This window comes from Hallella bergensis DSM 17361 (assembly GCF_000160535.1).
In the GTDB taxonomy this organism is placed as follows: Bacteria; Bacteroidota; Bacteroidia; order Bacteroidales; family Bacteroidaceae; genus Prevotella; species Prevotella bergensis.
In genome coordinates this window covers 990761-1033565 of record NZ_GG704781.1, presented here as the reverse complement: position 1 = coordinate 1033565, position 42805 = coordinate 990761, and the positions used below count along the sequence as shown (strand labels likewise).

29 protein-coding genes and 1 pseudogene are annotated in these 42805 nt (G+C 48.8%); 14 read left to right on the top strand and 16 right to left on the bottom strand.

Annotation, left to right across the window (positions count from 1 at the left end; translation table 11 throughout):
* A partial coding sequence (locus HMPREF0645_RS13855) for a RagB/SusD family nutrient uptake outer membrane protein (RefSeq protein WP_007174466.1) occupies positions 1 to 1279 on the bottom strand: 1279 nt, incomplete at its 3' end.
* Between the two features lie 22 nt (positions 1280 to 1301).
* Positions 1302 to 4658, bottom strand: coding sequence for a SusC/RagA family TonB-linked outer membrane protein (locus HMPREF0645_RS08070; protein WP_007174465.1), 3357 nt, complete (start codon positions 4656 to 4658; stop codon positions 1302 to 1304).
* A gap of 514 nt (positions 4659 to 5172) precedes the next feature.
* Here HMPREF0645_RS08070 and HMPREF0645_RS08065 point away from each other — a divergent pair.
* Positions 5173 to 6129 (top strand): annotated as a pseudogene (locus HMPREF0645_RS08065) (IS256 family transposase, variant Zn-binding type).
* Positions 6130 to 6515: 386 nt separating this feature from the next.
* On the opposite strand, the gene priA reads toward HMPREF0645_RS08065, so the two are convergent.
* Both priA and HMPREF0645_RS08055 read right to left on the bottom strand, forming a co-directional pair.
* Positions 6516 to 8798 carry a replication restart helicase PriA gene (gene priA, locus HMPREF0645_RS08060; RefSeq protein WP_007174461.1) on the bottom strand — a complete coding sequence of 761 codons (2283 nt, stop codon included), beginning with the start codon at positions 8796 to 8798 and terminating at the stop codon, positions 6516 to 6518.
* A gap of 62 nt (positions 8799 to 8860) precedes the next feature.
* Positions 8861 to 10873: a BCCT family transporter gene (locus HMPREF0645_RS08055; RefSeq protein WP_007174460.1), complete on the bottom strand. Its 2013-nt coding sequence runs from the start codon at positions 10871 to 10873 to the stop codon at positions 8861 to 8863.
* 203 nt (positions 10874 to 11076) lie between these two features.
* Between HMPREF0645_RS08055 and HMPREF0645_RS08050 the strand changes: the two genes are divergently transcribed.
* Entirely contained in the window at positions 11077 to 12423 is a 1347-nt protein-coding gene (locus tag HMPREF0645_RS08050; protein ID WP_007174459.1) for a DUF389 domain-containing protein, read from the top strand.
* A 43-nt stretch (positions 12424 to 12466) separates the two neighbouring features.
* Here the strand turns inward: HMPREF0645_RS08050 and HMPREF0645_RS08045 are convergent, their stop codons facing one another.
* Positions 12467 to 14545: an HD family phosphohydrolase gene (locus HMPREF0645_RS08045; protein WP_007174458.1), complete on the bottom strand. Its 2079-nt coding sequence runs from the start codon at positions 14543 to 14545 to the stop codon at positions 12467 to 12469.
* A gap of 98 nt (positions 14546 to 14643) precedes the next feature.
* Between HMPREF0645_RS08045 and gltX the strand changes: the two genes are divergently transcribed.
* Positions 14644 to 16170: a glutamate--tRNA ligase gene (gene gltX, locus HMPREF0645_RS08040; RefSeq protein WP_007174457.1), complete on the top strand. Its 1527-nt coding sequence runs from the start codon at positions 14644 to 14646 to the stop codon at positions 16168 to 16170.
* Between the two features lie 45 nt (positions 16171 to 16215).
* Positions 16216 to 17451, top strand: coding sequence for a 3-deoxy-D-manno-octulosonic acid transferase (locus tag HMPREF0645_RS08035; RefSeq protein WP_007174456.1), 1236 nt, complete (start codon positions 16216 to 16218; stop codon positions 17449 to 17451).
* A 107-nt stretch (positions 17452 to 17558) separates the two neighbouring features.
* On the opposite strand, the gene HMPREF0645_RS08030 is transcribed toward HMPREF0645_RS08035, so the two are convergent.
* The 4 genes from HMPREF0645_RS08030 to HMPREF0645_RS08015 form a co-directional block, all read right to left on the bottom strand.
* Positions 17559 to 18722, bottom strand: a complete 1164-nt coding sequence (locus HMPREF0645_RS08030) for a MalY/PatB family protein (protein ID WP_007174455.1) — start codon at positions 18720 to 18722, stop codon at positions 17559 to 17561.
* Between the two features lie 74 nt (positions 18723 to 18796).
* On the bottom strand, positions 18797 to 19642 hold the full coding sequence (locus HMPREF0645_RS08025; protein WP_007174454.1) for a DUF3737 family protein: 846 nt from the start codon (positions 19640 to 19642) through the stop codon (positions 18797 to 18799).
* Positions 19643 to 20243: 601 nt separating this feature from the next.
* Positions 20244 to 21173, bottom strand: a complete 930-nt coding sequence (locus HMPREF0645_RS08020; protein ID WP_007174453.1) for a DMT family transporter — start codon at positions 21171 to 21173, stop codon at positions 20244 to 20246.
* Positions 21174 to 21326: 153 nt separating this feature from the next.
* A complete protein-coding gene (locus HMPREF0645_RS08015; RefSeq protein WP_007174452.1) occupies positions 21327 to 23069 on the bottom strand; it encodes an alpha/beta hydrolase in 1743 nt (580 codons plus the stop codon).
* A gap of 188 nt (positions 23070 to 23257) precedes the next feature.
* On the opposite strand from HMPREF0645_RS08015, the gene HMPREF0645_RS08010 reads away from it, so the two are divergent.
* Positions 23258 to 23881 carry a DUF4840 domain-containing protein gene (locus tag HMPREF0645_RS08010; RefSeq protein WP_007174451.1) on the top strand — a complete coding sequence of 208 codons (624 nt, stop codon included), beginning with the start codon at positions 23258 to 23260 and terminating at the stop codon, positions 23879 to 23881.
* Between the two features lie 100 nt (positions 23882 to 23981).
* Positions 23982 to 24278 carry a hypothetical protein gene (locus HMPREF0645_RS08005; RefSeq protein ID WP_007174450.1) on the top strand — a complete coding sequence of 99 codons (297 nt, stop codon included), beginning with the start codon at positions 23982 to 23984 and terminating at the stop codon, positions 24276 to 24278.
* Between the two features lie 125 nt (positions 24279 to 24403).
* On the opposite strand, the gene HMPREF0645_RS08000 is transcribed toward HMPREF0645_RS08005, so the two are convergent.
* The 6 genes from HMPREF0645_RS08000 to HMPREF0645_RS07975 all read right to left on the bottom strand — a co-directional run bounded on the left by HMPREF0645_RS08000 (position 24404) and on the right by HMPREF0645_RS07975 (position 31214).
* On the bottom strand, positions 24404 to 25834 hold the full coding sequence (locus HMPREF0645_RS08000) for a sodium:solute symporter (RefSeq protein WP_007174449.1): 1431 nt from the start codon (positions 25832 to 25834) through the stop codon (positions 24404 to 24406).
* A 21-nt stretch (positions 25835 to 25855) separates the two neighbouring features.
* Positions 25856 to 26977: a porin gene (locus tag HMPREF0645_RS07995; protein WP_007174448.1), complete on the bottom strand. Its 1122-nt coding sequence runs from the start codon at positions 26975 to 26977 to the stop codon at positions 25856 to 25858.
* Between the two features lie 25 nt (positions 26978 to 27002).
* A complete protein-coding gene (locus tag HMPREF0645_RS07990) occupies positions 27003 to 28586 on the bottom strand; it encodes a RapZ C-terminal domain-containing protein (protein ID WP_007174447.1) in 1584 nt (527 codons plus the stop codon).
* A 72-nt stretch (positions 28587 to 28658) separates the two neighbouring features.
* A complete protein-coding gene (locus HMPREF0645_RS07985; protein ID WP_007174446.1) occupies positions 28659 to 28892 on the bottom strand; it encodes a hypothetical protein in 234 nt (77 codons plus the stop codon).
* A gap of 373 nt (positions 28893 to 29265) precedes the next feature.
* Positions 29266 to 30888 carry a chaperonin GroEL gene (groL, locus tag HMPREF0645_RS07980; protein ID WP_007174445.1) on the bottom strand — a complete coding sequence of 541 codons (1623 nt, stop codon included), beginning with the start codon at positions 30886 to 30888 and terminating at the stop codon, positions 29266 to 29268.
* A 53-nt stretch (positions 30889 to 30941) separates the two neighbouring features.
* Complete coding sequence (locus HMPREF0645_RS07975; RefSeq protein ID WP_007174444.1) at positions 30942 to 31214, bottom strand: co-chaperone GroES; 273 nt, start codon at positions 31212 to 31214, stop codon at positions 30942 to 30944.
* Between the two features lie 872 nt (positions 31215 to 32086).
* On the opposite strand from HMPREF0645_RS07975, the gene gmd reads away from it, so the two are divergent.
* From gmd to HMPREF0645_RS07955, 3 genes are read left to right on the top strand one after another with little or no spacing between them, the layout of a single operon-like run.
* The gene (gene gmd / locus HMPREF0645_RS07965) at positions 32087 to 33187 is read left to right on the top strand and encodes a GDP-mannose 4,6-dehydratase (protein WP_007174441.1); all 1101 of its coding nucleotides are present in this window, start codon (positions 32087 to 32089) and stop codon (positions 33185 to 33187) included.
* A complete protein-coding gene (locus tag HMPREF0645_RS07960) occupies positions 33187 to 34392 on the top strand; it encodes a GDP-L-fucose synthase family protein (protein ID WP_007174440.1) in 1206 nt (401 codons plus the stop codon). The genes gmd and HMPREF0645_RS07960 overlap by 1 nt, the downstream gene beginning before the upstream one ends.
* A gap of 25 nt (positions 34393 to 34417) precedes the next feature.
* Positions 34418 to 35665: a nucleotide sugar dehydrogenase gene (locus tag HMPREF0645_RS07955; protein WP_007174439.1), complete on the top strand. Its 1248-nt coding sequence runs from the start codon at positions 34418 to 34420 to the stop codon at positions 35663 to 35665.
* Between the two features lie 72 nt (positions 35666 to 35737).
* Here the strand turns inward: HMPREF0645_RS07955 and ispE are convergent, their stop codons facing one another.
* Positions 35738 to 36577, bottom strand: coding sequence for a 4-(cytidine 5'-diphospho)-2-C-methyl-D-erythritol kinase (gene ispE / locus HMPREF0645_RS07950; protein WP_007174438.1), 840 nt, complete (start codon positions 36575 to 36577; stop codon positions 35738 to 35740).
* Between the two features lie 131 nt (positions 36578 to 36708).
* Between ispE and dnaB the strand changes: the two genes are divergently transcribed.
* The 5 genes from dnaB to HMPREF0645_RS07925 form a co-directional block, all read left to right on the top strand.
* Entirely contained in the window at positions 36709 to 38232 is a 1524-nt protein-coding gene (gene dnaB, locus HMPREF0645_RS07945; protein WP_044123384.1) for a replicative DNA helicase, read from the top strand.
* Positions 38233 to 38515: 283 nt separating this feature from the next.
* Positions 38516 to 40018, top strand: coding sequence for a 2-isopropylmalate synthase (locus HMPREF0645_RS07940; RefSeq protein WP_007174435.1), 1503 nt, complete (start codon positions 38516 to 38518; stop codon positions 40016 to 40018).
* 17 nt (positions 40019 to 40035) lie between these two features.
* A complete protein-coding gene (gene leuC, locus HMPREF0645_RS07935) occupies positions 40036 to 41439 on the top strand; it encodes a 3-isopropylmalate dehydratase large subunit (protein ID WP_007174434.1) in 1404 nt (467 codons plus the stop codon).
* A gap of 24 nt (positions 41440 to 41463) precedes the next feature.
* Positions 41464 to 42063: a 3-isopropylmalate dehydratase small subunit gene (gene leuD / locus HMPREF0645_RS07930; protein ID WP_007174433.1), complete on the top strand. Its 600-nt coding sequence runs from the start codon at positions 41464 to 41466 to the stop codon at positions 42061 to 42063.
* Positions 42035 to 42805 (top strand): beta/alpha barrel domain-containing protein (locus HMPREF0645_RS07925; RefSeq protein WP_473234609.1); only part of this gene is annotated, 771 nt, incomplete at its 3' end. The genes leuD and HMPREF0645_RS07925, both read left to right, overlap by 29 nt.

Sequence of the window (42805 nt, the reverse complement as noted above, 5' to 3'; positions counted from 1 at the left end):
TAATCTTTTTTGTTCTTCCGTCTGTCACCCAAAATTCTGGCATTCCATTGCGCTTGAGTTCATACCAGCGATCGTTTTCTAGCATCAGTTCCTTTCTGCGCTCATTCAGTATGGCTTGCATCAGTGGCGTCAGAGGCTTTCCCTCGGCATCAATCTTTATAAGGGCGGAATGGTCAACGGGTGGAAGAGTGGATACTATATAAGGTGAATAGTCGGTGATACGATGTGAGCGAAAGTCGTTAAGCATTTTTAGAGCCTCATCTATGCGTCCTAAATGAGATAGACATTCCATGCCCATTAGTGCGAACTCGGCACCTCGTACCCCTGTGAATGCAGCTTTTGTGGTTCTAAGTTTCTTGTCTATGTATTTGAATCTAATATCCTTTTCTTTTTCGGAAAACAACTTGTAAAAGCCGATGGAAAGTGGACGCTCCTTCAGTTTGTTCACGTCTCTGTCATACGTGTAAACAGAATAGCCTGTATTTGACATGATTAATATATTTCCCGAGCGTTGTAGTTTATTTTCAAGCATATTGGTGTATTCCTTGCCTTGTAGCAAAGGATATTTGTTGAGCAATTCTAAGCATATTGGCAAAGCTTTCTCCCATTTCTCACTCCAAAAGTAGGTCCGTGCCAAATAAGCTTTTGCTACATCGGTGGTAAAGTACATCTCTTCATTCTCTTGCTTGTCATTGATGGCGGTCTGTAATTCCTTGATGATAAATTCTGCCGTTTCTTGCAAGCTGCTTCGTCCGGGTCTTGATTCCATATTGAACTCGGTAACAAGAGGCAGTCCCATCTGTTTCTCCGGTGAATTTGCGTTCCATGGATCGCAATAATCGCGCATGAGGTTATAGTATGCGACTGCACGCATGATACGAGCTGTAACGCTGAGTGTACGTGAGATGGAGTCCGATGCATTCAGTGCGTCAAGAACAATGTTGTAATCCTTGATTTCCTTGTATCCTCTCATTAAAACATACATGTTTCCTATGGCTCCGTCGCCTACATAAAAGACTTTCAAACTTCTACCTTTATTCATGGAAGCGTTCAGATTGTCGGCATATAATTCCTTTTCGATGGCACGTTTGTAGGATTCCAGCGTAACGGACGAGGGGGTAGTCTCCAATGATGACAGTTGCGCATATATTAATGCGCCGTAATCCTCTGGTGTTTTAGGCAAAACGTTGTTGTAGTTGTTCTCTTTGAGATATTCGCTACATGAGGATACGATTAGCATGATCGCAATTAAGATCCCCGTGTGATAATAGTTCTTCATATATATATCTTTTTGAATGATGTTAGAAACCTATTTGCAAGCCGAAAGTTACTGATCTGGTAATTGGATAGGTAAGCCCCGGTTGTTCTGGGTCGATGCCTCGAAAATTAGTGAAAGTGAAGAAGTTCTGTGCCGAGCAGGTGATGCCAAGATTTGAAAGTCCCAATGTTTCTGTCACGTTTTTATTAAAATGGTAGCTTAACGAAATGTTTCTTATGCGCAGGAATGATATTTCCTGTAGATAAATTCCGTCCGTGATGTTTGAACCAGTAACCGTTTTGCCTTCAAGGTTTAGGGGTGCTCCGAACGCATCTACAATGCGAGGATATTTCGTTCCTTCGCGATTCTCTGTTGTCCATCTGTCCATCCTGTCTCGCGCCACGTTGAGGTGGTTGGTATAAATGTCGCTGAAAGATGTTTGGGGAGTGTTATTTCTGGAATATCCTACCATGGAATAGTTGACAGGAGAATTAATTTCGTTGAGTACCTTTCCCCCTATTGAATAGGCGGCTTGTGCACTGAACGTGAATCCTTCATAGGATACATTTATACTTCCGCCTCCTGAATAGGGAGCGTTACGGGTACCGAGATAGAACTTGTAGTTTGCCACGTTCTTCTTGTCGGCAATTGTTTCGAACTTTGCATTAGGAACAGTCTTCATGTTGTAATATCCTGTTTCCTTGTCTATTCCCGTTGTTATACCATTGAAAATGGCATCAAGCGGGTAACCTTGATATTTCCCATTGCTGATTCCAAAAAGAGGTGCTACAAATTCCACGAGTTCGTTTCTGTTCCATGATAGATTGACCGATGTCGATAAAGTTAGTTTCTTCGTCTTTACGGGAGTTCCATAGATGGATATTTCCAAGCCTCTGTTCCGTATTTTTGAAGTATTGAAACTCAATGTCGTGAATCCTGTGGTGGACACTGTTCCCACTTTGGTGATGATGTCGGAGCCGAGTTTTTCATAAATCTCGGTATTAATGTTCAATCTGTTGTTGAACATTCCCATGTCGATGCCCAGTTTCATGTCGCGTGTCCGTTCCCACCGCAAATGTGGATTTGGAGCGTTTTTCACCGTTCCTGTTATATGACCGTTCCATTTTTTTCGTCCTGTGTTTATGACTAAGCTTTTCAACATGCCTTGCACTACATTTCCTGTAAAGCCATAGGATACGCGCATGGTTAGTCGGTTGATTACAGGCTTTATGCTTCTCCAAAATCTTTCGTTGTCAATGTTCCATGCCGCGCCTACAGAATATGTTGGATTAAATTGTTCCTTGGTACCGAAGTTATTTGACCCATCGGTTCTCAAAGCTGCATTGAGGGTGTAAGTATTATTGAAGTCATAGTCCACGGTAGTGAAAAAAGAGGCATATTTTTGCTCGTCCCACTGCGAGGAGGAAAGATCATCGATCAACTTTTTCCACTCCGAGTAAGACATATTTCCCTTCTCAGGAGGTTCGGGCATACCTGTTATTTTTGTCTCCGGATCATATCCATATTGCATCATAAAAGACCTTTGGTTTTTAGCGGATCGGATTTCGCAGCCTCCGATCATGACTATGTGGTGCAATTTCCGAAAGTCTTGTGCGTAACGAAGCATGAGCCTTCCCATGAAATTATTCCCTTCGTTGAAGTTCTGCCTCAGAATTCCATAACCCTTCCATTCTCTATTTTGCATGTCCCATGGCAGCCGATTCATGAATGCAGCATAAGTATTCTTGCCCAATTCGTCAGTACCATTGGTGTTGTTTCGTCCGTATGCTGCTATTCCCGTAAATTTAAGATTATTGGTGAGAAAATAATCGAAGGTTCCTTGGATGTTGATGCCCAATTTGGTGTTGCAACTTGATGTTTCATTCATCTCCCTCAGTATGTTGAAACCATTTGTAGGGATGTAGGGGAGTGATGCGTCGCCTGCATTTATTTGGGTGAGATTGAAATAGGTCATATCTGCCCGATAGCTTCCGTCAGCGTTGTATGGCGTTTCGTAAGGATTGGCAAAATAGGCGTATCTAAACGGGTCGACGCTTGATACGAAATCGTCGCTTTTTTGAAAGGAAACCGTTGACTTGAACCCGAGCTTTAACTTTGAAGTGGGATTCACGTTGATTTTCATGTTAAAGGTATAACGTTGATAGTCATTTCTTTTGACCAATCCCATATTCTTTGTGTAGGATAGCGAGGTATAATAATCCATCTTGCCTGCTCCTCCTGACAACGATAGGTTGTGATTTTGCGATAGGGAATTCCTGAAGATCTCGTCATACCAGTTGACATTATTTCTTTTAAGTCCTTCTATATAAGCACTCTTTTCTTCCTCTGTCATTTTTTCGAAACCGTTTTCAGTCCATAATTTCCCATTTCTACCAATTTTGTCTGCATGGATCATCCCCACAATACCGATCACGGGGTACCAGCCATTGCCCGATTTGAAAGGTTTCGCTGAAAATTCGTTCCATAATTCCTGCTCCCATCGTATCTTTTCCTCCGCATTCATAATATTTTCCTGCCGTTGGGGGTATAATCCGATGGTAAACAGAGTGGAGTAGTTCACATGTGGCTTACCGACTTTTCCACGCTTGGTAGTGATAGAGATTACGCCACCTGCTGACCTTGAGCCATAGATAGCCGAGGCTACGGCGTCTTTCAAGATGGTTATACTTTCTATGTCGTTAGGATTGATATCTCCAATTCCGTTTCGAAAGATATCATTGAAATCACTTGCATTCATCATGTTAGTGCCCAATACTTTCGGCAAGTTGTCCTGCATGATGACTCCGTCAACCACCCACAGTGGTTCAGCCGAGCCATTGACGGTGTTAACTCCGCGTATCCTTACTTGAGCGCTTTCTCCGGGTTTCCCGTTTGGAACGCTTACGTGCACGCCAGCAATTTGTCCTTGCAGAATCTTGTCAATCGACGTAGGCACTTGATTTTCTATTTGCTCGTGTGTGACTACGGCAAAAGAACCGGCCGAACGTCTTTTTAAAAGTCTGTTGTATCCTGTGGAAACCACTTCGCCCAACACATTGATTTTGTCGTTTAGCCTAATCAAAAGATCGTGATATGGAGGTTGCAGCGTTATTTTTTTAGCTTCCATGCCCAAGTAAGTGACTTGTATGTAAGACGGGGCAGGTAATGAGATGGCATGAAAAAGGAATTTGCCATCAGCGTCGCTCGTTGCAACAGCTTTTTTGCCGTTGAGCGTGATACTGGCACCGATCACAGGTCTACCTTCATGATCAACGATTTTTCCAGAAATTAATATTTCCTTATTGTCTTCCTCTATCATGTTGTGCGTCTGGTCATTCGCCATCGCGTACGAAGTGATTGTTGCTGAGAGAAGAATAGCAGTAATAATTTTAAAAAACATATTTGAATATTTTTATTTTTTTACGAGTGCAAAGTTACCTAAAGGAAATTTTGCTTACAATACCTTAAAATAGGTAATTTATCACGACTTTGTCCTCGGTGCATCTCGAATGTGCTGTTGTTACTGCATGGTAAAAGCTGTATCCAGACACCGTGTGTAAGCAATATTCAGAAAAAACATGTTGTTCGATTGATTTATCAAGAAAATATGTAGTGCGTACAATTAAGTAGTGTTTACTGGATAAATTATATTCGTTTGATATACAATAAATTATATCGTTTTATCTTTGGTTGTTTAACATAAAACTTGTACCTTTAGACCTATAGCTCAATTTGCAGGATGGACCATGTCTCAAACACCGATTAACACAGGGGTTCTGAGCAATTCAAACGTTTCAGGGCTAAAATCGACGATCAAAAGCCGTCAATAGCTCATTTTGCAGGATACAGTATCGCTCTAATGCCGATGGCCACTAACTTTGCGGGCGATTCAAAAGCCATAAAAGCAGAGTTAGATGAACAAGAAAGAGTGCCCGGCGTGCCACAGTAAGCACACGGTAAAGAATGGCATCCGCAAGGGTGTTCAGTTGTATTTGTGCAAGGACTGCGGATACCAGTTCCGTGCTGGAACGGACTTGAGTGAGGATGGTCTATGGGATGCTTATCAACAGGAGAAACAGATGATCCAAGAGCTTTCCGTGCGCTTTGGTAAGAGCGTTTCGACTATCAAGCGAAGGCTGCGTAACGTTAAGCGTGAGTGGACGCAGCCAAGTCTTTGTGGAGGAGGCTTCGTTCACATGGATGTCACCTATTGGGGTCGTAGCTTCGGAGTTATCCTGGCAATGGATTCGTCTACTGGAGAGCCTTTGTACATGGAGTTTGTCAAGAGCGAGACTGCGAAGGATTACTCGGATGCTATTGATAGCATAAAGAAACGCGGCTATGAGGTGCGCGGCATTATCATTGATGGGAAGAAGAGTCTGTTCAAGCTGTTCTCTGACTATCCTATACAGATGTGCCAATTCCACATGAAGCAGATCGTCAGACGTTACCTTACTCTTAATCCCAAACTACTGGCAGCGATAGAGTTGAATGCCTTGATGAATAAGCTTACCAAAGCAAAGGAGGATGATTTCAAACGGGAATATGAAGCATGGAAGAGTGATTACCACGAGACTATCAACAGACGTTCGGTCTACAAGAATGGTAGCAGTCACTACACTCACCAGTGACTCAGGACGGCTATGCGTAGTCTTGACTTCTATCTGCCGTATCTCTTCACATACCAGCGGGAGGATTGCAAGGGGATGCCAAACACTAACAACAAGATTGAAGGTACGTTCACTGATCTGAAGAAGAACCTGAACAACCACAGTGGCCTGACGATGGAAAACCGCAAGCGGTTCATTTCTGGGTTTTTCTTGGAATTGACAGAATCTCTAAGTATGAAAAAGCAGGAGCTGCATAAGTAGCAACTCCTGCCCATACTTGTCGATTCGTGCAGTCCTATTCCTCATGGAGTTGCTCCCCGGCAGAGCTCCATTATGCTTCAGACTGCGACGCAAAGGTACAACATTGTTTGCGAAATCGGCGGGAAAGCCATCCTGCAATTTGAGCTATTGAGAGATACTACCCCAAGTTCATCCTGCAAAATGAGCTATACGCCGATTTCGGCAAGTCTTTATATTTTCTAATGGTTCATTCTTTTTCAGCTTGCTGTTTCTGTTGACATGCGCCCGAGGAATTGCTCGTGCTGTCTGGCGTTCGACAGACAAGTGGATATCGGCCGACAGACAAATGGATGGCGGACGCCAGACGATCGGACAACGGCCGATAGACGACGTCCCGAACTTCCCCTTTACAACGGGTCGACGTCGTAGTATATCAGCAGCGACTTGTAATAGGGTTGCTGCATCATTTGTTGTTGCACCTGCCGCAGACTGTTGCGCACTTGTCGATGATTGATGCCGTTTTCGAACTTCAGTACAATTTTTCGAATGCTCATGGTCTTTACTCTTGCCACCGCGGGTTTGTCGGGGCCGAGTACGCGCTCGCCGAACATTTGGCGCAACTTGGCGCCCATTTCCTGTGCTGCTGCCTCCACCACCGGTTCTTGTCTGTGCTTCAGGAAGACATAGACAAGATGGTGGAATGGAGGATAATTGAACATTCGTCGTTCTTCGAGCAAGTCGTTATAAAAACCCGTGAAATCGTTGTGTACCACTTGTCGCACTACGGGGAGCTCGGGACTTTTGGTCTGGAGTATCACCAATCCCCGTTTGCCCTTCCGCCCCGAACGGCCACTGACCTGACTCATCATCATGAAGGCATGCTCGTAAGCCCGGAAGTCGGGATAGTTGAGCATGGAGTCGGCATCGAGGATTCCCACCACCTCCACATTGCCGAAGTCGAGTCCCTTGCTGACCATCTGTGTACCGATCAGCACGTTGGTCTTGCCCTGACTGAAGTCGCCTATGATTCGCTCGTAGGCGCGACGCGTGCGTGTGGTGTCAAGATCCATGCGCGCCACTTTGGCCTCGGGGAAGATGCTGGCCAGCAAGTCTTCTATCTTTTCGGTGCCATAACCCCTGCCACTGATGTTGGGGTTGCCACAGTTGGGGCACGCCGGGGGCACGGGAGAGACAAACCCGCAGTAGTGGCATGTGAGCATGTTGAGGCGTTTATGGTAGGTGAGCGACACGTCGCAGTTCTGGCATTTGGGCACCCATCCACACACCCGGCACTCCATCATGGGCGCAAAGCCCCGCCGATTCTGAAAGAGAATGACTTGCTTGCCGGTTGCCAGCGCCTCGCGCACTGCTGCCAACAGCATTGGCGAGAAAGGTCCCGACATCATTTTCCGCCGGCGCATATCCTTGATGTTGACCACTTGAATCTCGGGCAACTCGATGCCTTGGTAGCGTGTTTTCAATTCCACGAGTCCGTATTTGCCCACCTGTGCATTGTAATAACTTTCCATCGACGGTGTGGCCGTGCCGAGCACGGTCTTGGCTCCGTACATTTGTGCCATGACGATGGCTGCACTGCGCGCATGATACCGTGGTGAGGGCTCCTGCTGCTTGAAGCTGCTCTCATGTTCCTCGTCGATGATCACCAAGCCGAGGTTGCGGTAGGGTAGGAAGATGGATGATCGGGCACCCAGAATCACGTCGTAGGGATGGTTGGAGAGTTGTTTCTGCCAAATCTCCACGCGTTCTGCATCGCTGTATTTGCTGTGGTAGATGCCCAAGCGGTCGCCGAAAACATGTTGCAACCGGGTGGTTATCTGCACGGTCAGGGCAATTTCGGGCAGGAGGTAAAGCACCTGTTTGTGCTCGTCCAGCGTCTTTTGGATCAGGTGGATATACAACTCTGTCTTGCCACTGGAGGTGACGCCATGGAGCAGCACCACGTTTTTCGTCATCATCTGTAACAGCAATTGGTTGTAGGCATCTTGCTGTGGCACGCTCAAGGGTTTGATGCGTTCAGGGTGATAACCGCCGCCCCGGTTGAGGCGACCGACCTCACGCTCATAAGTATAGAGTATTCCGCGGTCGCACAGGGCTTTGACCACCGCCAATGTGCAGTGGCTCTCGTTGATGAGTTCCTCGCGTGTTATCTCTGTGATTCCGTCTGCGGGAGTTTTTTTGCAGTGGATGTCCCAATGGGTCATCGACAGAAAGCACGACAATACTTTCTGCTGTTTGGTCGCCCGGGCAAGCATATTGAAGGCGGCGTGGAGTGCGGTGGGGTTGCGAAAAGGCTCTGCCAGTCCGATGCAGGTTTCAGTCTTGGGTCGGAAGTCTTCCTCCCTTTTGAGTCCGGAGGGCAGGGCAGCCTTGAAAATGTCGCCCAGGGGAGCCATGTAATATTCGCTCATCCATTGCCACAGCCGCATTTGCTGTGTGAGCAAGATGGGTGCGGCGTCGAGCACGGCCAGCACATACTTCACCTTTTCGGGTGCCAACCCGTTGGCCGAGTCGTGTGCCGGCCCCACGCATAGTGCCGTGTAGGTCTTGCTCTTGCCCAACGGGACAAGCACGCGCACACCCATGGCAATGCCAGTGGCCATCTCGTCGGAGATCGCATAGGTGAAGGTTCCCTCTAAGGGAAGGGGTAAGATAACGTCTACATACTTCATGTCCGTGGGATACAAAGTAAGCGAAAAGTAATCAAGGCGCCAAGCGAATGGGGGAAAAACTCCTAAATCATATGGAATCTTTTCTTGTCTTCAAACATCATGGCTTTCTGCTCATCGGCCACCAAAGTGATGTATCGCTCGTATTCGCGCAACACATCGGCGATGAGTTCTTCCTTGCTTAGATACTGGATGTCGTTGCCCGACCGCCCATCGCTGTAATAGGTTACGGGCACATAATGTGTGGAGTTTTCCACATCGGGTGTGTTGTCATCGTCGATGAGATAATCTGAGATGGTTTGTTTTTCGATGCTCACCCCGTATCTGAAATTACGTATACGGTCGTGCGGGATGTGCAGTTCCATCGACTGCTTGCCCCGTGTTCCCTTCAGGATGTCGGCCTGGATACCATTCTTATCAAATTCCTGTTGCAACTCCTCGAAAGCCGGCTGTACTTTCTCGGCGAAGAACCGCATAACATCCGTCTTCTGCGAGAAGGTGATGATCTGCTCCAGTCGCTGTTGCCAATGTCTGCCATCCCAATGGCTACTGCCGTATGGAATTTTGATGCTGTAGTAGAGCACGTCGGTGTGTACGGCTCGCATGAGTCCAAAGCACAGCAGGAGCATGATCAATCCAAACGGCAGTGCCGATATGAGCGTCATGGTTTGCAGGGAACTCAGTCCGCCAGCATAGAGCAGGGCTATGGCAGTAAGCGCCAGCAGAACACCCCAGAAAGCATTTTGCCAAGCAGGTGTATTGGGCTTGTTGCCCGATGAGATGCTGTTCATCACGAGGATGCCCGAGTCGGCAGAAGTCACGAAGAAAATAGCAATCATCATCACTGACAGCACGCACAACGGTTTAGCCAGGGGGAACTGTTCCAAAAACGCAAACAACAGCACGTCGGGATTGCTGGCAAGAGCCGACAGTGCGCCGTTGGCCACGTGCATATCAAAATAGATGGCTCCGTTTCCAAAGACCGTCATCCATAGGAAGATGAACAGCGAGGGCACGAGGAGCACCGCCAGGATATACTCGCGGATGGTGCGCCCCTTGGATATGCGGGCGATGAAAAGTCCTACGAAGGGAGACCAGCTAATCCACCACGCCCAGTACATGACCGTCCAGTTGGTGAACCATCCGAGTCCATCGACCTCAAAGGCAAAGGTGTTGAAAGTGAGGTCGGCAAAGCGGTTGATGTAATGGCCAATTCCCTCGCTGAAAGCGCTCAGCAAGAATGTGGTGGGACCCAGCAGGAGCACAAAGATGAGCAGTAGGATGGCCATCGTGAGGTTGATCTCACTCAATCGCTTCACACCCTTGCTCACCCCGGCCACTGCCGAACCAATGGCCACCGAACTGACCAGGACGATGATGATACATTGGAACAAGAAGTTAGACTCGCTGAGAACGCCTAAATGCACTAATCCGGCATTCAGTTGCACCACACCGAAACCCAAGGAAGTGGCTACGCCAAAGAATGTACTCACTAAGGCAAACACATCTACCGTATGGCCGATGGGGCCGTTGATGCGATCCTTGATCAGAGGATACAGTCCGCTGCGAATGGACAGTGGCAGCTTATACCTGAAAGAGAAATAGGCCAGGATGAGTCCCAAGATAGCATAGACGCCCCATGCGTGCAGTCCCCAATGGAAGAAGGTGGCCATCTGAGCCTCCTTGGCGGGGTTGGCCACCGTGGGCAATGCCGGATCGACGTAGTGAGACATTGGCTCGGCTATTCCGAAATACATCAGGCCAATTCCCATGCCGGCTGCAAAGAGCATTGAAATCCAAGAGAAAAATCCATATTGGGGCGACGAGTTGTCGGCTCCAAGTCTGATATTTCCTATCTTACTGAAAGCCATGATCATGAGCAAGATGAAGAAAAAGGAAACCAAGAGAATGTAAAGCCAACTGAGATTGGTGTATACCCAGTTTTGGACAGCATTCAGCGCCGCTCCTAACTGAGCAGGGAAGATGGCACATAACAAAGTGAGTGAGAACAAAACGACAAGTCCCGGCAGGGCCACTTCTCGTGTAAGTGTTGTTTTAATCTTTGGAAAGAATATCATGAAATGAATTTTTGTTAGAAAGAATAACAACGCAAGAAATTAGCAAGTGATAATCTCTCATGCTGTAATTGGTGCAAAGGTATGTAAAAATTTTAACATATCCAAACAAATATCAAGACTTGATGAGAAAAAATTCTGTTTTTAATACATTCTCTTGTTGCCTATTAAAAAATGTGCTATCTTTGGACACAAAAAGTGAAATAATGGAACAACAGCAAGAGTCTCTTTGGAAAGCGGTGAAGGGATATTTCAACTCCTTGCCTGACAAAGAAGATGAAGAAAAGACCATTCGTGAGATAAGTGACGATATTGTGTTTCATGGCTCAAACCTGTGGGTGCTCATCTTTGCCATACTCATGGCTTCGCTGGGACTCAATGTTAACTCCACTGCGGTCGTCATCGGAGCCATGCTTATCTCGCCACTCATGGGGCCTATCACCGGTATTGGTTTGGGTGTGGGCATCAACGACCTTGACCTGCTGAAGCGTTCGTTCAAGAATTTTGCGATTTCCACGGCTATCAGTGTGCTCACGGCTACCTTTTACTTTGCCATCACGCCCATCACGGAAGCTCAATCTGAACTCTTGTCTCGCACCGCGCCCACGCTTTACGATGTGCTGATAGCCCTTTGCGGTGGGGCGGCTGGTATCATCGCGTTGTCGACCAAGGGTAAGGGCAATGTGATTCCGGGTGTAGCCATTGCCACGGCACTGATGCCTCCGTTGTGTACGGCAGGTTATGGGCTGGCCATGGGAGAGATGGGCTATTTCCTCGGAGCCATCTATTTGTATTTCATCAATACGGTGTTCATCTGTGTTTCCACTTTCGTCGGCGTGCGCATGTTGAAGTTCAGGCGTAAACATTTTGTTGACCCCCTGCGGCTCAAGCGCGTCAAGATTTATATTGTGGGCATTGTTGTGCTCACCATGATTCCGGCAACCTATATGACCGTAGGTATTATCAGGGGGAGTATTGTAGATACTAATGTGGCGAGATTTGTCAGGACGGAATTGGATTTCAAGGGCTCACAGATTATCTCATACGATATTGACCCCAAGGAAAAGGAGCTTCATGTGGTTGCTGTGGGAATGTCGATTCTTCCGATGCAGATTCAAGCAGCCACTGAGCAGATGAAAGACTATCACTTGGACGGTTACAAGCTCAATGTTATCCAAGGGACGCTGTCTGACAGTACACTGATCAGCAAGTTGAATTACACCTCATCGTCAATGGATGAATCCTCCGGAAAGAAACTTATAGAGCAGGTGGCACAAATGCAAAGCCTGGAAAGTAAGGTGAAAAAATATGAGATTTACGAAATCATGTCAGGCGATCTCCGGGAGGAAGTGAAGAGCCTTTGGCCCCAAGTGAGCAAGCTGAGTCTTTCGACGGTAGTGGAAAGCAGCATGGATTCTGTAGCAAGCCAGCGGTATGTTGTAGCTATAGCCGGATGCAGGCGAGCGTTAAGCGACAGAGATCAGGCGCAGCTGCAACAGTGGCTCAAGGCTCGGGTGCGTGCAGACAGCGTGCGGCTGATTACCACCCGATAGCATCGGCCCCTGCCCGAAAGGTCTGGCAGGGTTTTTCCTGTTTTTATCCTCTCTTGTTTGCGGTAGGATATTGAATGCGTGTATGGTAGATGGCTTTCAGGCGGTCTACCAAAACTTGTTTGGCTATGGCTATGTCGTAGAAGGTTATCCTGCATTCTTTAAAGCAACCGTCGGCCACCTGCTGATCAATGAGAGTGTCCACCAAGTTGGCAATCTTCTCCTCCGTATAGTCGTTGAGCGAATGGGAGGCCGCCTCGCACGTGTCGGCCATCATGAGGATGGCCTGCTCGAGGGTGTAGGGGTTGGGGCCGGGGTAGGTGAAAAGCTCCTTGTCCACAATCTCATCGGGATGTTCGTTTTGATACTTCACATAGAAATATTTTGTGACATTGCGCCCGTGGTGGGTCCGGATAAAGTCGACGATGACAACCGGAAGGTTGGCCTCCTCAGCAATTTTCACCCCATTGGGCACATGCTCAATGATGATTCGCGCGCTTTCCTTGTCCGTCAGGTTGTCGTGCGGGTTGATACCGCCTTGCTGGTTTTCGGTGAAAAATGCAGGGTTGATCATCTTACCGATGTCATGATACAAAGCTCCGGTACGCACCAAAGTACTGTTGGCTCCCACTCTGTTGGCAATCTCAGAAGCCAAATTGCCCACGGTGATGGAATGTTGGAATGTGCCGGGAGCCACCTCGCTGAGGTTTCGGAGCAATCCCTTGTTGGTGTTGGACAACTCGATAAGCGTAATGACAGAGATAAAACCGAAGGCTTTCTCCACAAGAAACATCAGGGGATAGGCCAGTAACACCAGTATTGCATTGATGAGGAAATGGTAATACATGCTGGTGTCGAGCGTAAAGTCGTCGCCGGCCTGCATGAGTTTGAGAGCCAGATAGGTGATGCCCATGGAGAGGAACACCAGTAAGGCTGTCCTGAAAATCTGTGATCGAGATGACATTTCACGCAGGGAAAAGATGGCAACCAATCCGGCTACCGTTTGCATAATGATGAATTCGTATTGGAACCTAACCGCCGCGGCACATATCAGTACGGTGATGATATGGGTGAAAAATGCCGTTCGCGAATCCATGAAAACCCGGACGAAGATGGGAATCAGGGCAAACGGAAGGATGTAAACACTGAAATTGAAGTAGCTGTGCTGCATCATCAAGGAAACCAAGATAGGGTAGATGGTGATGAACACATAGAGCATGGCGATGCTTCTCGGCTTAACGAAATAGTCTTTCCGGAACAATGAAAGGTAATAAGTGAACGCCAACACGAGTATGAAGACATACAGGATGTTGCCGATAAAGCTGCTTGTCATCTGCGATTCGGTGGCACTGCGCCGCTGCATCTCCTTTTCGAGAGAATTCAGCACACGGTAATTGTATTCGTCTACCATGTCGCCCACACTGATAATCTTCTGTCCGCTCATCACCATTCCACTGGCGGGGGAAACTCCACTAAGCAGGTCATTCTTCGCGGTTTCGGTGCGTTCCTTATCATATACGAGGTTAGGCTCGATATATTCATTCAGGTTGAGTCGTTGCAGTTCTGCCCGGCCGGCTGCCAACGCCTCGTCGTTGATAATCTGCTCATAGGCCACCATCGTGGAGTAAACGCAATTGATAACCAAGCTCTCCACATTCTTCCCGAAAATCACACGTATCAGTCCTGCGGTGTCGGCTTTGGCAATCTGATTATAGCCGGGCGTATCCATAATGCCCGCTTGATACAGTCTATGCAGCCGGTCGATGATAATATTGCGATAAGAGGCAGGCATGCCTGGAAGTCCTTCTGCGAAATCCTGTTTGAACTTATTGATATTCTTGCTCTCCGTGCGGTGATCGTAGGTGTAATAAGGCTGAAACTGTTTCAGCAGCGAGTCTTTTTCCATTTTCAAGGCCTCGTCGGTCTTGTAAATCGGGAAATCATATTTTGCGATCACCGTACCATAATGCCATGGCTGACCCACCTCATAGGCAAATTGTGTCCCCTTATTCCGGGGCAGGAACCACACGATGAGAAAGGTCGTCAGTATAACCAACAACACGCGTGTCAGCATGTTGCGCCAATAATGTTCTTCTATCTTGTTTATATTTTCAATGATACTCATATCTCGTCTGTTATTTGAATTACATGGCGAAAATACTAAATAAATACGTCAAACTCGAAAAAATATATTAATTTTGCAAAAAAATTAGAATTAATAGCATGTCAGAAAGAAAAGTACGGGTGCGCTTTGCACCCAGTCCCACGGGTCCCTTGCATATTGGTGGTGTGCGGACTGCTCTCTTCAATTATCTTTTTGCCCGTCAGCATAATGGCGACTTGGTTTTTCGCATCGAGGACACCGACTCCAACCGCTTTGTGCCTGGAGCTGAGGAATACATTCTCGAGGCTTTCCAATGGCTGGGTATCAAGTTTGATGAGGGAGTGAGCTTTGGTGGCGAACACGGCCCCTATCGTCAAAGCGAACGGCGTGATATCTACAAGAAATATGTAAAACAGCTCATCGATAACGGCAAGGCCTACTATGCTTTCGATACACCGGAGGAGCTGGCCAAGAAGCGCGAGGAGGTTTCCAACTTCCAATACGATGCCTCCACACGCATGCAGATGCGCAACTCGCTTGCTTTGGAACGGGCTGAATGGGAACATCTCATTACTGATGGCACACAATATACGGTTCGCTTTAAGGTGGAACCCGGCCAGGAAATCGTGGTCAACGACATGATTCGAGGGGATGTTCACGTGAAGAGCGACATCTTAGACGACAAGGTACTCTACAAGAGCGTCGACGATCTGCCCACCTATCATTTGGCCAACATCGTAGACGACCACCTCATGGAAATCAGCCACGTCATCCGTGGAGAGGAGTGGCTGCCCAGCGCTCCGTTGCACGTGTTGCTCTACAAGGCTTTCGGTTGGGAGGAAACCATGCCTGCTTTTGCCCACTTGCCACTGCTACTCAAGCCCGAAGGCAAGGGAAAACTGTCGAAACGCGACGGCGATCGCTTGGGCTTCCCGGTATTCCCATTGGAATGGCACGACCCCAAGACGAACGAAGTGAGTTCAGGCTATCGTGAGAGTGGCTATTTCCCGGAGGCCGTGGTGAACTTTTTGGCTCTGTTGGGATGGAATCCCGGCACCGAGCAGGAGCTTTTCAGCCTTGATGAACTGGTACAGGCCTTCGATATTCGGAAGTGCTCTAAGAGTGGGGCAAAGTTTGATTATCAGAAGGGAACCTGGTTCAACCATGAATATATGCTACGCAAGGACGACGACGAGATTGCCCGCGAGTTCGCTGCAGTCGTAGCCAACAATGGTGTTGACGAAAGCTATGAACGCGTGAAGCAAGTGGTTCACATGATGAAAGATCGTGTGAACTTCGTGAAAGAGCTATGGCCTTTGTGCTCGTTCTTTTTCATTGCGCCGACTGAATATGATGAAAAGACCACCAGAAAGCGCTGGAAAGACTACTCGCCACAGCAGATGACGGAACTCATGGAGGTGCTCAGTGGTGTTGAAGACTTCTCTATTGAAGGACAGGAAGCCGTTGTGGAGAAATGGATGGAAGACAAAGGTTATAAGCGTGGAGATATCATGAATGCCTTCCGCTTGACCCTTGTGGGCATCGGAAAGGGTCCCGGCATGTTTGATATTTCTGCTTTCCTCGGTAAGGAGGAAACCCTCAAACGCATGAAGCGAGCCATCGAAGTACTTCCTTCTGGAAAGTGATGTTGTTTTAATTAAAGTGTTAAAACACAGAGTCCGAACAGCAACATGTATCAACTTTTTATTTGCTTATATACTTTTGGTGTATGGGTTGTCAGCCTGTTCAGCAAAAAAGTAAGAATGATGTGGCAAGGCGAGCACCAAGCCTTCCGCATCTTGAAAGAGCGTGTGAATCCAAATGACAAGTACATTTGGTTTCATGCGGCTTCTCTTGGTGAGTTTGAGCAGGGGCGTCCGCTTATTGAACATATCCGCAAGGAGCATCCCGAATACAAAATTTTGCTAACCTTCTTCTCGCCTTCGGGTTATGAAGTGCGCAAGAACTACGAAGGAGCCGATATTTGCTGCTATCTCCCGCTGGACACCATACGCAATGCACGCCGATTCCTGCGGCTCATCCGACCTGCAATGGCTTTCTTCATCAAGTATGAATTTTGGTATAACTATCTTCACATCCTGAAGCACCGTGGCGTGCCTGCCTACAGCGTCTCGAGCATTTTCCGCCCCGATCAGGTGTTCTTCCAATGGTATGGTAGGGGGTACAGGAAAGTGCTGGATTGCTTTACCCATTTTTTTGTGCAGAACGAAGAGAGTCGTGAACTCCTGAGTCAGATTGGTATAGATCGTGCTACGGTGGTTGGCGACACGCGTTTTGACCGTGTACTTCAGATCAAAGAGGCCAGCAAGCAGCTCCCTTTGATAGAGGCTTTCGTCGGAACTGCTGAGCAACACCCGACCAAAGTGTTCGTGGCAGGCTCCTCATGGGAACCCGACGAAGACATCTTCATCAAGTATTTCAATGAGCATAAGGATTGGAAGCTCATCATCGCCCCCCATGTCATCGGCGAGAATCACTTGAAAGCAATCGTCTCCAAGCTTGATCGGAAGGTCACGCGCTATTCGGTTGCGACCGCCGAAAGTGCCCGACAGGCCGACTGTATCATCATCGACTGTTTCGGTTTGCTCTCAAGTATCTATCATTACGGCAGCGTTTCATACATTGGGGGAGGGTTTGGCAACGGCATTCACAACGTGCTTGAAGCTGCCGTTTGGAGTGTCCCCGTCGTATTCGGCCCCAACAACAAGCACTTTCAGGAAGCGCAAGGTTTGCTGAAGGTGCAGGGAGGTTATCAAATCGAGAACTATCAGGAGTTTGCTGAGTTGATGAATCGGTTTGACAACAATGCCGATTTCCTTGCGCAAAGTGGCAAACAGGCTGGCCTGTTCGTGAGCAGCCGTGCCGGGGCAACACAGAAAATCATCGACAACATCAAGGATTTTTAATATCATGCATTGTTATGACCAGCAACAAGGGCGACTCGTTTGGGTCGCCCTTGCTGCTGATGTTCACTCCATAATTGTGGTGTCCGGATAATACGGAGCCGTCTATGCTACTCAGCCAATACCCTGACCATTCGCTTGAGCCCCTCCTGCAAGGTTTCGCGGGGACAGGCAAGGTTCACACGCAGATAGCCCTCGCCCGACTCTTCGCCATAAAGGATACCGCTGCAGACATACACCTTGCCATCCTGCAGCAACCGGCGGGTGGCCTCCTTACTCGACATGTCGAGCGTTCTGATATCCAACCATGCCAGATAAGTGCCCTCAAGCCTGATTACCTCCACTTGGGGAAGATGCTCGGCAAAATATGTTTTCAGGGATTTGTAATTGTCATGGATATACAAGTTCAGTTCATCGAGCCAGTCCTCGCTTTCATTATACGCAGCTTTCAATGCCACGGGTCCAAACGGGTTGACATCGCACACCTCATAGATGTTGACCACCCGGTCGATGCGACGGCGCAACTCCTTGTCCTTGCAAATGATATTTGCAATCTGCAGACCGGCTATGTTGAAGCTCTTGGAGGGAGAGTTGAGTGTGACACAGTTGTTCTGATTCACCTCGTTCACCGCGGCAAAAGGCGTGAAGGTGTGCCCCGGCATCACCAGCTCACAATGAATTTCATCACTGACAACGCGCACATGGTGTTTCACACAAATCTCCCCCATGCGGGTCAGTTCCTCTCGAGTCCATACTCTCCCGGCCGGATTGTGAGGGTTGCAGAGCAGAAACACCGTGGTTTTCTCATCGGCACACTTGGCCTCAAAATCCTCCCAATCGATGGTATAGGTGTCGCCCGACCTCACCAGTCGGTTCTCCGTCACTCCACATCCTTGGTTGAGGACGGAAGAATAGAAGCAATTGTAGACCGGCGTCTGCAACAAAACCTTATCGCCCGGAAGCGTGAGGGCCTTGATCGCACAGCTTATGGCCGGCACCACTCCGGTGGTGTAGATCACCCAGTCGCGCTCAATCGTCCACTGATGGCGGCGCGAGAACCACGAAATAATGGCATCATAATAGCTATCGTCAATCTTGGTATAGCCAAAGACACCATGTTCTGCACGTTTGGTGACAGCCCGCTCAATGGCCGGTGCCACCCTGAAGTCCATATCGGCCACCCATAGCGGCAGGGTGTCTTCGGGAACAGCGTCCCACTTATACGAGCCGGTGTGGCGACGGCAGATGGGGTTGTCAAAATTATAGTTGGTCATAATACATAAAAATATAGGTTGTATAAAAGTTTATACCGTTGATGGACAGATTTTGCAGCGTATCCGCCCTGCATTTACACGCGCTCCATGATCACGCAGTCGCGCCCTTGGGCAAATTCGTCGTAGGTGACCGAACCGATCTTGTCGGCCACAATGCTGCCGGAGATGGGGTTCTTGATGTTGGAAATGGAGCCCTTGATTTGAGCCTGAATGTTGGTACAATCCTCAAAAGCGCGGTCACACGCAGCGTCAAACGTGCAGTCTTCCAGCACCACGTTGTCCATATAGCACAAGGGCTGCTCGCCACTGATGTGGCAACGAACGAGCCTGATGTTTTTGGAATGCCAGGCGAGATATTCGCCATTGAGTTCGGAGTCGTAAACGGTCACGTTTTCACATTCCCAAAAAGAGTCTTTGGTTGTAATTTTCGCATTGTGAATCTCCACATTCTCACAATATTGAAACACATATTTGGCGTCGCTCTCCAACCCATCTACATAGATATTCTTGGAAAACATGAAAGGGTAGGTGCCCTCGTGCAACTTCACGTTCTTCAGTTTCAGCCCGTCGACCTTCCAGAAGGTCTCGTCAGCATCGTTAATTTCCACGTTCTCCAGCTCGAGATTCTTCATTTCGCGGAAGAACTTGGGGCCGTCGATGACACAATCCTTCATCACCATATCATTGCTATACCAGATGGCCGAGCGGCTGGCCTCAGCAAAGTAACAGTTTGTAATCTTGCTGTGGTTCACATGCCACCAAGGGTATTTGCCATAAAATCGGGAGTTGTTGCATGTGATATGCTCACAACATTTGATACCCGACTCCCCGTCTACAATCTCAATATTCTCAAGGCAGGCATTCCTTGTCCCAAACAAGGGACGCTCACCGCCGAACTTCTTATCTTTAATGTTTTCCATATTCTATCTAAATTCTATGCCTCCCATGAATGTTCTGAGCATACATGTGGTTGTTTCATATATGAGCAAAGATAGTGCCAAAACATATTCTTTACAAACAAACGACGAGTTTAGGCTCCCGTATTGTCATACTGCATATTGCAGTCTGTTCCAACTCTTCAGCGTTGTGATTCATCGGCGTGCCCACATTTTTGCAAGAATCTCACATTTGGTGATGCTCCTTTGTGTCAACTTTAATGACCAAATCCTGGCGAATATTTTCGTGACAAATAGAGAAAAATGCGCCATGTTTCGACCGTCAAAATCGACGCCGACGAACTTTAAAACAGCGCGACAATGCGGTTAGCATCTCTTGGCACTGCGGTTCGGGCTTTGTGGTTGTGCGAAAGAAGTGTCGTCGCGTCATGGATCGACCTTAACCGCAGTGCCGTTAGCTATCCAATCGCAAGCCACAAAATGGACAAGAAAAGTGGTATAAAGTTTAACTCTCTGGTAACCAGACGATAACAGAATGTCGAAAATTTGTCGAATTTCGGACCAATGGTTCAAAAATTTTGAATAAGCGAAATATGAAGGGGTGTTTGTCAAGGAAAATTGATTGCTAATCGCCAACCTTTCGTCTCTCCAAAGCGCGAGGCTTGTTCGGATGAGAACCTTCAACTGGCTGCTTTCTCAATATAATCAGGATGACTGCCGCAACTATCAACGCAATACCCGAAGCCAGTCGCCAAGTGAACACTTCGCTAAAGACCAATGTGCTGATCATGACGGCTGTAACGGGTTCGAGCGCTCCAAGAATAGACGTGGGCGTGCTGCCGATGAGTTGGATGGACACATTGATGAAATAGAGTGACAGTAATGTGGGCAGCACGGCCAACTGAATCACGCAGAGCCACTCTTTGGGCGTGTTGAGTGTTTGTAGTGGGTCGCCCGCAAAAATCATATATCCGATGATGGTCAGCCAGCCAAACGCGATGACCCAGAAGGTGTATTTCACGACCGACATTTCTGTTTTGAACTGGTGAACATACACGATGTAGAGCGCATAAAACAAAGAGGAGGCCAAGACCAACATCACACCGGTGACGTTGAGTGGCTGGCCGCCATCACCACGATACAGCATTCCGATGCCCGTGATGGCCAGTGCCAACGCGAAAGTGGTACCCCACGTGATGCGCTCGTGATAGAACACCACCATGAGCATGGCTGTCATGATAGGATAGGAAAACAAGATGGTGGATGCTACACCTGCACTCATGAAGTGAAAACTCATGAAAAGTGTTGCCGACGACAGTCCGAAGAGTGACCCCAAAATGGCAAACTTGACGGCGTGACCCCATTTAATTTTGAAGTTTTCTTTCTTCATCAGCATCCACATAGCAAAGAGCAGCATGGTGATGCCGTAACGATAAAACAACACATTGCCCGAGGTGATACGCTCAGCATAGAGTGGAAGCGCCCCCAAAGGGTTGGTTCCGTAAAAAACAGCAGCAAGAACGCCTGCTATAAATCCTTTGACCCGTGAGTTCATTTTTATTGGCCTGCACTCCGCACATAGTGCAGAATGTATTGGCATTTTATGTCATCATTTATTATTCGGGGTGCAAAGGTATAACTAAAAAGAATAATGGCCAATGTTGTTGGCCATTATTTGAGTAATCTAAGCATTTTTAATGATTGTCGACTATTGCTCTTTGAAAAACTTTTTGGCTGTTATAAACTCCCATATTCTGTCCAAAAAAGTATAGCTGCCGGTTTGGGGCGATGCTGTTTTCTGAAAGCAGTGGCCTCTTGTGGCCAGCGTGTGCAGTTCGCACTGAATGCCCATCGCCCTCATTTTCTCCCATGCCTTGACTGAAGCCATCGAGGCATGCGAGTCGGCGTCGCCGTGAACAAAGAGCATTGGAGCTGTCAACTTGTCGAAAGAGAATTCGGGCGCCAGTATGGCCTTGTCGTCATTGCCCCCGGTTTTGTTGCCCCCATTCAGTCCGTCGGTCAGCGAATATGCCGGGTATATGCCAATTCCCCACTGCACATTACACGGGATTTTGTCGATATCGTCTATGGGCAAGTAAGCTTGGTGGGTGGATGATGTTGTTCCCATGAGGGTCAGGTGCCCACCTGCCGAACTTCCCATGATGCCTATGCGATTGGCATCCAGGCCATATCGGGATGCATTGCTCCTTACGATTCTTATGCAACGCTGCAAATCCTGCCAGGCAGTTGTAAACTTGGCCAGCCCGCTTTCCTTTGGTGGCCTCGGTGTGCGATATTTCAGGGTCACGACGGTCACGCCACGCTCATTGAGATATCGTCTTGCGGGTGCCACCTCGAAGCCGTCGGGGTTGTTGCCAGAATAAGCACCGCCGGAATAGATGATTTGTATGGCCTTTGTTTTAAGCACTTGAGGGAAGTGCCATTCTATATATGGCTTGCATTGTCCTTGCTGCACATCGGGCATCTTGCCTTCCGGCCACACGTCTTGTTCCACCTTTTTTGCGCGTGCCCCGTCACTGGGATATCTGTCCATCAGAGCCACTTCCTGACCAACTGGGCCTAAGAATCCCATCTGGTTCATAAACTCGATGGCTCGTTCAAAGCCCAATGCACTGTGCGGTTGGTCGGCATAGAGGTGCAGTTCGGCAGGAATGCCCATGCGTCTCAACTGGCGGTATGCCAATGTTGAACCGTTGGGTGAATAGATATCGTTGCCTCCGTGGTGAAAACTGATCGGACAGGTTTTGTCGTCAAACTTAAACACAGGGCTTAACTTCACATCCACGCCGTATCCCTGCCGGGTAGCCGGCGTGCCTGTTTCGCTGTCGGTGGTTACGTAGGCGGGTGCATGGAGTATGGCCCAATTGATATGACACGGCACCTCATCCAGTTTGTCTACCTTGTTATATGCGGGCGTTTGTGAACTTGTGGCCAGCAGTAATCCCAGGTGCGAGCCTGCCGACATGCCCACGATTCCTATTTTTTCAGGGTCGAACCCTCGCTTTTTAGCCTCGCTTCTCACCATTCTCACTGCCCGCTGTCCGTCTTCCCATGCCGTTTGGTAGATGGGCAGCCCTACCGGTCGTGGTGTGCGATAGACGAAGTTGACGCATTGCACACCAATGGCCGTGAGTTCTTCGTGCCATTTTTTGATGAGGCCGACGTCGCAGCAATTCATATACGACCCACCACTGATGAGAATCATGCACACGCCCTTGCGCACATTTTTGGCAGGCCTGTCAAACCACTCCAAGTAGGGTGTTCTATGTTTCTCGGCATCAAAGGTCTGTTTGCCGGCCTCGTCGGTCATGGCCGCAATCTGATGATTCTGTTGGTTGGGCATTTTTCCTGTAGGCCAAATGGCTTCGCGCTCCCAAGCCATGGCATGGATCGTACAGGATAGGAATAAAAGTACAAGTAGTCTTTTCATGTTTTTAGAATTTGAGCATGGCGGATTGTCGCCGTGCTAATAGCAAAACGATAAGTGCATGATAATATTGTTTTTTTCTTAGTCTCATGCAAGATTTTCCATTGATGCGTATTTCATGGTTACAAGTGGGAATCTTAGTGGCTGTTAGCCGCATTGCCCAACGATAAACAATTTAAATATTAAATCAAATGAAATTTTTAAAGCTTTTACCAATTTTGTGCGGCTGTGTAGCCGCTGTGTCGTTCACATCGTGCAATCCTGATGATGAGCCAAAGAACCTAACCCCCGAACAGAAAAAGACAGCCTTTATGGCTGTGAAAGGCAGTTACTCGGGCGATTTTATTTATTTAGATCCCAAGTCTGCTAACAAGCCGGACAAGACCGATACCGTTAGTGTGAGCTGGGAGATTGACACCGATTCTACGCTGACCATCAAGAATTTCCCGGCCGCACCGCTGGCTGCACACATTACCGATGCCAAGCTTGCCGAAGCTATGGCAGCCCAGCCTGCCCAACCGCTCAAGTGTCGCATAGGCTTTTACAGTGTCACTCCTGTCGGTTTTTTGATTAATCCGATATCGGCAGAGTACCAGGTGACTTATAATGGTGGATCGCATAAAGTACAAGTGGGCTTCTACGTGAATAATCCGTACTCATACGGCGCATACAATTCTATGTCCAAGCAGATGAAGATGCAAATCGTCGTGGGTGGAATCTTCTTGGATGGGAAGTTTCAAAAGACTCTTCTTAAGAAGGCTGTTCCATTTGGCATTGAAACGAAAAAGCCAACCGAAAAGAAGCCAAAGAAATAACGACATCGTCTCCGTGTAGCCTGTCAAAAGTCTATTGAGCACATGAGTGGCATCGTTTTTGCATGTAATTTCATGTAGAACAATAAAAATTAATAGGAACATGATTAAGATTTATGGTATGAAGAGTTGCCCCGACTGTGTGGCAGTAGACCGACAGGTGGAGGGCGATAGTCGTTACAAGGTAATAGATATCGGCGCACATGTAAGTTTACTCAAGGAGTTTTTGAGGCTCCGCGACAACAACCCAGTGTTCGATGAGGCCAAGCAGAAAGGTTATGCGGGCATTCCATGCTTTGTCTTGGAAGACGGCACTGTTACTTTGAACCCCGAGAATGCTGGCCTGCATGCTGATACGGACGAGGGCGCATCGTGCAATATTGATGGCACGGGTTGTTAAAGACGTGTCACCGTTCATTCTCAAAAACACAAGTATATAGTTATTATTCATCAAGCAGCAACCCATCTGTGTGTGGCTCGTGTCATCACAGATGGGTTGCTGTCTTTTTTTGACCTGAACGAGACTTAGGCTACCGGGCGTAATCGGCCTGCCAGCCACAGTCCCAGGAAGGTGATGGCTCCGTTGAGCATGAGCAGTTCGTAGCCAAACTTATAGCCGACAGTGGCAACGGTGGCCGTGTCGATGGCATAGCAGAGTAGGGGCGACGCTATGCAGATATAGGGCACGAGTCGGTCGTGGGTATGCTTATGGGTAAGAAGCCCGTAAGCAAAGAGACCCAGCAATGGCCCGTAGGTATAGGAACAGAGAATGTAGATGGCATCGATGACACTTGTGGAATTGATCAAGCGGAATAATAGAATGAATAAGGTAAATACCATGGCAATGCCGATATGAACCCGTCGACGCAGGCGAATGTCATCAGGGCTGTTGCAAATGTCTACGCAGAAACTTGTGGTGAGTGCGGTAAGAGCGGAGTCGGCAGACGAGAACGCAGCAGCCAGTACGCCGATAGTAAAGAAGATGACGGCCGAGTCGCCCAATCGGCCGGTGGCTGCAAACATAGGCAGCAGGTCGTCTCCTTGGGCGGGTAAGGCAATGCCCTGGTGGCGTGCAAGCATCATGAGCAGGATACCCAGTGCCAGAAACAGGGCGTTGGCAGGGAAAAAGGCGAAGCCGTAGGTACACATGTCTTTCTGTGCATCGCGGAGTGTCTTGCAGGTTAGGTTCTTCTGCATCATGTCTTGGTCAAGTCCTGTCATGACAATGGTGACAAACATTCCGCTCAATAGTTGTTTCCAGAAGTTCTGGCGCGACATCCAGTCATCAAAAACAAATATGCGACTATGGCTGTCAGCAGCAATAGCATTGACGGCCTCGCCCACGGTCATACCAAGTGCCGACAGCACGTGCACGATAATCAGGATGAGTGCGGTGAACATGCAGGTGGTTTGCAGGGTGTCGGTCCATACGAGTGTTTTGATTCCGCCATGCCGGGTGTAGAGCCAGATCAGGCATACCATAGCAATCACCGTGACGGGGAAGGGAAAGCCCATTTGTCGGAGTACGAACGTATGGAGGATAATACACACTACGTAAAACCTGACGGCTGCGCCTGTGATTTTGGAAAGCAGGAAAAATGAAGCTCCGGTTTTATATGATCTGTGTCCCAAGCGCTTGTCGAGCCAAGCATAAATGGTGGTCAGGCCGAGTCGGTAATACACCGGGAGCAGCACGAAGGCTACGGCAAAATATCCTAAGATGAAGCCCAGGCACATCTGGAGATAGGTCATGTCAATCTTCATGACCATCCCCGGCACCGACACAAATGTGATGCCCGATATGCTGGCGCCCACCATTCCGAATGCCACCATATACCAAGGCGACTTGCGGTTGCCTCGGAAGAAGGTGTCGTTGTTGGAATGGCGAGTTGTAGTAAACCGGCTAAACAGCAGTAGAGCTGTAAAGTAGGTCAGTACAGTGAGGATAATAAGCATGCTGACTGCAGGGAGAATCTTTTAGAACCTGAAGTCGAGCTGTATGTCTACCATGTCATAATTGTGGTCGGCGAGCGTACGGTCGTTTACTCTGGCATACTCTGCGTTGAGCTGAACGTTCTTGTTGAACACGTAGTTCGCACCCACTTCATAGAATGTTTTGCTGCTGCCCCATGTGCCCGATTGGCGATACATGTCGTAGCGTGCCTTGGCAAAGAGTTTCTGTTTGATAACTGGGGCAATGACAAGAGCATACACACCGTCGGCCTTGTTTCCGATAGCTTCGTTCACTTCAGCTTTGCTCAGGTCTGATGAACTGTTGTAAGTGGCTTTGAACGCCTTCCCGGTAGAATGGATATATTCCGAACGCACCGTCCATCCATCAACCTTATATTCTCCCGAAATGGCATAACGATGTTGGGGTAGGCGTCTGATGCCTGATACGGTGTTGCCTTGATCATTGGTCCATGATCCTTTCCGGCTGTACGATCCTTCCGAACCGAACATACCAATGCGCATGCCAGCTACGGGCATTACCCACACGCCGCCGATGATATCCTTCTGTTGTCCCACGTCTTTGGTGTTGATACCTTGTCCGTTGAACACGCCGACTTGATAATGAAGCAGGTTGCGCCCATTGCTGTTTTTGAGGAAATCTCCTTGCAATTGCAGTCCGATGTCACGCCCATTGCTTGAGTGCATGCCCACGCGATCAGTGAAATATACCAGTTTCATGATGTTCTGCGCATAGCTCATAAATCCTTGATCGATAGGGTTCATGGGGTTTTCGAATGCAAAGGGACGCTTAAACTGTCCCACTTTCACCTTGAAGAAATCATACTTCTGCCATTCTGCAAATGCGTCCACAAGTTTGGGCGACTTGCCTAATGTGGATGTGTTGCCGTTAAACTGCAACTGCACCTTCCAGTACCAGTCTTCTGCGGCACGTCCGTCGAGACTGATACGACCGAGACGGAGGTTGAAAGAGTTGGACTTGGCATCCGCCTGACCGGAATACTGATATTGCGTCATTGCATATCCCGATAGTTTCACATTGTTGATCCAAGCTCCGGACTTGGTTTGAGCATTTGCTGATGTCATGACCATCGAGGCCAGCAGAGCCATTATTATTCCCTTTTTCATTGTTAAGTTAGATTTTATTGAATTGTTATTTTACGATTTGTTGCGTATCCGTGTACGGTTTTTGTTGCCGGTCTGCCTTGAGTGTTTGTTTTATATGCTGCTCACGATGGATAATGTGCACCTCTATGCCGAACTTCGCATGGAGCCGCTCACCCAAGTGCTGGGCACTGTACACACTTCGATGCTGCCCCCCGGTACAGCCAAAGCAGAACATCAGGTGTGTAAAACCACGCCGCATGTAGCATGCAACATGTTTGTCGGCCAGGGCATAGACATGTTTCAGAAATTCTATAATCTCACCATCGTCTTCAAGAAACCGAATCACAGGCTCGTCCAGTCCCGTGAGCTGTTTGTATGGTTCGTAGCGGCCGGGGTTGTGTGTGCTACGGCAGTCGAACACATACCCACCTCCGTTGCCCGACGGATCCTCGGGTATACCTTTGTGGAATGAGAAGCTGTAAACGGTGACTTGAAGTGGTCCTTTGCCATCATATTTCGAGAAAGTGGCAGGGCCATCTTGCGGGTGCGACGTATAAATGTCATGATCCGTGATTCTGAATCCATCTGTCCGACTTACCTTAGGTTCCCCTGCAGGGGCAAACTGCGGCAACTGGATGAGCCGCATCAGTACATCGCGTAGATAGGGATATGGCAACACATCCTCGCGCAGAGCCAGTACGTCGCGTAGATTATTGATGGCCGGCGGAATGCTGTCAATGAAATGCTGCTTATGTTCGAAATAGCCGCGAAACCCGTATGCTCCCAGCACCTGCAGCGTGCGGAACAGCACAAAGAGACTGAGCCGGGCAACAAAATGCCTTACCGAAGGCACCTCGGTATATTGTTTCAACGAATCATAGTAGGCGGCAATGAGTTCGCGTCGCAGTTTAAAGGGATACTTGGCTGCAGCCTGCCACAGGAACGAAGCCAGATCGTAGTAAACAGGCCCCTTCCTTCCGCCTTGGAAGTCGATGAAGTGGGGGTAGCCTTCTGCGTCCAGCATCACGTTGCGAGCCTGAAAGTCGCGATACATAAAGCTGTCGGCCGGTTCGGACGTGAGGTCTTTGGCAAGCCTGCGAAAGTTCGCTTCGAGTTTCAGTTCATGAAAATCGAGGTTGGTGGGCTTCAGAAAACAATACTTGAAATAGTTTAAATCAAACAGAACACTGTCTTCATTAAATTCCGGTTGTGGGTAGCACACGGTCCAATCCAGTCCCCTTGCTCCTCTGATTTGTAGGTTGGGCAGTTCGCGGATGGTGCGGAACAGCAGTTTCTTCTCTGCCAAATTATATCTGCCCCCAGCCTCCCGACCGCCTTTGATGGCATCAAAGAGCGAGGTGTTGCCCAAGTCGGTTTGAAGATACCGCATCCCATCTTCGCTCACGGCCAGCACTTGGGGCACGGGCAGTTTGCGCTGTGTGAAGTGTTGGGCGAGAGCTACGAAAGCGTGATTCTCCTCCCTGCTCGTGCCCACCACGCCAATCACACTTTTCCCATCCTGAGCCGTGAGTCTGTAATATTCGCGGTTGCTTCCTGCTCCGGCCAGCTTGATGGTGCTGGCCGGTGGTGTCGTAGCCCACGATGTATAAAGTTGGATAAGTTTGTCCATATAGTTTAAGGCTGAGGTAAAAACAGTGTCCCTTCATGCTGATGCATCACAGGAATCTGCGGAAACCGTTGTTTACGGTTGTTTTTTCTTTTTCTTTTCCTCTTCCTCACGTGCTTTCCTCAGCTCGGTGAATGTTTTCTTGACCCGGCGCCGGTACTCCCAGTCTGCCAACAGGCTGTCGACTACAAACAGAAGCAGCACGATGCCTATTGACATCCATATCGATTTGGTGATGTAGATAAGGCCGGCTGAGACCACAAGGAATAGCAGAGCTTTCTTCCAGTCGAGGTGTAACTTTGGTTTCATGGTGCAAAGGTAATGTATTTTTTAATACGCACAAAAAAAAATCGGATGCCATCACGGCAACCGATTTCTAAAAACAAACTACTTAAAAACTAATCTACTAAAACAAATCAAAAAATATCTTCGAAAGTTCATCTTGTCAGAACTTGTCTTTTCCTTTAATTCGTTGCAAAATTAGTAACTTTTTGTATAGTCTCCAAACAAAAAAGGCAAAAAATGCAATTTTAACTTTTTTTCATATAAAATGAACAACACAGTTTGCTGCGAGAACGCTGGCAGAACCATGTCTCGACTTGGCATACATACCAACGGTCATAAGAAAAGGTGCACCCACGATGTGGCGCACCTTTTCTTATTCGGTCTGTAATGTCTAATCTTACATCATTCCGGGCTGTCCGGCCGGCATGGCAGGAACGTTCTCCTCGGGTTTATCAGTGATGATACACTCGGTTGTGAGGAACATTCCGGCGATGGAGGCAGCATTCTCCAATGCTACGCGAGCCACCTTGGCCGGGTCGATAACGCCAGCCGCACGCAGGTCTTCGTATTTTTCTGCACGGGCATTGTAACCGTAGTCACCCTTGCCTTCGCGCACGTTGTTCACCACAACGGCACCCTCGCCCCCTGCATTAGCAACAATCTGGCGAAGCGGCTCCTCGATGGCGCGGCACACAATATTGATACCGGTCTGCTCATCATTGTTCTCGCCCTTGAGGTTGGCGAGTGCCTCCTGGGCACGGATGTAGGTTGTACCGCCACCGACAACGACACCTTCCTCCATGGCGGCGCGTGTAGCACAGAGTGCATCGTCAACGCGGTCTTTCTTCTCCTTCATCTCTACCTCAGAGTTGGCACCCACGTAGAGCACGGCCACACCGCCCGACAACTTGGCCAGACGCTCCTGCAACTTCTCCTTGTCGTATGAGCTGGTGCTGTTGGCAATCTCATTCTTAATTTGTGCCACGCGATCCTTGATATTCTCCTTGGTGCCTGCACCGTCCACAATGGTGGTGTTGTCCTTCGACACGTTTACCTTCTTGGCAGTTCCGAGCATCTCCAAGGTAGCTTGGTCGAGCTTCAGACCCTTTTCCTCGCTGATAACAACGCCTCCGGTCAGAATGGCAATGTCTTCCAGCATGGCCTTGCGACGGTCGCCGAAGCCGGGAGCCTTCACGGCACAAATCTTCAATCCGCCACGCAAACGGTTGACTACGAGTGTGGTCAGTGCCTCAGAGTCTACGTCCTCGGCAATAACCAGCAATGGACGTCCGCTCTCGGCTGCAGGTTGCAGAATGGGCAAGAACTCCTTGAGGTTGCTGATCTTCTTGTCATAGATGAGAATGTAAGGATTTTCCATCACACACTCCATCTTGTCGGTATCGGTCACGAAGTAGCCCGAGAGGTAGCCGCGGTCAAACTGCATACCCTCCACGATGCCAATGCTGGTATCGCGGGTCTTGCTTTCCTCGATGGTGATGACACCGTCTTTCGACACCTTGCGCATGGCGTCGGCGAGCAGCTTGCCAATCTCCGGGTCGTTGTTGGCCGACACGGTGGCCACCTGCTCAATCTTGTCGTAGTTGTCGCCCACGATTTCTGCACCTTCCTTGATGAAGTCAACCACCTTGTTCACGGCCTTGTCAATGCCGCGCTTCAGATCCATGGGGTTTGCGCCGGCGGCAACATTCTTCATACCCTCGTTCACGATGGCCTGGGTCAGGATAGTTGCTGTCGTGGTACCGTCTCCGGCATCGTCTCCGGTCTTGCTGGCCACGCTCTTCACCAGCTGTGCGCCGGTGTTCTCGAACTTGTCTTCCAGCTCCACTTCCTTGGCCACGGTCACACCGTCCTTGGTAATCTGCGGTGCACCAAACTTTTTCTCAATAACCACGTTGCGGCCTTTGGGACCGAGTGTCACTTTCACAGCATTGCTCAACTGGTCAACGCCCTGCTTCAAGAGTTCGCGGGCTTCTGTATCGAATTTTATAATCTTAGACATGATATTTAATGTTGAATTACGAATTTTAAACGATTTCTAACTCCTATACTTGCTTAACCTTCCACGATTGCCAGTATGTCGCTTTGGCGCATCATGAGATATTTCTCGCCATCAGTTTCCAATTCTGTTCCGGCATATTTGCCATAAAGCACCTCGTCACCTTCCTTGAGAATCATCTCCTCGTCCTTGGTGCCTTGGCCTACAGCCACAATTTTGCCACGCTGTGGCTTTTCCTTTGCCGTGTCAGGAATAATAATTCCGCCTACTTTCTCTTCAGCCTGTGCCGGAAGCACCAGCACTCTGTCTGCTAATGGTTTTACTTTCATAATAGTTTATATTTTTGTTAAACGTTTTTCTGCGAATATTCGCTCGTGGCGAGTGTTCACCCTTGTTCATTACGAAAAGTGTGCCAATCGTGTGGCAGTGTCATTTCGTGCCATTCTTGTCATTCTCCGACTGACAGATTTGTCAGTTTTGCATTCCAAAAGATATTGTAAAAAAACGGACAAAAGCATTCAAATGCTTCGCTTTTTCTAAAATATAAAACAGTTTGGTGTGAAAACGCTGAAAAATCGCATATTTTTCCAACTGTCACATTATCAGATTGTTGTAGGCGTAAGGCGGTTTCCCCAGTTCCCTGGGTGTCGTTTTTGCTTGCAATTAGGGCTCGATGGTCGTGCGGTTAGAGCCTAACGGCTTTGCGCCTGAGGCTTCTTCGCAGGACGATGAGGCCTTCGGCGCAGTGCGATGAGATAGCTTTGGCAGGTCGGTTTTTTATTTTTTGGTTTTTCGTTGTCATATTCATGCCGAAAACATGGCGCTTTTTCGTCTGGAAGCACGAAATGAAACCACCTGTTGACGGTGAAGTTTTACTGACAAATCTCTCTTGTCCCTACTTTTCGGCGGTTGGTGTTTGGAGTGCAAACCTCATTTTGCTTATAGGTGACATCACGCCAAGAGAATAAAAAACAGGGTTTTATCGAAGATTCTGTATAATTTTCAGTAGCTTTGCAGTGATATCACGCGATGGTACCGACCAGCCGTAAATGGACGTGGCTGTGTGTACTCGGCGGAACGAAGACAAGACACCTGATAGGAGAAAAATGATGGGTTATACGCATAACTTAAGGTGCTCTTGGACATACTATAATATAAGGTATTCGCGTTATTAATAAAAAACAAGCATAAAAAATAGATCATGGAAAAGAAAAAAAATGTGGCCCTGATAACCGGTATCACGGGGCAGGACGGTAGTTATTTGGCAGAATTGCTGCTGGAAAAGGGATATGATGTGCATGGGGTGATTCGCCGTTCGTCGGTGGACTACCGTGAGCGAATAGTGCATCTTGAGGGTAAACCCCATTTTCATTTGCACTATGCTGATCTGAGCGATTCAATGAGTATTGTGGCATTGATTCGCAAGGTGGTTCCCACGGAGATTTACAACCTTGCCGCCCAGAGCCATGTGCAGGTGAGTTTCGATTCGCCGGAGTTTACGGCAGACGTAGATGCAGTCGGTGTGTTGCGCGTGCTCGAGGCCGTGCGTGTGTGTGGTCTGACAGAGACCTGCCGCATTTACCAGGCTTCTACCTCAGAACTCTACGGCAAAGTGGAGGAGGTGCCACAAAACGAGAACACCCCCTTCCATCCCTATAGTCCGTATGCCGTGGCTAAACTGTATGGTTTCTGGATCGTAAAGGAATACCGTGAAGCCTACAACATGTATGCCTGCAATGGTATCTTGTTTAATCACGAGAGCGAGCGTCGCGGCGAGACATTTGTCACCCGCAAGATAACGCTTGCTGCAGCCCGCATAGCCCAAGGCAAACAGGATAAGCTCTATCTGGGCAACCTGTCGTCGTTGCGCGACTGGGGATATGCCAAGGATTATGTGGAATGTATGTGGCTGATGTTGCAACAGGATGAGCCGGAAGACTTTGTGATAGCCACTGGCAAGCAACATAGTGTCCGCGATTTTTGCTATCTCGCGTTTAAGCATGTCGGTATTGAGCTGGAGTTCCAAGGAGAGGGGATGGACGAAAAGGGGGTTGACAAGGCTACGGGCAAAGTGCTTGTGGAAGTGAGTCCCGACTTCTATCGTCCTACCGACGTGGTGAATCTCTGGGGAGACCCCACCAAGGCGAGAGCCACACTGGGCTGGAATCCTAACCGCACCAGTTTTGAGGAGTTAGTCAAAATCATGGTAGACAGCGACATGAAGAAGGTGGCTGCCGATGATGCAGCTTCCAAGGTGCGCGTGAACCTGCAGGAATATTTGGAGAAAGGGATAGTCAAATAATGGAAAAGGATTCAAAAATATATGTGGCCGGACATCGCGGACTTGTGGGGTCGGCTATCTGGAATAATCTCAAGGCAAGGGGATATCATAATCTTGTTGGGAAAACCCACAGCGAACTGGACTTGACCAATCAGGCTGCCGTGAAGCAATTTTTCGATGAAGAGCAGCCCGATGCAGTGGTTTTGGCAGCCGCGTTTGTAGGCGGCATCATGGCCAACTCACTCTATCGTGCCGACTTCATCATGCAAAACATGAAGATGCAGTGTAACGTGATCGAGCAGTCATACCTGCATGGTGTGAAGAAACTATTGTTTCTGGGTTCCACCTGTATCTATCCCAAGAATGCGCCGCAGCCCATGAAAGAAGACTCGCTGCTGACATCGCCATTGGAATATACCAACGAGGAGTATGCCATTGCCAAGATTGCGGGACTGAAGATGTGCGAGAGCTATAACCTGCAGTATGGAACCAACTATATTGCCGTGATGCCGACCAACCTCTACGGCCCCAACGACAATTTCCATTTGGAAAACTCGCACGTGTTGCCGGCCATGATGCGCAAGGTGTATCTGGCCAAACTGATTCATGAAGGCGATTGGAATGCCATACGGGTGGATATGGACAAACGGCCAATCAACCCCCCAACGAAACTGGCTGCGCAGATAGGCGAAGATAATGTCGACGGGAGCTGTGATGAGGAGAGAATACTGAAAGCCCTGGCTTTCTATGGTATCGAAAATAATAAGGTGACGCTTTGGGGCGATGGCAGTCCGCTACGCGAATTTCTTTGGAGCGAGGATATGGCCGATGCCTCAGTCTATTTGCTGCTCAACGTGGACTTCAAGGATATCATTGGCATAGAGAAATATTCGTCTGTGTTCTACGGTGTGAAAACCGATGGGGCGGTGGATCGTAATAATTCAGAAGGCCGCGGCGGAGCCATACCGTCGCTTGGAGAAATACGCAACTGTCATATCAATGTAGGCACAGGTAAGGAGCTGACCATCGGCGAATTGGCTTCTCTCGTTGTGGATACCGTAGGATTCCGCGGGGAGGTGGCTTGGGACAGGTCAAAGCCAAACGGAACACCCCGCAAGCTCATCGATGTTTCTAAACTCCACCGTTTGGGCTGGAAACATCAGGTGGAGATAGACGAGGGGGTTCAAAAGCTGTACGAGTGGTATCGCGAGTCTTTGAGCAGTTGAAATGGTTTAAACGATCCTTTGAATCATGAAGAAATATAACATTGCAGTAGCCGGAACGGGCTATGTAGGATTGAGTATAGCAACCTTGCTGAGCCAGCATCAGCATGTAACGGCGGTGGATGTAGTGCCCGAGAAGGTGGACATGCTGCGTCGCAGACAGTCGCCCATTCAGGATGACTATATCGAAAAATATCTAACCGAGAAGGAATTGGATTTCACGGCTACGCTCGACGGCGCTTCGGCTTACAGGGATGCCGACTTTGTGGTGATAGCCACACCGACCAATTACGACCCGGTAAAAAACTATTTCGACACCACACATGTTGAGGAGGTGATAGAATTGGTGACCAAGGTAAACCCCAATGCGATCATGGTCATCAAATCGACCATTCCCGTGGGATATACCAAGAGTGTGAGAGAGAAGTATGGGTCGGACAATATCATTTTTGCTCCGGAGTTTCTGCGTGAGAGTAAGGCCCTGTACGACAACCTCTATCCCAGCAGGATTATCGTGGGAAGACCGGAGGGTGACGCCCGATTGGACAAAGCGGCGCATGAATTTGCTGATCTGCTGAAGCAGGGGGCAATCAAGCAGGATATTGACACCCTGTTTATGGGACTGACTGAGGCGGAGGCCGTGAAGCTCTTTGCCAATACATATCTTGCCCTTCGCGTGAGTTATTTTAACGAACTCGACACCTACGCCGAGGTGAAGGGACTCAGCACGCAAAGTATTATCCAAGGGGTAAGCTTGGATCCGCGTGTTGGCAATTTCTATAACAACCCCTCATTTGGCTATGGCGGCTACTGTCTGCCCAAGGACACCAAGCAGCTGCTGGCTAACTATGAGGATGTGCCTGAAAATCTTATACAGGCCATCGTGGAGAGCAATAGAACCCGCAAGGATTTCATAGCCGACCAAGTGCTGAACATGGCGGGATACTATGATTATGGAAACCGTGGAGACTATGATGCCACGGAGGAGCGCCGTTGTGTTATCGGGGTATATCGGTTGACGATGAAAAGCAATAGTGATAACTTCAGGCAGAGTAGCATTCAGGGTGTGATGAAACGCATCAAGGCTAAAGGCGCGGTGGTGATTATCTACGAGCCGACGCTTGAGGACGGCACAACCTTCTTTGGAAGTAGGGTGGTCAATGATCTTGATGCGTTTAAGCAACAGAGCCAAACGATTATTGCCAACCGTTATGATAAGGTTTTGGACGATGTGGCCGAGAAGGTTTACACGCGCGACATCTTCCAATGTGACTAAATGTAAAGCCAAACCAACAGAGAGAAGACAGGCTGTCTCTCTGTGGGTTTGGTCTTGTCTTTTTGAAATTCCCTACAGTTTACAGCTGAAGGTGAAGCAATCGCCAAACTCTTGATCCAGTTGCTGTGGGTCGGTTTGGAAAATACCAAACAGCGCGCTGCCGCTCCCACTCATTTGTGCATAGACGGCTCCGAGGTCGTAAAGCCGTTGCTTGATGCGGGACAGTTGCGGGTGGGCTATGAAGACTGAAGCTTCAAAGTCGTTTATCAATTCATCTTTCCATGTACTGATGGGCTGCCGCACAATGTCGCGGCAACTCTTTTCAGGTTGACGACAGGTAATGTGTGCAAAAGCCTCGCGCGTGGAAATGGCAATATCAGGCTTGACTATACCTATATAATATTCATGCAGATTGCCTTTGGGACCATCGGCCGGTTCAAGTATTTCGCCTCGCCCGGTGGCAAAGGAGGGTTCTGCAGTAATGAAAAAAGCACAGTCGGAGCCAAGTCGCGCAGCATAACGTTCCATCTCTGCAATGCCGAGATTGAGGCGAAAACGCTCATCGAGCAGTCGGATCATGAACGCCGCATCCGACGATCCGCCCCCCAGGCCGGCTTGGGAGGGAATGCGCTTGAACAGGTGTGTGTGGATGCGGGGTAGGGTAAAGTCAGCGGCTAACAATTGATAGGCCTTGACCACGAGGTTGGACTGCTCGTCGCCATCAATGCTGTTGCCTGTAATCTTCAGGTCGCAGGCGTATTCGGATGGGAAGTCTTCGTCCATGCGTTTTATCTCGAGCACGTCGGTTAATGGGATGGGATAGAATACAGTTTCGAGATTATGATAGCCGTCATCTCTCTTGGATGTGATGTTCAGTCCAAGGTTAATTTTGGCACAGGGGAATGTTAGCATGGCGTTTGTATTTGTTCCTTGCAAAAATACTGAATTTTTGGATATACAGAGGTGTTATTTTCTTTTTTTTGCTAAGGCAAGCCAATAATGAACTATTTTTTGTAAATTTGCCCATACAACAAAAAACAACCATGCCAGAACCAGTTAAAACAAATAATTCGGGCAAAACCCGCCGCAAGGCTTCTGCCCCTATAGACCCTACATATGCCCACATGCAGCCTCAGGCTGTGGATGTAGAGAAGGTAGTACTCGGTGCATTGATGATCGACAAGGATGCTTTCTCGGTGGTGGCCGAAATCCTTCGTCCCGAGACGTTCTATGAGCCCAGTCACCAGAAGATATTTACAGCCGTTCGATCGCTCAATATGAACGAGAGACCGGTGGACATCATGACGGTGACCAATGAACTGCAGAAGGAAGGAGCACTTGAGGATGTCGGTGGAGCCGCATACGTGGTGGACTTGGCCTCGCAAGTGGCTTCGTCGGCACATATAGAGTATCATGCCAAGATATTACAACAGAAGTTTCTTGCCCGGCAACTCATCTCGTTTGCCAGCGTTATCGAAACCAAGGCGTTCGATGCTACGGTTGATGTCGATGAGCTGATGCAGGAGGCAGAGGGTAGTCTTTTTGAGCTTTCGCAGAAGAATATGCGGCAGGACTATACCCAAATCGATCCGGTGATACGTCAAGCAGTCGATATCCTTCAGAAAGCTTCGGCAACGTCGGACGGTCTGACAGGCGTTGCTTCGGGATTTGGAAAGTTGGACGACATGACTTCCGGCTGGCAGAAGAGCGACTTGGTGATTATTGCCGGGCGACCTGCCATGGGTAAGACTTCGTTTGCACTTTCCATTGCTAAGAATATTGCGGTGGACCATCAGGAACCCATTGCATTCTTCTCTCTTGAGATGAATAATGTGCAACTTGTGAACCGCTTGATATCCAACGTTTGCGAGATTGAGGGTAAGAAAATCATGAACGGCCAACTTGCGCGTGATGAGTGGGAGAGGCTGGACAAGAATTTGGCCAAGCTCACCGGTGCACCGGTTTATATAGACGACACGCCGGGAATGTCTATATTTGAACTTCGCACCAAGGCTCGTCGCTTAGTGAGGGAAAAAGGTGTGAAGGTGATCATGATTGACTATTTACAGCTCATGAATGCCAATGGCATGCGCTTTGGCAACCGTCAGGAGGAGGTATCTACAATCTCACGGTCGCTCAAGGGGTTGGCCAAGGAGCTGGATATCCCTATCCTGGCACTGTCGCAGTTGAACCGAACCGTTGAAAACCGAGAAGGTCTTGAGGGCAAACGCCCGCAGTTGAGCGACCTCCGTGAGTCGGGAGCTATCGAGCAGGATGCTGACATGGTGATATTTGTGCACCGTCCGGAATACTATCATCTGTTGGAGGACGAGAAAGGCAATGACCTCAGGGGTAAGGCGCAGATTATTATTGCCAAGCACCGTAAGGGGGCAACCGGCGATGTGCTGCTGTCTTTCCAGGGACAATACACGCGTTTTGCAAATCCTGAGGATGCCATGCTGGCTCCGCTGCCTTCCAGTCTGGGAGGTGGGGAGATTATCGGCTCGCGTATGAACCAGGACGATGACGACCCCTTCGGAGGAATCCCCACAGGTGTTTCTTTTTAAGGAAGAACCCCATCTATTCTGTTGTTTTAAAAGAAAACCAGACAAAAAAGTTATAATTTGTTTGTTGTTTTTGTCTAAAAGTGTTATCTTTGCAACCAAATAGAAGATAGAACAAGATGTTTGCACTGAATTCCCTTATTATTTCCATTATTATTCGACTGCATCCGGTAGTCGGGAGTGTGAAGGTGTGTGCGAGTGTCTAACGTATAAATAAGAAACAGAGCCTTTCCACTTCCATTAGTGGGAAGGCTTTTTTGTTTTTGGTAGAATAAAAAATTGTATTATGAGCGAGAGACTTTACATTTTTGACACGACGCTCCGGGACGGCGAACAGGTGCCCGGGTGCCAACTGAACACAGTGGAGAAGATTCAAGTGGCCAAACAGTTGGAGCTACTGGGAGTGGACGTCATCGAGGCGGGGTTTCCGGTTTCCTCTCCGGGCGATTTCAATTCTGTGGTCGAGATATCCAAGGCTGTAACCTGGCCAACGATTTGTGCACTGACCCGCGCAGTGGAAAAAGATATTGACGTAGCCGCTGAGTCTCTGCAATATGCCAAGCATAAGCGTATACACACGGGAATCGGCACCAGTGAGTGGCACATTAAGTATAAGTTCAACTCTACACGCGAGGAAATTATCGAACGTGCGGTCAGAGCCGTGAAGTATGCTAAGAAGTATGTGGAGGATGTGGAGTTTTATGCTGAGGATGCCGGCCGCACTGACAATGCATACCTCGCTCAGGTGGTCGAGGCTGTGATCAAGGCTGGTGCCACGGTGGTTAATATTCCCGACACCACAGGCTACTGCCTGCCTCACGAATATGCGGCCAAGATAGAATATCTGAAAGAACATGTCGAAAACATCGACAAGGCTATTATTTCCACGCATAGTCACAACGACTTGGGCATGGCCACTGCCAACACGTTGAGTGGTGTGTTGGCCGGTGCCCGTCAGGTTGAGGTGACTGTCAATGGTATTGGCGAGCGAGCCGGCAACACTTCTCTGGAGGAGGTGGCCATGATTTTGAAGTGCCATAAGCATCTCAATATTGACACCAATATCAATACCAACAAGATATATCCGATGTCGCGTATGGTCTCGTCGCTGATGAATATGCCCGTACAGCCTAACAAGGCCATTGTGGGTCGTAATGCGTTCGCACATTCCAGTGGCATTCATCAGGATGGGGTGCTGAAGAACGTGCAGACCTATGAGATTATCGATCCCAAGGACATTGGACTTGATAACAACGAAATTGTGCTGACAGCCCGGTCTGGCCGAGCAGCATTGAAGTATCGTCTTCAGGTGAATGGAGTAGATGTGGAGGATGAGGCCAAGCTTGACAATGTCTATCAGGAGTTTCTGAAGCTGGCCGATAAGAAAAAGGAAATCACGGATGACGACGTGCTGATGCTGGCTGGTGCCGACACCGCCGCTAACCGTAGCGTCAGCCTCGACTATCTTCAGGTCACCACGGGCAAGGGTGTCCGCAGCGTGGCGAGCATCGGACTAGACATCGCCGGGCAGAAGTTTGAGGAGTCATCGACGGGCAATGGTCCTGTGGATGCGGCCATCACAGCCCTGAAGCGCATCGTGCGCAAGCAGATGACCCTGAAGGAATTCACCATTCAGGCCATTTCCAAGGGCTCCGACGATGTGGGCAAGGTACACATGCAGGTGGAGTATGATGGTAATGTGTATTATGGTTTTGGCGCCAATACCGACATTGTTACCGCTTCGGTCGAAGCTTATATCGATTGTATCAATAAATTCAGAACCAAGTAAGAGATCAAAAACATATTATGAACACATTATTCGACAAGATCTGGGACTGCCATGTGGTACAAGTTGTAGAAGACGGGCCGACCCAGCTTTACATTGACCGGCTTTACGGTCATGAGGTAACCACGCCCCAGGCATTCGATGGTATGCGCAGGAGAGGCCTGAAAGTGTTTCGCCCCCAACAAATGAATTTCATGCCCGACCATAATGTTCAGACCCACGACCAGCACAAGCCGGTAGAAGATGCCGTTGGTCGTAAACAGATAGATGTGCTGAGCAGAAACTGTGAGGAGTTTGGCTTGACTGAGTTCAAGATGAATACCAAGGAGAACGGCATCATTCATGTGGTAGGTCCCGAGACCGGACTGTCGCTCCCCGGAATGACTATCGTGTGCGGCGACTCGCACACGTCTACCCATGGTGCCATGGGAGCCATAGCCTTTGGTATCGGAACATCAGAGGTTGAAATGGTGCTTGCGTCGCAGTGCATTCTTCAGCAGAAACCCAAGTCGATGCGCATCAGCATCAATGGTAAGCTGCAGCTGGGTGTGACGGCTAAGGATGTGGCACTCTATCTGATGTCGAAACTCACCACTTCGGGTGCTACCGGCTACTTCGTGGAGTATGCTGGCGACGTGGTTCGCGACATGACCATGGAGGGACGGCTCACGCTTTGCAACCTTTCGATAGAGATGGGCGCGCGCGGTGGCTTTGTGGCACCGGACGAAAGGACATTCGAATATATCAAGGGTCGCAAGTATGCACCGCAAGGTGAGGCTTGGGACAAAGCTTTGGCCTATTGGAAAACATTGTATTCCGGCGATGACGCCGTGTTCGACAAGGAACTTGTGTTCGATGCAGCTGATATCGAACCGCGTATTACCTACGGCACCAACCCGGGCATGGGCATTGGTATCCGTGGTCGTGTGCCTGCTCTGGAAGAGATAGACGAGTCCGAGCAGGCTTCGTTTCTGAAAAGTCTTCGCTACATGGGCTTCGAGCCCGGACTGCAGTTGCTGGGTCATCCAATAGATTATGTGTTTCTTGGAGCATGCACCAATGGTCGCATCGAAGACTTCCGCGCCTTTGCTTCATTGGTGAAAGGACATAAGAAGGCCGACCATGTTGTGGCTTGGCTGGTGCCTGGATCATGGGCTGTTGCCAAGCAAATCAGTGACGAGGGACTCGACGTCATTCTGAAAGAAGCTGGTTTTGCCATTCGACAACCGGGTTGTTCGGCCTGCCTGGCCATGAACGACGACAAGGTTCCGGCAGGGCTTTATGCAGTTTCGACCTCCAATCGCAACTTCGAGGGGCGCCAGGGTCCTGGCTCGCGCACCATTCTGGCCAGTCCGCTGGTGGCTGCAGCGGCTGCCGTTACAGGCAAGATAACTGACCCACGGGAGTTGATGTCAAGCAAGTAGTCCAAGCAAACAATATTCAAAAAGATGAAACAGAAATTCGATATTATAACATCAAGCTGCATTCCCCTTCCATTGGAGAATGTTGATACAGACCAGATTATACCTGCCAGATTTCTCAAGGCCACCGATAAGGAAGGCTTTGGAGACAACCTTTTCCGCGATTGGCGATACGACAAGGATGGCAATCCCAATCCCGACTTTGTGCTCAACGACCCCAGTTATTCGGGCGTTATTCTTGTTGCCGGCAAGAATTTCGGCTCAGGCTCAAGCCGTGAGCATGCGGCATGGGCCATTGCTGGATATGGATTCCGTGTGGTTATCAGCTCTTTCTTTGCCGATATCCATAAAAACAACGAACTCAATAATTTCGTGCTGCCTGTTGTTGTCAGCGAAGATTTCTTGCAAGAATTGTTCAGAACGATTGAGAAAGACCACCAATCGAAGGTTGAAGTAGATTTGCCCAATCAGACAGTCACCAACTTAGCCACTGGGCGCAGTGAGCATTTCGAGATCAACGGCTATAAGAAGCATTGCCTGATGAATGGTCTCGACGACGTGGATTTCCTTGTTCGAAATCTCGACAAGGTGGAAGAATATGAAAGGAAACGTGCTAATGAATGTTGAAGCGTCACGCCGAGCAAATAGTTTTGTGGAAATCATGGACTGCACACTCCGCGATGGTGAGCAAACCAGCGGGGTGAGCTTTCTGCCCCACGAGAAACTTATGATTGCCCGCATGCTGCTTAAGGAGGTCAACGTAGACCGTCTGGAAGTAGCCTCGGCCCGTGTTTCGGAGGGCGAAAAAGATGCCGTCGACAAGGTTTGCAGGTTTGCAGAAAGAGAGGGTTATCTTGACAGAATCGAGGTGTTGGGGTTTGTAGACCATCACCAGTCCATCGACTGGATACGCGAACGAGGCGGAATGGTTATTAATTTGCTCGCCAAAGGCTCATTGAAGCACTGCACACAGCAACTCCACAAAACAACCCAGCAGCACATCGACGATATTTTGGAAGAGGTAGACTACGCCGAAAAGCATGGCCTGAAGGTTAATCTCTACTTGGAAGATTGGAGCTCGGGCATGAGAGATTCCGAGGAATATGTCTATCAAATCATGGACGGACTCAAAGGGGCAGGGATTCAGCGCTTCATGCTGCCCGATACTCTGGGTCACATGAACCCCATGCAGTGCACCGACTATGTGCGCAAAATGGTGAGCCGCTACCCCGACAAGCATTTTGATTTCCATTCGCACAATGATTACGACTTGGCCGTTTCCAACACGTTAGCTGCCGTACTGTCGGGGTGTCGGGGTGTGCATGTCACGGTGAACGGGCTTGGCGAGCGTTGCGGCAATGCTCCCATG

Excerpts from the sequence above, each read along its gene's own strand:
- HMPREF0645_RS08070 (WP_007174465.1), bottom strand. The coding sequence starts at position 4,658 with ATGTTTTTTAAAATTATTACTGCTATTCTTCTCTCAGCAACAATCACT.
- priA (WP_007174461.1), bottom strand. The coding sequence starts at position 8,798 with ATGAAGTATGTAGACGTTATCTTACCCCTTCCCTTAGAGGGAACCTTC.
- HMPREF0645_RS08055 (WP_007174460.1), bottom strand. The coding sequence starts at position 10,873 with ATGATATTCTTTCCAAAGATTAAAACAACACTTACACGAGAAGTGGCC.
- HMPREF0645_RS08050 (WP_007174459.1), top strand. The coding sequence starts at position 11,077 with ATGGAACAACAGCAAGAGTCTCTTTGGAAAGCGGTGAAGGGATATTTC.
- HMPREF0645_RS08045 (WP_007174458.1), bottom strand. The coding sequence starts at position 14,545 with ATGAGTATCATTGAAAATATAAACAAGATAGAAGAACATTATTGGCGC.
- gltX (WP_007174457.1), top strand. The coding sequence starts at position 14,644 with ATGTCAGAAAGAAAAGTACGGGTGCGCTTTGCACCCAGTCCCACGGGT.
- HMPREF0645_RS08035 (WP_007174456.1), top strand. The coding sequence starts at position 16,216 with ATGTATCAACTTTTTATTTGCTTATATACTTTTGGTGTATGGGTTGTC.
- HMPREF0645_RS08030 (WP_007174455.1), bottom strand. The coding sequence starts at position 18,722 with ATGACCAACTATAATTTTGACAACCCCATCTGCCGTCGCCACACCGGC.
- HMPREF0645_RS08025 (WP_007174454.1), bottom strand. The coding sequence starts at position 19,642 with ATGGAAAACATTAAAGATAAGAAGTTCGGCGGTGAGCGTCCCTTGTTT.
- HMPREF0645_RS08020 (WP_007174453.1), bottom strand. The coding sequence starts at position 21,173 with ATGAACTCACGGGTCAAAGGATTTATAGCAGGCGTTCTTGCTGCTGTT.
- HMPREF0645_RS08015 (WP_007174452.1), bottom strand. The coding sequence starts at position 23,069 with ATGAAAAGACTACTTGTACTTTTATTCCTATCCTGTACGATCCATGCC.
- HMPREF0645_RS08010 (WP_007174451.1), top strand. The coding sequence starts at position 23,258 with ATGAAATTTTTAAAGCTTTTACCAATTTTGTGCGGCTGTGTAGCCGCT.
- HMPREF0645_RS08005 (WP_007174450.1), top strand. The coding sequence starts at position 23,982 with ATGATTAAGATTTATGGTATGAAGAGTTGCCCCGACTGTGTGGCAGTA.
- HMPREF0645_RS08000 (WP_007174449.1), bottom strand. The coding sequence starts at position 25,834 with ATGCTTATTATCCTCACTGTACTGACCTACTTTACAGCTCTACTGCTG.
- HMPREF0645_RS07995 (WP_007174448.1), bottom strand. The coding sequence starts at position 26,977 with ATGAAAAAGGGAATAATAATGGCTCTGCTGGCCTCGATGGTCATGACA.
- HMPREF0645_RS07990 (WP_007174447.1), bottom strand. The coding sequence starts at position 28,586 with ATGGACAAACTTATCCAACTTTATACATCGTGGGCTACGACACCACCG.
- HMPREF0645_RS07985 (WP_007174446.1), bottom strand. The coding sequence starts at position 28,892 with ATGAAACCAAAGTTACACCTCGACTGGAAGAAAGCTCTGCTATTCCTT.
- groL (WP_007174445.1), bottom strand. The coding sequence starts at position 30,888 with ATGTCTAAGATTATAAAATTCGATACAGAAGCCCGCGAACTCTTGAAG.
- HMPREF0645_RS07975 (WP_007174444.1), bottom strand. The coding sequence starts at position 31,214 with ATGAAAGTAAAACCATTAGCAGACAGAGTGCTGGTGCTTCCGGCACAG.
- gmd (WP_007174441.1), top strand. The coding sequence starts at position 32,087 with ATGGAAAAGAAAAAAAATGTGGCCCTGATAACCGGTATCACGGGGCAG.
- HMPREF0645_RS07960 (WP_007174440.1), top strand. The coding sequence starts at position 33,187 with ATGGAAAAGGATTCAAAAATATATGTGGCCGGACATCGCGGACTTGTG.
- HMPREF0645_RS07955 (WP_007174439.1), top strand. The coding sequence starts at position 34,418 with ATGAAGAAATATAACATTGCAGTAGCCGGAACGGGCTATGTAGGATTG.
- ispE (WP_007174438.1), bottom strand. The coding sequence starts at position 36,577 with ATGCTAACATTCCCCTGTGCCAAAATTAACCTTGGACTGAACATCACA.
- dnaB (WP_044123384.1), top strand. The coding sequence starts at position 36,709 with ATGCCAGAACCAGTTAAAACAAATAATTCGGGCAAAACCCGCCGCAAG.
- HMPREF0645_RS07940 (WP_007174435.1), top strand. The coding sequence starts at position 38,516 with ATGAGCGAGAGACTTTACATTTTTGACACGACGCTCCGGGACGGCGAA.
- leuC (WP_007174434.1), top strand. The coding sequence starts at position 40,036 with ATGAACACATTATTCGACAAGATCTGGGACTGCCATGTGGTACAAGTT.
- leuD (WP_007174433.1), top strand. The coding sequence starts at position 41,464 with ATGAAACAGAAATTCGATATTATAACATCAAGCTGCATTCCCCTTCCA.